Source organism: Hoeflea prorocentri, from assembly GCF_027944115.1.
Lineage (GTDB): Bacteria > Pseudomonadota > Alphaproteobacteria > Rhizobiales > Rhizobiaceae > Hoeflea_A > Hoeflea_A prorocentri.
Map to the genome: position 1 here is coordinate 4,124,338 of NZ_JAPJZI010000001.1, position 57,671 is coordinate 4,182,008.

Here is a 57,671-nt window from a genome sequence, read left to right on the forward strand (position 1 = left end):
GCGGGCCACGTGAACGATCATCGGTTCGCCGGCGATGTCGGCAAGCACTTTTCCCGGTAAACGGCTCGAGCCCAACCGCGCCGGGATAAGCACCAGATTTGATTGGGACGCCATGATTGATTCCAAAAGTGAGCCCGGCAGGTCAAAGACTTATTGGACTGGTTATAAACAGTGTTGCAACGGCCAAGCAAAAGACATAGGTTCCGCGCGAAATCAAGACTGGGCCGGCTTCGGGGATGTGCCGGCAGGACAAGGAGCCCTTGAGAATGAACTCCTCCTTCTTCAACGCAGCCGCCGGCGCTTTCCTGGCGGTCGTGTTCGTTGTTTTCACCGTCTCAATCGCATCGGATTCCATCTTCCATTCCAGCGAGCCGGAAACGGAGGGTTTCGCGCTTGAGGCCAGTGAGGGCGGTCCCGCGACCGCCGCCGCGGAGGCCGATGAAGGTCTGCCGCCCATCGCACCGCTGCTTGCCAGCGCCAGCCTTGAGGGCGGCGAGCGTGCCTTCCGCAAGTGTGTGGCCTGCCACACTGTCGAAGAGGGCGGCGCCAACAAGGTCGGCCCGAACCTTTGGAATATCGTCAACAAGCCGGTCGCTTCGGTCGACAGTTTCGGTTACTCGACAGCCATGACGGATTACGCGCAGGGCGGCGAAACAAAGTGGAACTACGAAAACCTCAACGCCTTCATCGAAAATCCGCGTAAATATATGCGCGGCACCGCCATGGGTTTTGCCGGCATCAAGAAAGAGGGAGAGCGGGCTGACGTTATCGCCTATCTGCGTTCGCTGTCCAACGATCCCGCACCACTGCCGTCGGCGGATCAACCTGCAGCCGAAGAAGCTTCCGCCCCAACGGAAGAAACCACGGCTGCCGCTGCCGAGGAACCCGCTGCGGCCACGGCCGAGGATTCCAGCACCGCTGATACGGACGCAACCGCAGAGACCGACACGTCCCAGACACCCGCACAGGCGGATGACGCGGCGGCCGGTGACGACAGCGGTTCAACCGAAACGAACAGCGAATAGCTTCACGCAAATGTGTAGCTTCAAAAGCCGGGTCCGCCCGGCTTTTTTGTTGTTTGGCGCGCACGATGCCGAATCGTGCCTGTTCTTTGTCACAATTTGCCCTATGGTGAGCTTGGGCGACGCTACGATTTGCAGCCCGAGCCGGCACAGGGCTCCGCCGGATATTCAGGAGGTCGTTTTTGACGGTTTTTGCACTGTTTGAACGAAAAACACCCGCCGTGGCACTGACCGCCACATTGCTTGCAGCACTGTTTTCATCAATTCCAACCGAATCATCACATGCAGAAGACGTGACCTGGCATCACGGAAGCGCGCTGATCGGCGAACTGAAGTATCCACCCGACTTCAAGCGCTTTGACTATGTCAATCCGGACGCGCCGAAGGGCGGGCGGGTCAATGTCTCTGCCAACGGGTCTTTCGATTCGCTCAATCCGATTCTCGCCAAGGGCGAAATGGCGGAAGGTCTCGGACTGGTTTTTGAAACCCTGATGACACCCTCGCTCGATGAGATCGCATCGGATTACGGCCTGCTGGCTGAAGCGGTCAGCTATCCGGATGACTATTCATCAGCCACCTACCGGCTGCGCAGCGAGGCGCGCTGGCATGACGGAATGCCGGTGACGCCGGAGGATGTCATATGGAGTTTCGAACAGGCCGTGGAACTCGACCCCCAACGGCAGTTCTACTACCAGCATGTCACCGCCGCCGAAAAAACCGCAGACAATGAAGTCACCTTCACATTCGATGAAAAGAACAATCGTGAACTGCCGAAGATTGTCGGCCAGTTGCTGATCCTTCCCAAACACTGGTGGGAAGGAAAGGACAGCGCCGGCAAGCAGCGCTCGATCGCTGCCACAACCCTGGAGCCGCCGATGGGATCAGGACCCTACCGGATTTCGCGCGTCTCGCCCGGTTCAACCGTGATGTTCCAACGTGTCGAAGATTACTGGGGTCTGGACCTGCCGGTAAATATCGGCAGCAACAATTTCGGCGCGATCCAGTACAGCTATTTCGCCGACCGCAATGTGGAGTTTGAAGCCTTCAAGGCCGGCGAAACAGACTTCTGGGTGGAGAACGCGGCCCGGCGCTGGGCCAATGACTACACGTTCCCGGCCGTCAGAGACGGGCGCGTTGTGCGTGAAGAACTGGAAAACCCGTATCGTTCGTCAGGCGTACTGGTGGGTTTCATTCCCAATCTGCGCCGCGAGAAGTTTCAGGACCCGCTGGTGCGCAAGGCGTTGAACCACGCCTTCGACTTCGAGGAACTCAACCGCACGATCTTTTTCGATCAGTATCAGCGTATAGACAGCTTCTTTTACGGCAGTGAGCTTGCGTCAGGCGGAATGCCGGAAGGCCGGGTTCTCGAAATCCTCGAATCCGTGCGCGACAAACTGCCGGAAGAGGTGTTCACCGCTGCCTACGCCAATCCGGTCGGTGGCGACCCGCAGAAGCTGCGCAACAATCTGCGCGAGGCCGTGAAGCTGTTCCGGGAAGCCGGCTATCAGATCAAAGACGGCAAGATGGTCAATGCCGAAACGGGTGAACCATTTACCTTCGAGATTCTGCTGAACGGCCCGATCATCGAACGCGTGGCATTGCCCTATGTCGAGAATCTCAAGAGGATCGGTATTGACGCAACCGTACGCTCGGTCGATCCGGCACAATACGCCAACCGTGAGCGCAGCAGGGATTTCGACGTCATCTATTCGGGCTGGGCGCAATCGTTGTCGCCAGGCAACGAACAATTCGAATACTGGGGCTCGGAAGCGGCTGATCGTGAAGGCTCGGCCAACTATGCAGGCATTGCCGACGAAGGCATTGACGAGTTGATCAGGAAGATCGTCTTTGCCTCTGACCGGGACGAACTCATTGCCGCGACAAAGGCTCTGGACATCGCCCTGCTGGCGCATCAGTTCGTCATTCCGAGCTACACCTCACGTGTCGCGCGGGTTGCCTACTCAAGCAAGCTCAAACACCCGGACCCGCTGCCGACCTATTCCATCGGATTTCCCCCTATCTGGTGGTCCGCGGACGCAGCGAACTAGGCTATGACCGGGCATTCCAAAACAGGGCACACATTGTCTTCGAGGCGGGGTTTCCTGCTTTCGGCTGGCGCCGCGGCAGCCAGCCTTGCCGTTCCGGCGCGGCTGGCATTCGCGAGCAACCCGGCCGGCGAGGGGCTGCACGGCATTTCCGCCTTCGGCGAACTCAAATATGCGCCTGATTTCAGCCATTTCGATTATGTGAACCCACAGGCTCCGAAGGGCGGCACGTTTTCCTTCCTGCCTCCCAACTGGTACTACAATCAGAATTATCAGACGTTCAACACGCTCAACACGTTCATCCTGCGCGGCGATGCGCCGCCCCGCATGGAGCTGTGTTTCGACCGGCTCATGATTAGGGCGATCGACGAACCCGATGCCCTCTACTGTCATCTCGCCGAATGGGTGGAGAGCTCGCAAGACCGCAATATCTGGCGTTTCGGTGTCCGTCCCGAAGCGAGGTTCCATGACGGAACACCGGTGCTTGCCGAGGACGTCGCATTCAGCTTCCTGACGTTGAAAGAGGACGGCCACCCGACGATTTCCTCCACACTGAGGGACCTGACCGACGCCGTTGTGCTCGATGAGCGGACCGTTGAAATCCGTTTCTCCGGCGAACAGTCGGCCCAATCCATCCTTTCGGCCGCCAACATCCATGTGCTGTCGAGCACTTATTATGAAACGCATGACTTTACGGCAGGGTCACTCGACATACCGTTGTCATCCGGGCCGTACCGTCCCGGGCGGTTCGAGCCCGGCACGTTCATCAATCTCGACCGTGTCGACGACTACTGGGCGCGCGACCTTCCAACAGCGCGCGGCCTCGACAATTTCGACACAATCCGCATGGAGTTCTTCGCCGAACGGCAGGCCGGGTTTGAGGCTTTCAAGAAGGGCGATATTGTTTTCCGCCAGGAGTTCACCTCCAAGACCTGGGAGACGGAATACGGCTTTCCGGCGATCGTCGACGGTCGGGTCATCAAGACGACCTTTCCAAGCGAAAAACGCCCGATCATGCAGGCCTGGGCCGTCAATCAGCGGCGCGCCAAACTTGCGGACAGGCGGGTACGCGAGGCAGTCAATCTTTGCTTCGACTTTGAATGGACCAACAACAAGATCTTCTACAACGCCTATACGCGTTCACAGTCACTGTTCCAGCGGTCCGAATTTGTCGCTGACGGGTCACCCGACGAGGCGGAACGCGCGCTTCTTGATCCGATCCGCGACCAGGTGCCGGAAGAGGTTTTCGGCGACGCGGTGATGCAGCCGGTCTCGGACGGGTCCGGACGCGACAGGCAGTTGCTGCGGCGCGCCGTTCAGTTGCTTTCGGAGGCCGGCTGGTCACGCGAGGGCACTGCCCTCAAGAAAGATGGTGAGGTCCTCACCCTGGAGATCCTGATCCGCTCACCGGTGTTTGAACGGCTGCTCTCGGGTTTTGTCGAGAATCTGCGCCGCGTTGGCATTCAGGCCTCCATGCGGCTGGTCGATCCGGCTCAGTTCCAGTCGCGCCTGGACGAGTTCGACTTCGACATGGTGGGATATGCCATATCCTTCTCGGCAACACCCACGGCTGAGAGCCTGAGCACAGTGTTCGCACCGCATCTGGCCAATCGGCCCGGGTCGCAAAACCTGCCGGGTGTCAACGCACCGGTCTACGAGACATTGCTCGATTATGTCGAAGCGGCACAGAGCCGGGCGGAGCTTGTCACCGCCATGCGGGTTCTCGACCGCGTCAACAGGGCGAGGTTGGACTGGATACCCAACTGGTATTCGGCTAATCACAGAGTTGCCTATTGGGACATGTTCGGATTCGTTGAACCCAAACCCGACTTTGAATGGCCGGTGGAAAGGCTCTGGTGGCTCGATCAGGAAAAGGCGAAGAAGATTGGCAAGGCCTGAAGGCTCTGAGCACAACAAGAAAACAGGGAACAAACCCTGATGGGCGCCTATATTCTCAGGCGGCTCCTGCTCATGATCCCGACCATCATCGGCATCATGGGCATCTCTTTTCTTGTTATCCAGTTTGCGCCCGGCGGCCCGGTCGAACAGGTGATCGCCGAACTGACCGGCCAGGGCAACTCGGCCACCGAACGCATTTCCGGCGGCGGTGATTTCCAGAACCAGCCCACCGCGACCGGCGGAGAGGACTTTTCATCAAAGTATCGCGGAGCGCAGGGCCTTGACCCTGAGTTCATCGCCAAACTTGAAAAGCAGTTCGGCTTCGACAAGCCGCCGCTGGAACGGTTTGCCCAGATGATGTGGAACTTCATCCGTTTCGATTTCGGAGAAAGCTATTTCCGGGATGTCACGGTGATAGACCTGATCATCGAGAAGATGCCCGTCTCGATCTCGCTCGGCATCTGGATCCTGTTGATTTCATACATTATTTCCATACCGCTCGGAATACGCAAGGCAGTGAGCGACGGTTCGCGCTTCGACATCTGGACGTCCGGGGTCATCATCATTGCCTATGCGGTGCCGGGCTTCCTGTTCGGCATCATGCTGATCGTCGTCTTTGCAGGCGGATCGTTTTTCGACTGGTTCCCGCTACGGGGGCTGGTGTCTGAGAATTTCGCCGAGCTGAGCTGGTGGGAAAAGATCATCGACTACTTCTGGCACCTGACCCTGCCGCTGATCTCGCTGTCGCTGGCCGCATTCGCAACGACGACCCTTTTGACCAAGAATTCCTTCATCGACGAGATCCGCAAACAGTATGTCATGACGGCGCGGGCCAAGGGCCTGACCGAGCGGCAGGTGCTGTACCGCCATGTCTTCCGCAATGCCATGCTGATCATCATTGCCGGTTTTCCGGCTGCGTTCATCACGGCATTCTTTTCCGGCTCGCTGCTGATCGAGACGATTTTCTCGCTGGACGGTCTTGGACGGCTGGGTTTTGAATCGGTCGTCAAGCGCGACTATCCGGTTGTCTTCGGCACATTGTTCATCTTTTCGCTGATGGGTCTCGTCGTCGGTCTGATTTCCGATCTCATCTATACCTGGGTCGATCCACGCATCGATTTCGAGCGGCGGGACGTCTAGGATGGACCAGGCGGTCAAACCCTCTGACGTAACCAGCGGCCCGCCCACCGGGTTCTTTTCGCCGACCGCGAAACGGCGCTGGCGCAACTTCAAGGCCAACAGGCGCGGTTACTGGTCCTTCTGGATATTCCTGATCATTTTCGGGCTCAGCCTTTGTGCCGAGCTCATCGCCAACGACAAGCCGATCCTTGCCTCCTACAACGGCGAACTGCTGGTTCCGGTCGTGGTTGACTATCCGGAGGAGAAATTCGGCGGGTTCCTTGCCCGCACCGATTACCGGGATCCGTTCATCCGCGACGAGATCGAGGCCAATGGCTGGATGTTGTGGCCGCCGATCCGTTATTCCTACCGCACAGCCAATTCCTATATTCCGAGCTCGGCACCGACGGCGCCCTTCTGGACCATGAGCAAGGAAGAACGCTGTTCGGCCTATCCGCTCGGCACCGAGGATCCCGACTGCATCACCGGTAATATGAACTGGCTCGGTACGGACGATCAGGCGCGCGACGTGATGGCGCGCATGATCTACGGCTTTCGCATTTCCGTTCTGTTCGGGCTGGTGCTGACGGCGCTTTCCGCCATTGTCGGCGTGTCGATGGGAGCCGTACAGGGCTATTTCGGCGGTTGGACCGATCTCCTGCTGCAGCGGTTTATCGAGATCTGGTCGTCAATGCCGGTGCTTTACATCCTGCTTATCATCGCCGCGATCCTGCCGCCCGGCTTCTGGATACTGCTCGCAATCATGCTGCTCTTTTCATGGGTCGCTTTTGTCGGGGTCGTGCGCGCCGAGTTCCTGCGGGCGCGCAATTTCGAATATGTCAACGCGGCGCGGGCGCTGGGCGTCGGTAACACCACGATCATTTTCCGCCATCTGCTGCCCAATGCGATGGTCGCCACGCTGACATTTCTTCCGTTCATCCTGTCCGGCTCGATCACGACGCTGACATCGCTCGACTTCCTCGGCTTCGGGCTACCGCCGGGTTCGCCTTCTCTGGGTGAACTTATTGCCCAGGGCAAACGGAATCTGCAGGCGCCCTGGCTGGGCCTGACGGCCTTTTTCTCCATTTCGATCATGCTGTCGCTGCTGATTTTCATCGGTGAAGCAACGCGCGACGCCTTCGACCCAAGAAAGACATTCGAATGAGCGAGCCGCTGGTTTCCATACGCGACCTCTCGGTCGTCTTCCGCCAGGGCCGTGAAGAGACGCTGGCCGTCGATCGCGTGTCGCTCGATATCAACCGCGGCGAGACGGTGGCGCTTGTCGGTGAATCAGGTTCGGGCAAATCGGTCACGGCGCTCTCGGTTCTGAAGCTCCTGCCCTACCCGGCGGCAAGTCATCCCTCGGGTTCCATAGTCTTCAAGGGGGCGGACCTGCTGGATGCCGACGAGGCGGACCTGCGGGAGGTGCGCGGCAACGACGTGACGATGATCTTCCAGGAGCCGATGACCTCGCTCAATCCGCTGCATACGGTCGAGCGACAGATCGGGGAGATCCTCGACCTGCACCAGGGGCTGTTCGACGATGCAGCGCGCAAGAAGACACTGGAGCTTCTGAACCAGGTCGGGATTCGTGAGGCCGAGAAGCGGCTTTCATCCTATCCGCATGAGCTGTCGGGCGGCCAGCGTCAGCGGGTCATGATCGCCATGGCGCTTGCCAACCGGCCCGAACTGCTGATTGCCGATGAGCCGACGACAGCGCTCGATGTGACCGTTCAGGCGCAAATCCTCGAATTGCTTGGCGAGCTCAAGCGCAAACACCGCATGTCGATGCTGTTCATTACCCATGATCTCGGCGTGGTGCGCAAGATCGCCGACCGGGTCTGCGTCATGACACAGGGCAGGATCGTCGAGGCTGGCCCCACGGAAGAGATATTCGAGAACCCGCAGCACGATTATACCAAACACCTGCTGGCCGCCGAGCCAAGCGGCAACCCGCCGAAATCCGACGACAGCGCGCCAATTGTCATGGAAGGCAAGCAGGTGAAGGTGTGGTTTCCGATCAAGAAGGGATTCCTGCGCCGCACGGCAGATTATGTGAAGGCCGTGGACGGCATCGATCTGACGCTGCGCGAGGGCCAGACGCTCGGCATTGTGGGCGAATCCGGTTCCGGAAAGACGACACTCGGCCTGGCGCTGACGCGGCTGATCTCGTCCCAAGGCAAGATTGCTTTCGTCGGCAAGAACATCGAGGACTACTCGTTCTCGGCGATGAAGCCGCTGCGCAACCAGATACAGGTGGTGTTCCAGGACCCGTTCGGATCTCTGTCGCCGCGCATGTCGATTGCCGAAATCGTCTCGGAGGGCCTGAGCATCCATGAACCGGGGCTCAGTCGCAGCGAACGGGACACAAAGGTCGCAAAAGCGCTGGAGGAAGTCGGACTCGATCCGTCGACGCGATGGCGATATCCGCACGAGTTTTCAGGCGGTCAGCGTCAGCGCATCGCCATAGCCAGGGCCATGGTGCTCAACCCGCGTTTTGTCATGCTGGACGAGCCGACCTCGGCGCTCGACATGAGCGTTCAGGCCCAGGTGGTCGATCTCCTGCGCAAGCTGCAGCGCGATCACAACCTTGCCTATCTGTTCATCAGTCACGATCTGAAGGTGGTGCGCGCGCTAGCCAATGACGTGATCGTCATGCGGTTCGGCAAGGTGGTTGAACAGGGACCCGCCGAGCAGATTTTCGATGCGCCGCAAACCGATTACACCAAGGCCCTGATGGCCGCCGCCTTCGATCTGGTCGCAACATCCGGCGACGTGGTTGGCGACTAAGGTCAACGCTATCCGGCAATGAAATATGTGTTGGCAGCGCTCGGGGCTGACGGGATTGGCCCCCATGCGCCCGCACGCACGCGATAAAACTACGGCATTGCGATTATAGACGGCATCGGAAGCTTTAACCGGTCAGGCATTTGAAATCTGACCACCCGCGACCCACATGGCTGTCTGGGGCGGATTTGTTGTAGACATCGGTTCCGTAGCGGATGCATGGCGGTTGGCGTTCCGGACGCCAAAGCCCGATATGATAGGCTTTTTAAATGACGAACCAACCTTCCCGCAGACTTGCCGCCATCATGGCTGCCGATATTGTCGGTTATTCCAAGATGATGGCGGAGGATGAGGACCGGACGCTGGCCAAGCTCAGATCGTTCAGGACCGATCTCCTGGAACGGGCGGTTTCAGACAATGCCGGTACGATCATCAAGAATATGGGTGACGGATGGCTTACGGAATTCAACTCCATCGTGGGCGCAGTTAATTGCGCTACCGAAATTCAGAAACGCCTGAGCGAAGCGGACGACCTTGAAATACGGATCGGCATCCATGTCGGCGATATCATTCACGAGGACGACGATATCTTCGGCGACGGCGTGAACATTGCTTCGCGCCTGCAGCAACTGGCGGCACCCGGCGCCGTTCTGGTGTCCGGCGACGTCCACAAGATGATTGACCGCAAGACGGAGACCGAGTTTGAAGATCTCGGTGTCCAGAAACTGAAAAACATAACGGTCGAAACGGCTGTATATGGCTGGGCGCCATCCGTGACGACGGACAAGCCTCTTTTGACATCGGAGCCAGTCGCCAAGCTCTCGCAGGGACTTCCGACAGTCTTTGTCGAGGAGTTGCGCGCATCCGGCAATCGCGAGGACGCATCCGACCTTGCCGAGGAAATCCGCTACGAACTCTTACTGCTTTTGTCCAAGCGCACCGGAATCAAGGTCGTCTCGGAAAGGGGCGAGCAAAATCCGCCGAAATACGTCCTCGGCGGGCGATGCCGCGTATCCGGGGAACGGTCGCGTGTCGACATGACGCTTGAGACCGGAGGCGGAGAAACAATCTGGACGGAGCGGTTCGAAAGCGACGCCGAGACTCAGGACGAATTCGCCGAAACCGTCGCACAGCATGTGTCCGTTGCATTCCGTGCCCACACAACAACGCTGGACGGCGCCGATATCGCGATGCGGCCGGACGCTGAACTGTCGACTGAGGAACTGCTTTCCAAGGCCGCCTTCCACAATCTGCGCTGGACACGTGAGGGCATTGAAATCGGGCAGGCATCCCTGGAGGCGGCAATCGCCAAATCGCCGGACAACGCCACCGCCCATTCCATGCTGGCAATATCGCATGCGAGCCCGCTGTTTATCGGTCACGGGCGGATCGTCGATATCGATCGCGACCGGGCACTCGAGCTGGCAGACAGGGGCGTCAGCCTGTCACGAAATTCCGATGTCGTTTTCTTCTGCCGCGCAAGCTGCCGTTTGTGGTTCAAAAAAGACTATCAGGGCGCCTTGTCCGATATTGACCGCGCCCTCAAAGTCAATCCGGGTTTTCAAGAGGCGCTGGTCGTTCGCGGACTGGTCGAAACGTTTTCCGGAGAGCCGGAGAAAGGCATCGCCCGGCTGATCGACAGTCTGGACATGTTGTCGCGGGGCACGCTCAATCCGGTCATACTCTTTGCCATCACCATAGGACAGATTCTGGCCGGAAACGACGATGCCGCCCTGACCTACGGGCGCGAGGCCTATGACAGCGCGCCATCGATCCCAAATTGCGGCGTCGCCTATGCTGTGGCCGCCGCCGGCAATCCGGAGTTGACCGGTACAGATGAGTTTGCTGCGATGATTGATCGCCTTGGCCTCGATCTTTCCATCGTCCACAATTATCCGCTCAAAAACCAGGCGGATATCGACCTTCTGACCGACCGGCTGAGAACCGCAGGCGTTCCGGGGTGATCCCCCGGCGGGACAGGCACGCCGCAGCGCCGGTCAAAAATCATTGACAGCCAGGGCAATTGCAACTCTAGATTCCCCCTATTGCAACATTCTCGCGGGTGAGTGCCCTGACGCTGTCGATCAGACGTTACGCCAAAACAGTCTTGTCCATCATCCTGCTCAGTCTTGTGGCTACGGGGCCAGGATCGGGATTTGACGACGAGGGAGACGGCGAAGCGAGGGGCAATGCAATGGCATCGGCCCCACAATGGTCTACGGTCCAGCCGACCATCGAAAAGCGCTGTATCGTGTGTCACGGGTGTTACGATGCGCCGTGCCAGCTCAAACTCTCGTCACCCGACGGCTTATTGCGAGGCGGCAGCAAGGATCGGGTCTACGATTCCTCGCGCCTGAAGGATGCGCCCCTTTCGCGCCTCGGCATTGACGCCCGGACCGTGGAGGAATGGCGCAAACTCGGGTTCTTTTCCGTAACCCAGGACGCCGGAACACCGGCGCACTCATCGACGCTGATGCGGCTGCTCGAACTGGCGCACACCAATCCGTTGCCTCAAAACGCCCCTTTGCCGGACGATATCGGCCTGGACGTTCATCGCAAGCTGTCCTGCCCTGCACCCGATGAAATCGACGCATATGTTGCAGACCATCCCCATGGCGGCATGCCCTATGGGACGGCGGCCCTTTCCGACGAGGAATTTCATCTTCTGTCCAGTTGGGCGCGAGCCGGGGCTCCGCTGTCCGGGCACGTGGATCCAATTCCGCCCGAGATAACGGCGAACACAGACGCCATCGAGACATTTCTGAACGGCCCGGATTTACGCGACAGGCTTGTTGCCCGCTATCTCTACGAGCATCTGTTTCTTGCCCATTTGCATATCGAAGGCGACAGCCCGCACCGCTTCTTCCGTCTGGTGCGCTCAAAGAGCCCGCCGGGCACGCCGGTCAACGAGATCGCAACGAGACGGCCGTTCGACGATCCTGGAAGTGCACCGTTCTACTATCGCGTCACCCCGGTCGACGGGACTATTTTGCACAAGGAACATATGGTCTATGAAATCGGCCCGGAACGGCTGGACCGCTACAGGGCCCTGTTCTTCAGCGATGAATGGCCACTGGATACACTGCCGGACTATTCGGCTGCTGCCGGCGGCAATCCGTTCACGACCTTTGCGGCAATCCCGGCGCGCAGCCGCTACACGTTCCTGCTCGACGATGCGCTTTACTTCGTGCGCAGTTTCATCCGCGGCCCGGTCTGTTACGGTCAGGTTGCGGTCGATGTCATCGAGGACCGGTTCTGGGTGTCCTTCCTCGAGCCTGAGGCCGACATTTCTGTCACCGATCCGACATATCTTTCCGCTGCCGCACCGCTTCTGGAACTTCCCGTGGCGTCCGAGGGAGGAAATCTGAGAGCGCGGGCCTCAAGCTTTCTTTCGGAGGGCGCCATCAAGTATCAGCGGTTTCGCGACCAGCGCTACCAGGCCAAGTGGTCCAGCGACGGCGGTCCATCCTACGATGACGTGTGGGATGGCGACGGTTCCAACCCCGATGCAGCCTTGACCGTTTTCAGGAATTTCGACAATGCATCCGTCATCACGGGCTTCGCCGGGGATGTGCCGGAAACGGCCTGGGTTATCGATTTTCCGCTGTTTGAGCGCATCTATTATGATCTTGTGGCGGGTTTCGATGTCTACGGCAATGTCGAACATCAACTGACGACAAGGCTCTATATGGACAGTCTGCGGCGTGAGGGCGAAACGATTTTCCTGTCTTTCCTGCCAGCGGATATGCGCCGCCAGTTGCACAAGCAGTGGTATCGCGGCCCGCTTGCGCGCATCGTCGACTGGCTGAAGGAACAGCCGGTCGACAACAGAGCCGCGACCGGCATCACCTACCGCACCGACAGTCCCAAATCCGAATTCCTGCTGACTTTGCTTGAGCGCGGCGGCGGGCTTTGGCCTGTCAGCGATCCAATCAACCGGTGCGATCGGGCCCGGTGTAGTGATCAAGGTTCATCCGCCGCACAACTGGAGGCCATTGCAAGCCGCAACGGCGCGTGGGTGAAGTTCCTTCCCGACATCGCCATCCTCGCCGTGGAAGGAGACACAGGGCCGCCGGAACTCTTCACCCTCGCCCACGACAAGGCGCACAGCAATGTGGCGTTCCTGTTTCGGGAAGAAAACCGGCGCGAGCCAGAAGAAGACAGACTGACCATCGTACCGGGTCAGTTTGCCAGCTATCCGAACCTCTTCTTCCGGGTTTCAAGGCAATCCCTGTCGGACTTCGTGAATGAACTCACCTCGGTTCGCAGCCAGGAGGATTTCATGTCGGTCGTCGCCAGCTATGGCGTAAGGCGCAGCAGCGAGTTGTTCTGGCAGACTTATGATGCGGTGCAGGCGTCAAACGACACGCAGGACCCGCTGCAATCGGGGCTGCTCGATCTCAACCGCTATCAAGATCCGAAATCCGATGACACTCCTCAGTGAGTCTTGCCGTCAGGGCCGACGCACGCCGGTCGGCAACCCATAGAGCGGCCTGATCCGCTCGATGGCATCGCTCAAGGGCTCACGCACGACCTGCATTGCATGACCGCTGGCGTGCAGGACGTCATTTGAGGACTCGACGATGGCCACATGCCCCTTCCAGAAGACGAGATCGCCCCGGAGCAAATCCGAATAGTCATCCTTGCAGGCCACCGGCTGACCAATTGACCGCTCCTGCATGTCCGTGTCCCGCAGCACGTCGCGTCCACAGGCAGCCATGGAAAGCTGCACAAGGCCCGAGCAGTCGATACCAAAACCCGACCGGCCGCCCCAGAGGTAAGGGGTTTGCACAAACTGTCCGGCCACGTCGACATAATCCGAAACATGGTGCGCCAACAGCTCAACGTGCCGCGCGACCACCGCGCCTCCTCCGGCAAGATCAAGATAGCGGGCGCCGCGCGTCGTCGTTTCGCCGGTCAGGGCAAGGCGGCTGCCCATCGAACAGGCATTGACAACGGGACTGCGCAGATCCGCTTCGCTGTAGACAAAGGTTCGCGGCACACTGACCCTGTGCGTTGCCTCAAGCCCGATCTTTGCGATGCCGTCTGCCCTGACATAACCCACATAGCCGTCTTCTTTGAGCTGGACCCAGCACCAGCCATTCCGCTCCTCGAAGAGGTCGAGGTCCTCGCCCAAAAGTGCCTGCGTGCCGATGCCGCTTGCATCATCCGGCTCCAGCTTCAGGTCGAGGACAGGCGTGGTCACCCAATGCCTTTTGCCGGCCACATACCGGTCGGCTAAGAGCGTGTCCTTCAGCCGGATATCTGCAAGGTCCGGACGGAACAGGTTGAGCCTCGGATCCAGGTCGCTCACAGCGGCAGCTCCCTGCCCCGATCAATGATGATGTCTCCAAGGCGCTCAAGATAAAGAGCACCATCGACAGTCCGCTGGATGACGACATTGCGGCGGTCGCGTTCGTCACGGGTGCGGCGCACAAGGCCCATGGCGCCCATGGAATCGAGTGCTCTGGTTATAACGGGCTTGGTCACTCCGAGGGTGGACGCCAGGCCGCGCACCGTATGGGGCGGCGGCACCAGATAAATATGCAACAGAATGCAGGTCTGCCTCAAAGTCAGATCAGGCGCATCGGATTGAACGAGCTTGAGTGTGGCGCTGTGCCAAAGATGGAGGGCCTGGGAAGGGCTTAGTGCAACGCTCATGGCTGCCTTCCAATGCAAGCGGAACAATAATTGTTTCGCTACCGTACCATTCTGTCACCAGCGCGTCAAAATCAGCCCTGCACATCTCATGCGGGAAAGCGGCGGCTCAGCATTTCGTAAAGCGCACGAATGGCCTGTGCCTCGCCGCCGACCGGCGCATGCGGCTTCTCCTTGGGGTTCCAGGCGTATATATCGAAATGCGCCCACTCCTTTGCCTTTTCGACGAACCGCCTGAGGAAGAGAGCGGCAATGACCGAGCCGGCCATGCCGCCGGCCGGTGCATTGTTGAGATCGGCAACGGACGATGACAGATTGCGGTCATAGGGGTCGAAAAGCGGCATGCGCCAAACGGGATCATGCACATTTTCCGCCGCATCAAGCAGTGCGCTGGCAAAGGAATCACTGGTGCAGTAAAAGGGCGGCAAGTCCGGTCCAAGCGCGACCCGGGCCGCACCGGTCAGCGTTGCCATGTCGATCATGAGTTCGGGTTCTTCTTCATCAGCAAGCGCCATGGCATCGGCCAGGACCAGCCGCCCTTCGGCATCGGTGTTGCCGATCTCCACCGTAAGCCCCTTTCTGCTGGTCAGGATGTCACTCGGCCTGAACGCGTTGCCCGATATGGCGTTTTCCACTGCGGGAATGAGAACCCTCAACCGCACGGGCAACCGGGCATCCATGATCATGGATGCCAGCCCCATGACATGCGCCGCGCCGCCCATATCTTTCTTCATCAAAAGCATTCCAGCTGCCGGCTTGATGTCGAGGCCACCGGTGTCGAAGCAGACGCCCTTGCCAACCAGCGTGACCTTTGGCGCATCGTCCCTACCCCACTGAAGGTCCAGAAGCCGGGGCGGTGCAACGCTTGCACGCCCCACCGTGTGGATCATGGGAAAATTCTTTGCCAGCAACTCGTCACCGATCGTGGCTTCAACGCTCGCCCCGTAGGTCTTCGCCAATGCACGCAGGCCGGCTTCCAGTTCGACCGGCCCCATATCGTTGACCGGTGTGTTGACGAGATCACGCGTCAGATAGCAGGCTGCCGCAATGCGCTCGACCTGGCTGCGATCCGCGCTTGTCGGACACACGAGCCGTGGCGCATGTCTGTCTGCCTTCCTGTATCTGTCGAAGCGGTAATGTCCAAGGGCAAAGCCGAGAGCAAGCGTTCCGTCATCCCCGGCATCTGTCGCCAGGTGCCAGTTCCCCTCCGGCAGTTTTCTGGCGAGGTGAGCAGTAATAAAGGGGGTGCCAGGCTTATCATCGCCGGTCCCCAAAATCGCTCCGGCAAGGGCGCCTTTGTTATCCGGCAAAAGCATCACTTCACCGGCGGAACCCCGGAAACCGGTTTCGCCGATCCACCTGCGAACGTCTGCATCGAGCCTTGCATCGTCAATCCCGCCCTTGCCAACAAGATAAACCGGCAGGGAAGCCACGCCATCCTCGGAAAAACACTCAACTGTCATCGGTACCTCGGCTTGTCCTGTTAACGATCCATTAGGGTTAACAGAATATTTATGGAAGAGAGGGTAGATCATTTGAAGCTAATGCATTCCGCGCAAGAGTGGAATCACCTGGCAGCAAGAATGTTCGCCGGAGCCGGACCAATGGACGGCGGGGACAATCGGACGGAAACGGGGTCGTCAATGGGCAGCACGCAAAACAAACGCCGGACAGCTTCCAACCTTTCAAGATCGGTATGCGCACTCGCGATTGTCGCTGCGCTTGCCGGCTGTGCCAATGTCAGCAATATCAAGACGGGATCCGTCCCGGTGGGCAACAAGCCCATTGCGCAGATGAACAGCTCCGAGCTTTCAAGGGCAGAAGGCAAGTATGCTTCGGCTTACAAGTCGAACCCGAAGGACAAGGCTATCGGCCTCAATTATGCAACGCTGTTGCGTATGACCGGGCGCAACGATCAGGCGCTGGCTGTCATGCAGCAGGTGGTGATCAACCACCCGACCGACCGGGATGTGCTGGCAAGCTACGGCAAGGCGCAGGCATCGGCCGGCCAACTGGAAAAGGCGCTGTCTACCATCCAGCGCGCCCAGACACCGGACCAGCCGGACTGGAAACTGCTTTCCGCGGAAGGTGCAGTGCTCGATCAACTCGGGCGATCCAAGGAAGCGCGACAATTCTATCGCAAGGCGCTCGATATCGTTCCTGACGAACCGTCGGTTGTCTCCAACCTGGGCATGTCATACCTGCTTTCAGGCGATCTGCCGACCTCGGAAACCTATCTGAAGAGGGCGGTGGCTTTGCCGGGCGCCGACAGCCGTGTGCGCCAGAACCTGGCGCTCGTCGTCGGGCTGCAGGGCCGCTTTGGTGAAGCGGAACAGATTGCCTCCGCTGAATTGTCGCGGCAACAGGCACAGGCCAATGTCGCCTATCTGCGCTCCATGCTGCAGCAGCAAAACGCCTGGTCCAAACTCAGCGACAAAAAAAGCTAGCGCGAACCACAACAAGCGACAGCCAGAAAGAATGTGGCCCGGTTGTTTTACAGCCGGGCCTTTTCTGTTGCATTGCCGATCAGGCGGATGGGAGGACTAGAAAGTATCGAAGACTTCGATGAGCGCCGGCCCGAGGATGACGCCGAAGATAACCGGCAGGAAGAAAAGGATCATGGGAACGGTCAGCTTCGGCGGCAGGGCCGCTGCTTTCTTTTCCGCTTCCGTCATACGCATATCGCGGCTTTCCTGAGCAAGGACACGCAGCGCCTGGGCGATCGGCGTTCCGTAGCGTTCAGCCTGTATGAGAGCCTGACAGACCGATTTGACCGTTTCCAGCCCGGTGCGATCGCCGAGGTTTTCATAGGCCTTGCGCCTCTCCTGCAGGTAGGAGAGCTCTGCAGTCGTCAATACCAGCTCTTCGGCAAGCGGCGCCGACTGGCTCGCAACCTCGTCGGCAACCCGTCTGAATGCCGCTTCGATCGAAATACCCGACTCCACACAAATGAGGAGAAGATCCAGCGCGTCAGGCCAGGCATTGCGGATCGATTTCTGGCGTTTCGATATCCGGTTCGAAATGTAGACGTTGGGTGCGTAAAAACCGATATAGGCCACGCCGATACAACCGACCACGCGCAGCATCAATGGCTGGTCGGGAAAGGACTCCAGCACGAAAACATAAAAGATCGCAGCCGCCAGGAAAACAAACGGCAGTGTGAAGCGTGCAAAAAGGAAAAGATTGAGGGCGTTCTGCGTACGCAGACCGGCTGTCCTCAGCTTTCTCTCCGTATTGCTGTCAACAAGCGCCTCGCGCAGGTTCAGCTTTTCGACAAGCTGCCTGACCGAGGTGTTGTGCTCGTGTCTGAGAGAGCCGCTGCGCTGATTGGCCTCCGCCGTCATGCGCGCGCGTTCACGCGCCCTGATCTCATCGCGTTCCAGAGCAACCGTCTTCATCCGCGCATTCAGATCGCCGCGCTCAAAGAGCGGCATGAATATGGTGAACAGCGTTGCGAAAACCGCAATGCCGACAAGGACTGCTGAAACAAGCGTTGGATCTGTCAGCGTCTGGATCATGATATTTCCGCTTTTCTAGCCGTTCGGACCTGTTGCCACTCAGATTTCAAAGTCGATCATCTTGCGCATTACGAGAATGCCGATTGTCATCCACACAAGAGATGCGCCCAGGATCACGTTGCCGCGCGGATCGGTGAACAGCGGCATGATGTATTGGGGTGTGGTCAGGTAGACCAGAAGGACGATGATAAAGGGCAAGGATCCGATAATGGCCGCCGACGCCTTGGCTTCCATGGACAGCGCATTGACCTTCGCCCTCATCTTCTTGCGGTCGCGCAATACGCGCGAAAGGTTGGCGAGCGCCTCGGAAAGATTGCCGCCGGCCTGGGCCTGAATCGCAACAACGATTGCAAAGAAGTTCGTTTCCGGCAGCGGGATGCTCTCATGCAATCTGGCGCAGGCCTCCGGAACGGTCATGCCCAGTTGCTGCGACTCCACGACCCGCTTGAACTCGCTGCGCAGCGGTTCCTGGGCCTCGGAAGCAATCAGCCTGAGTGAATCGTTGATCGGCAGGCCGGACCGGATCGAGCGCACCATCACATCCAGCGCATTTGGAAACTCGGCAAGGAATGCCTTGAAGCGGCGCTTGCGTTTGAAACCAACCACCCATCGCGGCACGCCAACACCACCGACCACAGCGAGGCCGGCAACAATGAAGAGGGGCGTGCCAAACATCAACGGCACACCGCCGAACAGAACCGCGCTGACCACGCTGAATATATAGAACTGGGAAACACTCATGTTCCAGCCGGTCTGTTGCAGCGCGACCTTCAGCGGCGGTGAGGTATGATTGACCTTCTTCTTCTGTTTTTCTTCCAGGTCTTTGAGGGATTCCTGGACAGATTTCTTCCTCTTGGCCGCCTCGTTCAGATTGTCCCGGGCGGCCTTTAAAGCCCGGCTGTCGGTTTCGGCAAGTTTGACCTGTTTGAAGCGTTTGTCGACTTTTTGCTCGGTTTCAATGGACTGAAACATCACGGAGTAGGCCAGCCCGCCGGCAGCAACAGCCACCAGGACAATAATCAGCAAGACCTCGGCTTCTATTCCGAACATATTATGTGCCCTCTCCGTCGACCATCTCTCAGGCGACTGCCTGATCCATACTGTCGATTGCTTCAGCCAGACGGCGCTCTTCACCAAAGTAACGGGCGCGCTCCCAGAATTGCGGGCGGCCGATTCCGGTCGACATGTGCTGACCGAGAACCTTGCCGTTTGCATCTTCGCCGTTGATATCGAAGGTCATCAGATCCTGGGTGATGATCACATCACCCTCCATACCCGTGACTTCCGTAATGTGGGTGATGCGACGCGAACCGTCCCGTAGGCGGGCCGCCTGTATGATGATGTCTACGGAACCGCTGATGATTTCGCGCACGGTCTTTGCCGGCAGCGAGAAGCCGCCCATTGCAATCATCGATTCGATACGGCTCAGGCATTCGCGCGGCGAATTGGAGTGGATCGTTCCCATGGAACCGTCATGGCCGGTGTTCATGGCCTGTAGCAGGTCGAACACCTCAGGCCCGCGGACCTCGCCGACGATGATACGCTCGGGCCGCATACGCAGACAGTTCTTGACCAGATCGCGCATGGTGATCTCGCCCTCGCCTTCAATATTCGGCGGCCGGGTTTCAAGCCGCACCACATGAGGCTGCTGCAACTGCAGTTCGGCTGAGTCCTCGCAGGTGATCACCCGCTCGGTTTCGTCGATATAGCGCGTCAGGCAGTTCAGCAGGGTGGTTTTGCCGGAGCCTGTGCCGCCGGAAATCACCACGTTACAGCGCACGCGGCCGATAATCTGCAGGATGGTCGCGCCCTCGGGCGTGATCGATCCATAGTTGACGAGCTGGTCGAGGGTCAGCTTGTCCTTCTTGAATTTACGAATTGTCAGCGCTGTTCCATCCAGCGCAAGCGGCGGCGCGATAACGTTGACGCGGGAGCCGTCGGGCAGGCGCGCATCGCATATGGGGCTGGATTCATCGACACGACGGCCGACCTGACTGACGATGCGCTGGCAGATGGAAAGAAGCTGGCTTTCGTCGCGGAAACGAACCTCGGTTTCCTCTACCTTGCCCTCGACTTCGATGTAGCTCTGTCCAGAGCCGTTGATCATGATGTCGGCGATGTCGTCGCGTGCCAGAAGCGGCTCAAGCGGACCGTAGCCCAGTACATCGTTGCAGATATCCTCGAGCAATTCTTCCTGCTCGGAGATCGACATGGCGAAGTTCTTGATCGTGATAATGTCATTGACAATATCGCGAATTTCCTCGCGCGCGCTCTCATTGTCGAGCTTGGAAAGCTGTGACAGGTCAATCGTATCGATCAGCGCAGAAAACACCTGCGACTTTGTCGTATAGTAGCTGTCCGTTTTCTTGGTTGCCCGCTTCTTTTTCTCCGGTCTTCCGCCACCGGGAGTAATGGGCGTGTTGACGGTCATCTCCTCCGGCTCTGCTGCCGGGGCGGGCGCCGCAACGTTCGTTTCCGCCGTGTCCAGTTCCGGTGCCAGAGGTGGAGTGCGGACGATTGTGTCCTCCACCTTTCCGAAGCCGCCGTTTCCGCGTTTGCCAAACATGTATTACCCCTGCAACCTGAGACTCTTGTGCGACCTGTTAACGCTTCAGGAGCGACCGCAGGCCGGCCAGTCCCGACTTCTTCTGACTTTTCACTTCCGCTCGCCCGGTCAGGACATGCGCCAGCTGAGAGAACGTCTCGGCCGTCGGCGCCTTCGGGTCCGTTTCGGCGATCATCCGACCGCTGTTGGACGCATTGCCGAAAAGCTGGGCGTCGAACGGTATGATTGCCGTCGCCTCCAGTTCCAGCGGCTCACAGAAATCGTTGACCGAAATTTCTGGCCGCTTGGGCATGCCGACCTGATTGAGGATCAAACGAGCCGGCCGGTCGTTCGGGCGAATCTTGCCAAGCATATCCATGAGGTTCTTCGTATTGCGAAGGTTCGGAAGATCCGGCGTTGCAACGACGGCGACATCATCCACCTCGGTAAGCACAGCCTTTGTCCAGTTCGTCCACATATGCGGAATATCGAGAACCGTCACGGGGGCGGTCCGCTGGACAATCTCCAGAACCGGCTCGAAGGTCGACCCGTTAAAGTCATAGGTACGGTCGAGCATGGACGGCGCCGCGAGCATCGAAAGATGCGAAGCGCATTTCGACAGCAGCCGCTCCAGGAAAACGTCGTCAAGACGCTCGGGCGAAAAGACAGCTTCGGCAATCCCCTGAGGCGGGTCCTGATCGAAGTTTATATTGGCCGTTCCGAATGCAAGATCGAGATCGGCGAGAATGACTTCCGTCTCAAAAAGACCGGAAATGCCCCACGCACTGTTGTGAGCAATCGTCGACGACCCGACGCCGCCCTTTGCTCCCAGAAACGCGATCGTGCGGCCAAGCGGATCGGCGTCCGGATCGACGAATATGTTGGAAATGACGTGCAGGACATCGGCGATCGAAACCGGTCCCACCAGATATTCCGATATGCCGCGCCGGATCAGCTCGCGGTAGAGGAACACGTCATTGTCATAGCCAATGACCATGACCTTTGTCGACGGATCGCACACCTCTGCAAGGTCCTGCAGGCGCTCCAACAGCTGGTCACCGGTTTCCGTGTTCTCGAGAATGACTAGGTTTGGCGTGGGAGAAGACGCATACATTGTGCACGCGGATTCTATGTTTCCGCTCACCGTGCGCAGATGCGTACGCGCCAGACGCCTGTCCTCGGCCATGGAACTTATGGTCTGCAGGAGATTTTCAGATTCACAGAAAGCCTGTATGGAGATTCGCGGCAATGGCCGCAGACTGTCCATGGCGTCCTTGTTTTCGCCGGTATCCAAAAGGCTCTGACCACCTTCCGGGTTTTCAGCTACCTCACTCATATCATCATCCCGCTTTGCGTTCTCGAATGATCCTGGTTCGGACCGATTATTCATCGCCGCCCGTGGCGGTGGACCCGTACTGCCGGTAATTTCCGATCACGACGTCACGCCTTTGCGCGTCGATAGGAGACATATCTCGCGGCGCAATCAGATCCGACGGATTGGCTATCTGAGCGGCCAGATTGTTCTGTGTCGCACAGCCGAAATTCTCATAGTGCTTGTTTTCCATCGTATTGAGCGCAATATCCTTCGGCCAACGTCCGCACTGGGCGGTATGCGCGCCGATCGCCGTAAAGCTCAGCCGGACGGGAGCCGCATCATTCTGCGCGGCGGCCTGATAGGACTGATACGCAATCTTGCGTGACGGTATGCCCTCTTTAACGAGGATTTTCTTGATCTGACCAGCGAGGCGCGATGCAGCGGCTGCGTTCGCGGAGCCAACCGGGGTCATAATCTGAACCGTGCCGGAGGCATTCTCGCGGTACTCGGCCGCAAATCCGCGGACCATGCTTGTCCTGCCGAAATTCAGATCCGTGTCGGTGCTGGCGACAGGGACATCCAGATTGTGCGCCTTTTCCGAGATCATGATCGGATGATTGGTCCGATAATCATCGGGAATTGAACCGACCTCGATATCGTGGACGTTGGCACAGCCCGCCAGGAGAGCGGCAAAGGCTACGGCGGCGATGCCGGCCGGCGTGAACGATTTGCGTTTTGTGGGCTGGTTCATAGAAACAGTTTCCGTGTAGGTCATTTGTGGTTCCAACCCTTCGTCACTTGTAGATAAAGCCGACAACACCGTGATAGCGGCCCTTGGGAAGATCGGTTTCCATCTGCCCGTAGACCCGGTTCACGCGACCGAGAAAATTCGCTGCGCCGTCGCTCGATGCGTTGAAATTGTCGTCAGGCCGCGACAGCTTGTTGCGTGCCACAGGACGGACAAGATAAGGCGTTGCGATGATGACGAGTTCCGTTTCGTTGCGCACGAAATCGCGGCTGCGGAACAGTGTGCCGAGTACGGGTACTTTGGACAATCCAGGAAATCCGCTCATGACCTGACGAAGATCGTCGCGAACCAGTCCTGCAATGACGATGGAGCCGCCTGACGGCAGTTCGACAGCCGTATTGGCTTCCCTTCTGCGAACACCGTTCAGCGTGCCGCCGCCATTGGTCCTTACGCCGCCCAATGATGCCGCACTGCCTTCAAAGGTTGGCTCAGACACTTCCGTTCTGACGCGAAGACTGATGCGGCCCTCCGACAAGACGACCGGTGTAAATTCGAGACCGATACCCCATTCCTTTTCGTCATAGGTCTGGACCGAACCACCGGCAGCCGTTGTGGTTATTTCCCTGAGGAACTGAAATTCACCGCCGACGAAAAACGTGGCCGGTTCACCTGAAATTGCGGTCAGGGTGGGTTCGGCCAGCGTTTTCATCACACCGGCCTGCTCCATTGCCCGGACATAGGAGTCCAGTCCGAAGTTTCCGAAACTACCGCCTACCAGACCACCCGAGTTCGTGATCGCAGCACCAAGTGCGGCGGGATTGACGGAGTCGAAAACGGGATTGCCGTTTTGGGTTATCGTCGTGTTGACGCCCAGCTGCTTCAGGATCTGCCGACTGACTTCGGCGACCGTCACTTTTAGCGTCACCTGATCCTCACCCGCGATGTCGAGGAGGTTGATGATCTGCGAGACCTGCCTTTGTTCAGCAAAAATCGCCGCGTCTCCGCCCTCGCCTATGGCGGTGATATTGCGGGTCGTCGCCTCACCGCCCTTGAGGAAGATTTCGGCCAATTGGCTTGCCCGGGAGGCGTCTTGAGGCGTACGGACCGTTCCTGTCAGGACAATGTTATCGCTGATAATCTCGACCGTGATATCGGAGTCCTCGATGAAACGGGAGAGCTGTCGCTGCAAGCCGGTGATATCGCGCTCGACAGCAAGATCCAGACTGACAATCTGTTTGCCGTTTTTTCCGAAGACAAAAATGTTGGTTTGGCCGACGGCCTTTCCGAAGAGATAGATGCGGCGCGCAGAGCGCGTGACTGCATCGGCGACCTCGGGGTCGGCGACCAGAATATCCTGCGCATCTTCGGGCAGATCGACAACAATGGCCTTGTTCAAGCCAAGCTTGACGTCTTTGACATTACCAACACCGGATTTCTGGATCTTTATCGATTGTGGGTTGGCATTTGCCGTCGCCACAAAGGGTTCGGCCGTAAAGACCATGGCACAGGTCAGTGCCACGCCCGCCAGCAGCGATTTGCGACCGAATGCCGATGCAAGAGCTGAAAAATTGGTTCTATGCACTGTCTTATTCCCCGGTCTAGTTGGCTGCGCCGACATTGATGATCTGGCCAGAGCGGATCAGTTGAATGGATCCGCCGTCTTCGCCGCTCAGAAGATGATCCGCACCGCCGGTGTCAGGATCCTGCACATCGGCAACGCTGCGCAGGGCGAGCGTCAACCGAGAGGCCATCTGCTGGGCAACGGCGATGATTTTTGCCTGCTCCGGCGTCAGCTCCAGCGTGGCGGTCGATCCAACGGCAGTTTTCTTACCGTCCTCATCCTCACGAATGCGCTGGTCAATCGCCAGAACGCGGATGTTTTCCAGAATCGTTTCCGTCAGGAAACCGGCATCGTCCGAATTGCGGACCATGATGACGTCAACGCGGTCATTTGGAAGAATGAAGCCACCGGCGCTCGTTTCAACCGATATGCCGGTTGAGACGGCTCTTTTGCCGGAAGGCAGAATGGACGACATGATTCGCGTACCCGCATCGACGATCTTTTCGGTGCGCAGCGGCTCACCCTCGAAAACGGGCAGCCTGACGATCGACCCCTCCAGTTCACCGACCGCATCGGGCCGCGTGGAGCGGGTGATAAAGCTGTCAGAAACGGAATCTTCGGGCCATTCCTGCCAATCCAGATTGGCTTCGGTCAACCGGGAGCCGATGGGCAGGCTGCTGGAAGCGACCAGGACACTGTCGGTCCTTACTTTCTTCACTACTTCACGGACTGGCGCGTTGTTCGCCTGGCCCATGATGTTCAAAATCAGGTATCCGGCTGCGACTGCGGCAACCAAAGCGATGGCCATTACTATTAAGCGTGCGGGCTTCATACCGTTTCCCCGGAACACATTTCCAATTGTCGGGCAAACAATGCAGCATGAATCGTGTACTTATGGTTAATGCGCCGCTACCAATCTTACTTAACAGCAATTTAATCAGTCAGAGAAAGGGTTTAACCGCCAGAGCGGCAAGTAACGGAACGGAAGGATTGAAAGGCCCCGGCGTAACCGGCCGATGGCAAGGCGACCGCGTCAGAGGGCGGTTCAGTGGTGCAACAGGACCATTTGTACGAGCGGCGATTGCGGATAGCAGATAAGCGCTGCGATCCCGATCGCAATTCCGTAGGGGATACCGGCTTTCGGCTCGAGCAAATGACTGACCGGACCAAATCTGTAGATCGCGAAAGCCGGCAAACGGCAGATAACCAGCAGGATGGTCAAGAGGCCGCCTATCATCGCAACGGCGACCAGGAAGTCCAGCAGTTCCATGTTCAGACCGAACCACACGGCCGTCGCGGTCAACAGTTTGGCGTCACCGCCGCCCATGACACCGATCCCGAACAAGCCAAAGCAGACCACAAAGACAATCAGACCGGCTGCAAAGTGCATGGCATAGTCCTGCCACGGCAAACCTGCAATCGGAGCAACAATGGCAAACGTTGCCAGCAAAATGACCGACACCCGGTTCGGTATTGTCATTGTCAGCGCATCGGAGATGGCTGCGAACGCAAGGCATAAAGGGAAAACCACCATGATCGCCGAGGTCAGCACTTTATTCTCCTGTTGAACCGTTTTCCGCGGTCTTTCCACCGCCGGTTCATATGAACAATGAGTTCTTTAAAAAAAATTACCGCCCGGAACCTGATCCGGGCGGTAAATATCGCGTTTCACCTAAGTCGGCATGGGTATGGCGCATAACTGAATCAGTGCTGCACTGCCTTGCTGACTTGAGGGAGCAGCATCGCTGAGTTGGTTTTGCCAACTCAACGATGCAGTCAGCTATTAGCTAACGGCGCCTTCAAGTTCACCCTGAATGTCGCCGAACACGCCAGAAAGGCCGGTCTGCAGACCATTAAGGGCTGCGATGATGCCCACGGCAACCAGAGCAGCGATCAGGCCATATTCAATGGCAGTCGCGCCGGATTCGTCTTTCATGAAACGTGCAAACATCTTTGTCATTGGATAACTCCTTGCTCCACTTATTCAGCACGTCCGTCAGTCTTTTTCACACTGATCGGACGAGGGGCACGCTACCGGACAGGTTTTGAAAACAGCTTAAGAAACATGGTTACCGAAAGGTTGGCAAAGCAGGCACGGGATTTGTTGGTAAATCCTATATTAATCGGCGTCGCCGTTTGCCGTGCGAAACGCCGCAGACCGCAAGCCGGCTATATTGCCGGGCGTATATATATAATGTGTAGCGGCGTTCCCTTTGATGCACATGGGACGTGAAACCCGCACAATTGCGACCTGATGCACCACTTCATTTGAACTTTTTACGCGGATTTGCCTGACGTTAAGTCTTCATTCACCATTCCGGGCGACTTTTAGGGCAGTTTCATCCAAAGCCGCGCCGCGGGGAGCATTCTATGTTCAAGCTGTTTGACATTCGTTCGACCGTCCGATCGATCAGCACGGTGGCCATCGTGCTCGCCGCACTGGCCGGTACGAATGCGCCTGTCCTTGCGGAAAACCCGATCAAAGTCGATCTCGACTATGCTAGGGTCATCAAGCTGGACCGGCCGATCAGCCGCGTTATTATCGGAAACGCCGATATAGCCGACGCAACCGTCTCAGATCCGAAGACAATCATTCTGACCGGTAAAAGCTTCGGAACCACAAACCTTGTCATCCTTGACAATGACGGTAACGCGATCGTTGACGAGCGCGTCCTGGTTTCGCTCGAGGCGCACAACACCATGCAGGTTTATCGACAGGTCGAGCGCCAGATCATGTCCTGCACGCCCGCATGCGAACCTTTGGACCTTGAGCGATAGCCGTTTCCAAAAAATAGTAAACAGAGCCGGAATCTGCTGAATTGGTTCCGATCAATTTCGGATACCGATTGTAAACTCCTTTGTATTAGGATTTGCAGACAGGTCCAGTTAGCGGGGTTGTCATGCCGGTCCTTTTGAGTAAAGCGCGCGAACGCGATGCGCGTGTGAGGGGTTTGAGACGGTTCTCGATTGTCCGTGTACGACGGGACGAGAACGGCGCCACCGCGATTGAGTTCGCGTTGCTGGCAATTCCATTCTTCCTGCTGATATTCGCCATTATCGAAACCTGCATCGCATTTGCCGCCGAGCAGACGCTGAATTTTGCCGTCGACAAAATCGGCCGTGAGTTGCGTACCGGCCAGATCACCTTCAACACCGGCGATTCAACCGATATCACCGAGGAACAGTTCAAGCTCCGCCTCTGCAACGAGGTCTCGATCATGTTCACATGCGGGCCGGATACGGACAGCAGACTGTTCTTCGATCTGCAGAGCTACAATGATTTCGCATCAATCCCGACAAACGTGCCGCTTTCCGGTGGAACGCTGGACACGAGCAGTTTCGATTTCGATCCCGGCGGCCCTTCAACCATTAACGTGCTGCGGGCGTACTACGCTTGGAAAGTAACGGCTGATCTGTTCCGTCCCTATATTGCGAATGTGAGGATATCAGGCTCATCGGAAGAGAACCACTATCTGATCGTTGCGACCACCGCGTACCGGAACGAAGCCTATCCGACAACAGGCGGAAGCTGACGCGTCGAGGAAGGCTTAAGGGCAAAAGTATGGCCGGAGACAGATCGGACATCAAAGAAGAGCGCGGAGACGCAGTCATGACATCGACAATGCAATCGTCGCACAACAACAGGGTCAGCCTGAAATCGCGCGTGCAGAACTTCCTCGGCAACAAGGAAGGTGTCGGCGCCATCGAGTTTGCTTTCGTCGCACCTATCCTGGTCGTCCTCTATATCGGAGCCGTCGAGATGACCGTGGCCCTTTCGGTGGATACCAAAGTGTCAAGGGCCGGCAATGTCACCCTTGATCTCATCACCCAGGGAACAACCACATCAAAGGATGACCTGGAAGACATGGAGGATGTTGCCAAAAGCATCCTGGCACCCTACGCGTCCGATCAGGTCGCATTGGGCTACACGGCAATCCAGGTAAACGCCGCCGGCACCGAAGCCAGGGTTCAATGGTCCTGGCGCAGCGACACCGAAACGCTCCCCGCAAAAAACAGTGTCATCACGATCCCCAACAGCCTGATGATCGGCGACGCCTATTATGTTCGTGGCGAAATTGCCAACACGCACGATTTGCTGACGTCCATTCCCTTCACGGGCAGCACCGTGAATTCTTTCAACCTGGGCGAAACCTACTTCATGCGGCCACGGGTAGGAACGGAAATCAATTGCTCCGATTGCAATACCTGATCCACGTGTTGTGAGCGGGTCCATTTTTTGAAAAGGCGATGACCGCGGACGTCGGTTATCGCTTTATCCAGTTGGGCTTTGATGCTCAGCAACACCCTCGCATCAAGAATCCTGTTGTGGCCGGCCGTGTCGCATAATAGTTTGTGCACGACTGTCTCGAAGACCCCTTCGAGCTCAGTATCCGAGCGCCTTTAAGAATAATAGACGGCAGAGAAAACATGGCCCGCGCAATCATCTTGCTTCTTGATTCCTTCGGTATCGGCGGTGCGCCGGACGCCGCCATGTTCGGCGATGCCGGCTCAGACACGCTCGGCCATATCGCCGAACAATGCGCAGTGGGCCTTGGCGACCGGCAGGGACTTCGGCAGGGGCCTTTGCTGTTGCCCAATCTGACCTCGCTCGGCCTCGTACAGGCCGCAAAGCTGGCAACCGGACAGGTCCCGGCCGGCATGGATGGCGATATCCAGCCAATCGGCCTTTATGCATGCGCCAATGAAGTGTCCCACGGCAAGGATACGCCATCCGGGCATTGGGAGATTGCCGGCGTTCCGGTGCTCTTTGACTGGGGTTATTTCCCGGAAGGGGAAGAAACGTTTCCCGCCGACCTGCTGGAGCAGATTTACGACGCCGCGGATCTGCCCGGGAGTCTCGCCAACTGCCACGCGTCGGGCACGGTTGTGATCGATGAATTCGGAGCCGAACACATTTCTTCGGGCAAGCCGATCTTCTATACATCCGCTGACAGTGTGTTCCAGATTGCGGCCCATGAGAATCATTTCGGGCTGGAGCGGCTCTACAGCCTTTGCGAAATCATCCGCAAACTGATCGATCCTCTCAATATCGGCCGGGTTATCGCGCGACCCTTTGTCGGGGACAATGCCGGGGAGTTTCAGAGAACCGGCAACCGGCGCGACTATTCCGTCCTGCCGCCAGAACCGACCCTGCTCGACCGGGCATGCAATGCGGGGCGCATGGTCATTGCAGTCGGCAAGATCAGCGACATTTTTGCCCACCAGGGCATCAGCGAAATGCGCAAGGCCGACGGCAACGAGGCCATTTTCAATACAACGATTTCGGCCATGGATGCAGCCGGGGACGGCGATATCGTTTTTTCCAATTTCGTCGATTTCGACATGCTTTACGGGCATCGCCGCGATGTGCCAGGCTATGCAGCGGCCTTGGAGCGATTTGACGCGCGCCTGCCGGAAATCGCCAGGAAGCTGAAACGCGACGATCTTGTTGTCGTGACCGCCGATCATGGCTGCGATCCGACATGGCGGGGAAATGATCACACGCGCGAGCGTGTGCCTGTATTGTGCTTCGGCTCCGGCGTGACGGCAGGATCCGCCGGTGTCAGGCAGACCTTCGCGGATATCGGCGAGAGCATCGCGGCACATCTCGGGCTTGCGCCCGGGCCGCATGGAAGGAGTTTCCTTTGACACGGCACATCCCCAAGGCTGAACTCCATTGCCACATTGAAGGCGCCGCGCCGACCGAACTGGTTCGCCAACAGGCACGCAAATATAGCGTCGACATCGATCATCTGATCGACGGAAAACGGTTCGTCTGGGACGACTTCACGAGTTTCCTCGCGGCCTATGATGCCGCTGCCGCCCTGTTCAAAACAGAAGAGGATTACGCACTTCTCGCCGAGAGTTATCTGGCATCCATCGCGTCCGAGGGTGCACTCTACAGCGAGATTTTCATCTCACCCGATCATGCCCGCCTGGCCGGTCTGTCGCCACAGGCCTATGTCAACGGGCTTGGCGAGGGCATTGAAAGAGCGCGGGACAAATACGGCATCGAGGGCCGTCAGATCATCACCTGTGTCAGGCACTTCGACAAGGACGCCGCCATTGACGTCGCCCGGTTTGCCGCCGCGCGGCCGCACCGGACGGTCACCGGTTTCGGCATGGGCGGAGACGAGCGGATCGGGTCCCACGCGGATTTTTCCGATGCGTTTGACATTGCCCGGGATGCGGGTCTCGGCATTACGACCCACGCCGGCGAGATCGCCGGAGCCGAGAGCGTGCGCGATGCGCTCGAGCATGTGCGCCCTGCCCGCATCGGCCACGGTGTGCGCGCCATCGAAGACATGTCGCTTGTCGAGCATCTGGCCAATGAAGGCATTGTCCTTGAGGTTTGCCCCGGGTCGAATGTTTCGCTGTCAGTCTATGAGAGTTTCGGCGCGCACCCGTTCAGGACCCTCATGGATGCCGGTGTAAAGGTGACACTGAATTCCGACGATCCGCCGTTTTTCGACACCAGTCTCGGCAAGGAATACGCAATCGCACAAGCCGAGTTCGGTCTCAGCGACGAAGAACTCGTCGAAACGACGCGCACAGCGATCAATGCGGCCTTTGTCGACGAAGACACCCGCACATCGCTCCTTGCAAAGTTGTGACAAACCGCGCTGCCAGGGCCTTGGCCGGTTGCTTCTGCTTGCTGCCCGATCGTGGTCGATGCAATATGCGCTCAACATATTGAGCGCAGCCAGTTTGAGAAGGACATCACCATGGACGGCGTTACCGTCATCGACCACCCGCTGGTTCAGCACAAGCTGACAATCATGCGAAAGAAGGATACGTCCACAGCCGGCTTCCGGCGGCTTCTGCGCGAGATATCGACCCTTTTGTGCTACGAGGTGACGCGCGAGCTGGCGCTTACGCATGAAAATATCGAAACGCCACTGACCGAAATGGACGCTCCCGTCCTTGCCGGCAAGAAGCTGGTGTTCGCGTCGATCCTGAGGGCGGGAAACGGCCTGCTGGAAGGCATGCTTGACCTTGTTCCGTCAGCGCGCGTGGCCCATATCGGACTTTACCGTGATCACGATACGCTTCAGGCGATCGAATATTATTTCAAGGCGCCGGAGGACATAAGCGACCGTCTGGTTATTGTCGTTGACCCGATGCTTGCAACAGCCAATTCATCCATTTCAGCAGTTGAAAAACTGAAGGAACGTGGCGCGCATAATCTGCGCTTCCTTTGTCTTCTGGCGGCGCCGGAGGGTGTCGAAGCGTTTCGCAAGGCACATCCGGACGTGCCCGTGTACACCGCGTCGATTGACAGCCATTTGAATGAGAAAGGCTATATCGTTCCCGGCCTCGGCGACGCCGGGGACCGCATGTACGGAACCAAATAGGCTGCGACAGGCCGTACACAATTCAATCAGTGCAATCTGATCCCAAAAGTTAACGTTTCCCTAACCTGTACAGCACACAGTGTCCGGTATGTCGGGTCGCTCTGGCGGTCCGTTAGGATTCACCTGCTGTACTGCGTGCACTTGAGCACAGGGACGTTCATCATGATGCGGATCTTTTTACTGGCTGCCGTCGTTTCGGGCATAGCCGTTGCAGTGCCGAAGGTCGTCGACGGACAATTGGGATACACCACGGAAGAAACTGCAAAACCGATACGTCAAACGACCGAGCAGGCCCCGGTTGCAGCCTATGCCGGCGGACGCGATGTTGTCATCGCCGCCGATGCACGGGGACATTATCTCAGCAATTTCCGCATCAATGGCAAACAGATCGCCGGGTTGATCGATACCGGCGCGACCGCTGTTGCGATCAACCGGTCGACCGCGCGACAGATCGGGGTCTACCTGACACCATCAATGTTCACATACCGTATCAACACCGCTAACGGCACGACCCGGGCCGCACGGGTGATGCTACAGTCCGTGGAACTCAAATCCATCAGGGTGCGTAATGTCGAAGCCTATGTGCTCGACGACAATTCGCTTGGCGCGACGCTGATCGGCATGAGTTTTCTCAATCGCCTGACGTCCTTTCAGGCACGTGACGGCAAACTCATTCTCAAGCTTTAGCAAGCATCGCCTATGCGCGCACGTGCCCGACGATGACGGATGTTTCCGGTATCGTTTCTGTGATGTCGTAGCAGGCGCGCACGGATTGCACCGCACGCTCGGCGGCTGCGTCATCGGCTGCATGCACCCGCCCGATGGGCTCGCCGGCCGATACTTTCGAGCCAAGCGCGGCAAGCTGCGTCAGGCCGACCCGCGGATCAACCGGATCCTGCGGTCGGGTGCGCCCGCCACCAAGCGAAACAACAACAAGGCCGACCTTGCGTGCATCAATCGCGCCGACATACCCGTCCTGAGGCGCGGGAATATCCCGCACAATCGGGGCAGCCGGCAGGTGATCGCTGTAACGATCCATAAAATCGGCAGGCCCGCCAAGCGCTGAAACCATTGCTGCGAAGTGTTCTGCCGCCTTGCCGGAGGAGAGCGCATCCTGTGCCAATCGGGCGCCAAGATCGGCGTCGGCTGCAATCCCTGACGCGGTTATCATCTCAGCGGCCAGGGCAATGGTGACATCTTCCAGGCGTTTGTCCCGATGCGCCCCGGTCAGAAACTCTACGGCATTGGCAACTTCGACTGCATTGCCCGCGGCGCTCGCCAACGGCTCATTCATATCGGTGATGATAGCCGAGGTGGAAAGGCCGGCGCCATTGGCAACGGCAACAAGGCTCTCCGCCAGGGCCATGGCCGCCTGCGGCTCGGCCATAAACGCCCCATTGCCGGCCTTGACATCGAGCACCAGCGCCTGAAGGCCGGCGGCAAGTTTCTTGGACAGTATGGATGCGGTGATCAGGGGAATGGATTCCACGGTCGCCGTCACGTCGCGGATACCATAAAACCTTTTGTCCGCGGGCGCGAGGCGTCCGGTCTGCCCGATGATCGCGCAGCCGATGCGATCGACAACATCGCTGAACAGGGCATTGTCCGGCATGACCTGATATCCGGGTATGGACTCCATCTTGTCCAGCGTTCCGCCGGTGTGCCCCAGACCACGGCCCGATATCATCGGCACCGCCGCCCCGCAGGCCGCAACAATCGGCGCCAACATCAAGGAAACATTGTCGCCCACGCCACCGGTCGAATGCTTGTCGGCAATGGGGCGATCAATCTGCGGCCATTCCAGCACGTCGCCGGAGTCGCGCATGGCAAGCGTCAGGGCAACCGCCTCGTCGCGGCTCATACCGTTGAAAAACACCGCCATCGCCAGGGCCGCCACCTGCCCTTCTGAAACGGTGCCGTCGGTTATGCCACGCACAAATTCCCCGATTTCGGCCCCGTCAAGCGCCTGCCCGTCACGCTTTTTGCGGATAACTTCCTGAGGTAGAAAACTCATGACAATTCTCCAGCGGAAAGCAACACTAGCCGGACAGCATGTGTCTCAGGATCGAAGCCAGCCTCTCGCCGCCGAGCGGCGCCATTTGCTTGGTTTCCTCATGGGAAATCTCGTCGCCGCTCATACCGGCGGCGAAATTCGTAACCACCGATGCCGCCGCGACCCGCAATCCCAGGAAACGCGCCAGTATGACTTCGGGGACAGTCGACATGCCCACCGCATCGGCGCCCATCATACCTGCCATCTTGATTTCGGCCGGTGTCTCAAAGCTCGGGCCGGAAAACCACATATAGACACCGCTGAAAAGATCGATGCCGACCTCTCGCGCGGCCGCATCCATTTGATCGGCCATCTCGACGTCATAGGCGTTGGTCAGTCCGACAAAACGTCGGTCACCCGGCTCACCGATGAGCGGATTGGCTCCTGCGTAATTGATGTGATCGGAAATCCTCATCACGGAACCGGGCGGCATTTCCTTTCGCAAAGACCCCGCCGCATTTGTCAGGATGAGCTTTTGAACGCCCAGCCCATGCAACGTTTCAAGCGGCAAGCGCATGGCCGATGCATCGCCTTTTTCATAATAGTGCGCCCGCCCGGACAACATGATCACAGGTGTTTCACCCATATGTCCGGCAACCACTTCCGCTGCATGGCCCGATACGCCGCTGTGCGGGAAACCTTCAAGGTCCGCATAGGAGACACGGACCGGATCACGCAACTCGCCGGAAAGCGAACCGAGACCCGATCCCAGAACAATGGCGGTCCGCGGATTGAGGCCGCCCAGTTTCTTGTCGAGTACCGATAGAGCCTGAGTCATTTCAGAACTTCCGCGTCAAAGGCGAGGGGCAACAGTTCGCCAAGGGTTATGGTTTTTACGATACCGTTCATATCGCACAGGTGGATTTTCGTATCCGGGCCGCCAAACTCGGCCAAACGCTGACGGCAGCCGCCGCAGGGCGTGCACGCCTCCATTTTTTCGGCGATGACCGCGACTTCCTCGATCTGCTTCCCGCCACCCATGACCATGTGGCTTATGGCCGTGGTTTCCGCGCACCAGCCCTCGGGATAGGAGATCACCTCGATATTGGCGCCCGCATAGATCCGGCCATCATCGGCGCGCAGTGCAGCGCCCACCGGGAAATGCGAGTAGGGTGTGTGGCAGCGGCTCATGGCATCTCGTGCTGCCTCGAACAAATCGCTGGACATGGTGCCCTACCGCTCCTTCACATAGGGCTGCCCGCCCGCCTTGGGCGGTATTGCCTTACCGATAAATCCGGCCAGCAGGATGACGGTCAGAATATACGGCAGAGCCTGCATGAACTGGACCGGAACCTCGCCGACGACCGGCAATGACTGGCCTTGAAGCAGGATCGCCAGGGCGTCGAGAAAGCCGAACAGGAGGCAGGCCAGCATGACATTGACGGGTTTCCACTTGGCGAAGATCAATGCCGCAAGGGCAATAAAGCCTTTGCCGGCCGTCATGCCCTTAACGAATCCAGCCGCCACGGCCATGGACAGATAGGCACCGGCAAAGCCGCACAGAATTCCGCAACACAAGACGCCCAGATAACGCATCTGGGTCACCGATATGCCGGCCGTGTCGACCGCGCCTGGGTTTTCGCCGACAGCTCTCAGCCGCAATCCAAAACGGGTGCGGTAGAGAACCCACCAGGTAAAGGGCACAAGCGCGAATGCAAGATAGGTCAGAAGGAAGTGTTCCGATATGAGGCTCCCGTAAACCGGACCGATGACCGGTACGTCTGCAAGCGTATCGGTCAGCGGCAACTTGATCGCCTCGAACCGGCTCCCCTCGCCGAGCTGCGGCGTTCGCCCACCCTGCCGGAACCAGGCCTGGCCAAGGATGACCGTCGCGCCGAGCGCTATGAAGTTGATCGCAACGCCGGAGACGATCTGGTTGCCGCGCTGGGTGATCGAGGCGAAGGCGTGCACCATCGCCAGCGCAACGGAAACGATGATCGCGGCGGCAAGGCCGATAAAGGCCGATCCGTAGACAGCCGCAGCGGCACCGCCGGCGAAGGCAGCTGCAAGCATCTTGCCTTCAAGCCCGATATCAAAAATCCCGGAGCGCTCTGAGTAAAGGCCGGCAAGTGCGGCAAAAATCAGCGGAACCGAAAGGCGGATTGTGGCTTCGAGTGTGACCAGTATGATCTGAAAATAATCCATGGTCCTACTCCCCCGCCGCAGCCGCTTCGGACTGTTTGCCCGCGCCACTGAGTGTTGCGAAGAACACCGTGATCGCCGGTCTGAACATGTGCTCCAACGCCCCGGCGAACAAAATGACCAGACCCTGGATAATGGTGATCATATCGCGGGAAATCTGCGGCATCTCGAAGGCGATTTCCGCGCCACCCTGATAGAGGACGCCAAACAGAATGGCGGCCGGAATAATGCCGACCGGGTGAGAGCGGCCCATCAGCGCCACCGCAATGCCGACGAAGCCTGCGCCAGCGACAAAATCAAGCTGCAGCCGGTGTTGATCGCCCATGATGGGATTGAGCGCCATCATGCCGGCGAGCGCACCGGAAATCATCATGGTGATGATGATAATGCGGGCTTCCTTGATGCCGGCGTAGCGCGCAGCTGTCGGGCTGGCGCCCATGGTGCGGATCTCGTAGCCAAGACGCGTGCGCCAGATCAGCAGCCAGACAAGGAACGCCGCGATAAGCGCAATGATAAAACTCAGGTTGAACGGGGCACCGCCAATATCCAGCCCGAAGAGGCCGAGCAGCCAGTCCAGTCTCGGGATGTGCGCACCCGCCATAAAGGTCGCGGTTTGCGGCGACATCGAGCCGGCGGGCTTGAGCACTTCCACGAGCATGTAGACCATCAGGCTGGCGGCGATGAAATTGAACATGATCGTGGTGATAACCACGTGACTGCCGCGCTTGGCCTGAAGGTATCCGGGTATGAAGGCCCATGCCGCACCGAAGACCGCTGCGGCTGCGATGGCAAATGGCAAGGTGATGAACCAGGGGAATATGCCGTCGAGAGCAAGGGCAATGATGGCAACGCCCAACCCGCCGATATAGGCCTGACCCTCGCCGCCGATATTGAAGAGGCCGCAATGGAACGCAACGGCCACCGCGAGCCCCGTAAAGATGAAATTGGTGGCGTAATAGAGGGTGAAACCCAACCCCTCGCCATAGCCGAATGCACCCTGCACAAGCAGCGTCGCGGCCTTGATCGGGCTTTCGCCGACAAGCAGGACGACAAGGCCGGCGACAAGAAAAGCAACCACCAGATTGATCAGCGGAATAAGTCCGTATTCGACCCAAAGCGGCAGTTTTGCGTAAGGAACACTCATTGTGCCGCCTCCTTTTCTTCCTCGACGCCGGCCATCAGCAGGCCGAGTTCGCCTTCCGTTGCTTCCGGCGTGCGCTCACCGACCACGCGGCCGGCGAACATGACCAGGATGCGGTCGGACAGGGAACGGATTTCATCAAGTTCCACCGAGACCAGAAGCACGGCTTTTCCGGCATCGCGCATTTCGATGATGCGCTTGTGGATGAATTCGATCGCGCCGACATCGACGCCGCGCGTCGGCTGCCCGATGACAAGAACGGACGGATCACGCTCCATCTCTCGCGCCAGTACGATCTTCTGCTGGTTGCCGCCCGAGAAATTCGCCGTCTTCAGCCGTACATCCGGAGGCCGGATATCGTATTTCTCGGCGCTTTCGGCCGCATGGGTGCGGATGGCATCGAGATTGAGCATGGGTCCACTGAGGTAGCGGCTGTCATAGTGATAGCCGAGAATGGCATTTTCATTTTCCTCGAAGCTGAGAACCAGACCCATATGGTGGCGATCCTCCGGCACATGGGCAAGGCCGCGTTTTCTCAACTCCTGCGGATCGGCGGCTCCGGTGACCTCGATGGGATCGCCATTCAAAAGCACGCTGCCGCTCTCGGCGACGCGAATGCCGGTGATCGCCTGCAGCAGTTCGGATTGGCCATTGCCCGCAACGCCTGCAATGCCGACGATCTCTCCGGCACGCACATCGAAGGATACATTGTCGACCATGGTCACGCCACGGCTGTCCTTGACCGACAGGCCCTTGACCGACAGGCCGACATCCTTGGGATGGGCTTCGCCCTTCTCCACCCTCAAAAGAACACGGCGGCCGACCATGAGTTCGGCAAGTTCCTCAACCGAGGTTTCGGACGTGGTGCGTGTTGCCACCATCTCGCCGCGCCGCATGACCGACACCTCGTCGGTGATCGCCATGATCTCACGCAGCTTGTGGGTGATCAGGATGATTGTCTTGCCCTGGTCCCGAAGCTGCTCGAGGATACGGAAGAGATGATCAGCCTCGGCCGGCGTCAAGACGCCGGTCGGCTCATCGAGGATCAGGATTTCCGCACCCCGATAAAGCGCCTTGAGTATTTCGACACGCTGCTGCAGACCGACCGGCAGTTCCTCGATGACGGCATCTGGGTCGACCTCCAGCGCATATTCGTCTTCCAGACGCTTGAGTTCGGCCCGCGCATTGACAATGCCGCGGTTGAGGATGGCGTTTTCCTCCGCGCCGAGCATGACGTTTTCAAGGACGGTGAAATTGTCGACCAGCATGAAGTGCTGGTGAACCATGCCGATACCGGCGGCAATCGCCGTATTCGGGTCGCGGATTGTCAGCTTTGAGCCATTGACGAATATATCGCCACGATCGGCCTGGTAAAATCCGTAGAGGATCGACATCAGGGTCGATTTTCCGGCACCGTTTTCCCCGATGATGCCGTGGATCGTTCCCTTTTTTACTTCCAGATTGATGTCTCTGTTGGCATGAACCGCGCCGAAACTCTTGTCGATGCCCCTCAGTTCGATAGCAAGATCGCTCATGCGGTGTCCGTTTTTTATCAATTGGTCTAATCGATTACTCTATTCTCCCACCCTATCGGAAACCAGCCCAAAGCCCTATTTTTTACCTGTAACGCGGTTTAAGCAGTTTCAACGTGTTGATAAAGTATGCACCGGTTATTTGCCCCGGAGGACCAATGAGCGCTTTCGCCTTTCATGCAACACCGCAGATTATCGTGCGGCAGGGATCAGCCGGCGAACCGGCACGTGCGGCCGATCAGAAACCGGATAGGGCTGCGCTTGTCATTGACCATCCGGCCAGAAAGGACAGGCAGAGCCGCGTGGTGACACCATGACAAGACCGACGCCGCTTAGCCGCGAAACCTTCAAGGTGTTCAGGCCCCTGCAAACCCGCTGGGCCGACAATGACATTTACGGGCACATGAACAATGTTGTGCACTACGCCCTGTTCGATACGGCCATCAATGGCTGGCTTGTCGATAAAGGACTGCTTGACCCGGTAAGAGGCGAGACAATCGGTCTCGTGGTCGAGACCGGCTGCCACTATTTTGCCGAGCTCGCTTTCCCTGACCTGATTGATGCCGGTATCGGCGTCGAACGCATCGGCACATCTTCGGTTGTTTATTGTATCGGCCTTTTCCGGGATGAAGATTCAACGGCGGCGGCGCAGGGCCGCTTTGTCCATGTCTATGTCGACCGTAGGGGCAGGCGTCCAAGGCCGCTTGATCCGCACTGGCGCGAGACTTTGGAGGGCGCGCTGATATGACAAACAGCGAGCATGATGAGCAAATGGCACGGTTGGAAGAGCATATAGCTCACCAGGCACGGACCATCGAGGAACTCTCGGCGGAAATGGAAAAACAGTGGTCTGTCGTTGACCGGTTGGAAAGAAAACAGGAAAAACTGATCGAGCGGCTGCTTGCGCTGGAAGAGCGCTCGGCAGAGGAAACTCCCGTTACAAGACCCCCGCATTACTGACGTTCAAGCCGACGAAAACGACCAATGACCGAATTCTCACGCTTCACGCCGCTCGTTCAATCGCTGCCCGCGACGGTTCCCTTCGTTGGGCCCGAAACACAGGAACGGCAGGTTGGCAAGCCGTTTCGCGCCCGTATCGGAGCAAATGAAAACGGCTTTGGCCCGGCACCGTCCGTCAAGGATGCCATCCGCGCAGGCGCGGAAGATATCTGGAAGTACTGCGATCCGGAAAACCATGATTTGCGCGCAGCGCTCGGCGCGCATCTTGGCGTTCCCATGGACCGCATTGCCATCGGCGAAGGGATTGACGGACTGCTTGGCCTTATCGTTCGCCAGGTTGTCCTTCCCGGTACACCGGTCGTGACGTCGCTGGGAGCCTATCCGACGTTCAACTACCACGTCGCCGGCTTCGGCGGGCGGCTGGTCACGGTCCCTTACCGCGACGACAAGGAAGACCTGGAGGGGCTTTTAGAGGCGGTCAGGCGGGAAAATGCGCCGCTGGTCTATCTTGCCAATCCGGACAATCCGATGGGCACGTGGCACTCGGCGCAGTCGGTCGCGGCCTTCGCCGACGCCTTGCCGGAAGATACGCTTCTGGTGCTCGACGAGGCCTATTGCGAAACCGCGCCGCCGGACGCGTTGCCGGCAATCGATCGGCTCGCGGATATGCCCAATGTTCTGCGCCTGCGGACCTTTTCAAAGGGCTACGGGCTTGCCGGGCTGCGCTGCGGCTATGCCATCGGCAGCCTGGGAACGATCACGTCTTTCAAAAAGGTCTGCAACCATTTTGGCGTTAACCGGATGGCGCAGATCGCGGCGCTGGCCGCGGTGAACGATCAGGACTATCTGCGCTCGGTGTGCGAACGGATCGAAACTGCCCGCCGGCGGCTCTACCGGATCGGGCGCGATAACGGGTTTGAGCCGCTGGGCTCTGCAACCAATTTTGTTGCCATTGATTGCGGCCGGGACGGCGCCTTTACCTCGCAATTGCTGAACGCCCTGATGGAGCGCGGGGTTTTTGTGCGCAAGCCGGGCGTGCCACCGCTCGACCGTTGTATCCGTATCAGCGTCGGCCCGGACAGCGATCTCGATATCTTCGAAGAAGAGCTGCGCAACGTCATGGTGGACTTGTCTTGAGGCGGGCCGTGACGGTCATCCTGAACGATCGGAACCGGATGTGACAGATACTGCAAGACAATCCCATGGTCTTACTGCCGTGATGATGGGGGCGCTGCTCGTCCTGCAGGGCTGCGCAGGCATATCATATGTCAACGGATCGCTGAGCGGACATCTGGAACTCATGTCCTCCGCGCAGCCGGTCGAACGGCTGCTTTATGACGACGCCACGCCGGAGCAACTGAAAGGACAACTGGCGCTGGCGCGAGAGATCCGGCAGTTCGCGATCGATCAGCTCGGCCTGCCGGACAACCGGAGCTACCGCAGCTATGTGGACACAGAACGCGAGTTCGTGACCTGGGCGGTCTTTGCCGCACCGGAATTGTCCCTGCAGGTCAAGACCTGGTGTTTTCCGGTGACTGGCTGCGTGCCTTATCGCGGTTATTTCTCAAACGAAGCCGCTGTCGCCTTCGCGCGGGGTCTGCATGAGGAGGGGCTCGATGTCTATATCGGCGGCGTGCCGGCCTATTCGACGCTGGGCTGGTTCAACGACCCTTTGCTCAACACCATGTTCCTGCGCGGCGAACCCTATCTTGCCGGTGTCGTCTTTCACGAACTGTCGCATCAGCAGGTCTACGTGGCGGGCGATTCGGCCTTTAATGAAGCGTTTGCCGTCTCGGTCGAGCAAACGGGCACGGAAGCCTGGCTAAACTATCGCGGCGAGACGGAAGCGCTGCGGCGCTATCGTCAATCGCTTGCCCGCGAGAAAGATTTCCTGGCGCTGATTGCACAAACGCGAAGCGATCTGTTCCGGGTTTACTCCGGTTCCGGCAGCCAGGCGGAAAAAAGGGCGGGCAAGAAAGCGGCCATTGAAACCATGCGGGCCCGCTATCGCCGTCTCAAGGCGCAAAAATGGAATGGTTATGACGGTTACGACGCCTGGATCAATTCACCGATCAACAACGCCAAACTGGCGACCGTCTCGGTCTATAACGATCTGGTGCCGCAATTCCTGCGCCTGCTGGAGCTGTGTTCAGGCGACTATCCGCGCTACTATAAAACCGTCAAACGCCTCTCCCGGCTTGGAAAGGATAAACGCCGGGAGGCGCTCCAAAACAGCGGGTCCTGCGGCTAGCGCACAGCTCAGACTTGCGGGCCTTCAGCGATCTCCAGGGCTTCTTCCCAGGAGTGGCCGGCGGCCATGATGCAGGTGACGCCCTTGGTGGTGGTCATCAGGATCGTCCAGGTTCCCTTTTTCGAGGTATAGACCTCAAACATCGCATTTCCGGAGGAGGAAAGCCCCAAGGCGCGCGGTGCTTCCTTGTATTTGTCGCTCAACGCCTTGAGCAGGGATGTCCGGTCGCCGCATGCCATTCCGGACGCCTGCGCCTGCGTCGACAGCCCGAGAAGCGTCAAAGCAATAGTATATCCCAGTAGTTTTGTTGCAGCTTTAAGTTTTGAATTGTGCATGATCATACCTTTCTCAGCCAAATAGCTGTCTGACGAGAGGTTTATTCATGCACATGCGTCAGACGCACTTGGGAAATGAACCAATAGACATGCGGTTCATATGAAAACTCCAAAACTAGATTGAGAATCAGTGTGCGCCTGATTGGTTAACAGAATCCTAACGGCATGATCACGATGCGCCTGCAGATACGCCATTCACACTTGGCCGGTTCATGCCTTATCGGTCGCCTGCAGTTCACTTTCCAGCCAGCGCCTTGCCGCAATATCGGTCGTCAACGAGATTGCCTTTGCATAGGCTGTACGTGCGTCTTCAAGGCGACCGGCCTCGCGCAGCAAATGGGCGCGCGCCGCCCAATAGGGCTGAAAACCCGCCACATCGTCCTGCCCGATCGCGACCAAGGCATCTTCAAGCGCGTTGAGGCCGGCAGACGCACCATAGGCCTGACCGACTGCCGCAGCACGGGCGACGGACGCTCCGGACGTCGGCGCAACGGTCATCAAGCCTTCATAAAGCTGGCAGACCGCGACCCAGTCGACCTGCCCCGTCGCGCGGCGCTCGGCGTGGACGGCCTGAATGGCAGCTTCAAGCTGGAAACGACCCGGCAAAGCGGCCCTGGCAGCCCGGCTTAACAGCACTGTGCCGCGCCGCAGCAGGGTCCCGTCCCAAAGGCCCGTATCTTGCCGGTCAAGCGGCACGTAGGTGCCCTGCGTATCATATCTGGCATTGCGCCGCGCATAGGAAAAACACATCAGCGCATCGAAACCGAGCGCTTCCGGCTCATCCGGCATGAGGTCGGTCAGCACCGTTGCGAGATAAAGGACTTCGCTGGCCATATCTTCGGTCACATCGACATCCTGCCCGTCCCAGCCGAGCGCATAAGCTCCATACAAAGCCTCCAGAACCGCCGTGAGGCGTTGCGGCAAGGCGCTGCTGTCAGGAATTGCAAACGGCACCTTTGAATCCCTGATCTTGCGTTTGGCGCGCACCAGGCGTTGCGCCAGGGTGGCAGCCGGCATCAGATAGGCGCTGGCGATCCCGGCGGCTTCGAAGCCGAGCACGGCCTGCATCATCAGGGGCGTGTGCACCGACGTATCGATTGCGGGATGGGCGCAGGCAAACATCAGTTCGAGCCGCTTCTCCGGCACCTCATCGCCATCGACAGTCTCGAATATGTGGGCAAAGTCCCGCATCGCGTAGCTTTCGTCATCGAGCGAGCCGTCCGTTGTGCGCGCTGCCGCACTTCTGGCGATATCGGTCAGGCGGTTTTTGGCTGAAGCGACCAGCCAGGCCTCAGGTTTTTCCGGAATGCCATCCCGCGGCCATGTCGCCAGTGCCTTTGCAAACGCATCGCCGAGCGCATCCTCGGCCTCGGCGATGTTGCCGCTGCGGCTTGCCAGAATGGCGACCAGACGGCCATAGGACGCACGCGCAACACTGGCGGCAGCGGCGCGTGCGTCCCGGGTTTTCTGACTTGGTTCGCCGGACAAGCGTCAGGCGTAGGGGTTGCCGCCCTCGGGCATTGCCGAGGCGCGGATTTCGATCGTCCCGTAATGCACAGCCGGGCATTTTTCTGCCCAGGCGAGCGCCGCGTCGAGATCCGGAACATCGATGACGAATGTGCCGCCAAGCTGTTCCTTCGTATCGGCAAAGGGACCGTCCTGGATTTTCCTGACGCCGCCGACCTTGCTGATGGACGTCGCTGTTGCCGATGGCTGCAACCAATCGGTATCCACGAGGACTCCGGCCTGTTTCAGCATGGCGATGTACTCGCCAAAGACCTTCAGGCTTTGCTCGATCTCGGCCGGGCCGGCATCGGCAAAGGCCGCTTCGTCGCTGTAGAGAAAGAAAGTGTAGCGCATGATCAGGTTCCTTCTTCTATCTGGTTTCAGTTCCGGCTCGAGACAGTGCCGGCGAGCAGCTTGAGGCCAAGTTCATAGTCCGGCCCCAACATGCGGTCCAGAAAAATCCCGAACACGCGGCCAACGGGGTTCATGCCGAATTCCATGCGGGTGGACCAGGTCACTTTCGTTCCGTCTGCAGCCGGCTCAAGACCGAAGGTCGTTACCGGCTTGCCCATCGCGCCGAGGTCGATCAGCATGGTCACCGATCTATTGTCATCAAGCGCGGTGATGGTCTGCGTACCCTTGCCGTCCTTGCCCTCAAAGGCAAACCCCGACCCGACACCGGAAGATGGTCCGTGCATGGTGATCTTCAGATCGGGATCCTTTTGCTTGTAGGGATTGAAGCGCTGATATCCTTCATTCGAGGCGATGACCGGGAATACTTCGTTTGCCGGTGCAGGCACGATAGCCGAGCGCTCCACGGTTTTGCTGGCGGGCAGCAGGAAGGGTGTTGCGACGATAATGGCGACTGCTATCGCGCCAACGGTCAGGTAGGTGTTCATATCGGTGGCTCCTGTTTGTCTTTGACACTTGAAAGACGTTGCTTTCACCGACATGACGTTCGATCACCGCGCCAATCGACACAGGCGCAAGTTTTTTTGCAGTTTTTTTCTAAAACCTTACAAACACTTGTTTTTCCTATGATATATCTTATCCCGATATCAGCCCTTTGACGAATGACAAACGGCCTGAAGCTTGTTTCCGTCCGGATCGCGCACGTAGGCGCCGTAGTAATCGGCGTGGTAGTGCGGGCGCAGACCCGGAGCACCTTCATCCGTTCCGCCATGGGCGATCGCCGCCGCGTGAAAAGCATCCACAGCCGCCCTGCTGCCCGCAAGGAATGCAACATGGGTGCCGTTGCCGCATGAAGCGGGCTGACCGTCATAGGCCGGGCCGATGAATATCTTCGGTCCCGTCATCTCGCCCCAGGCCATGCCTTCCTCGTGCTCAAAAAGAACCGGTAAATCCAGCGCCGCTGCTACCGCCTGCCAGAAGGGCCTGGCCCGTGGCCAATCATTTGTGCCGAGTGTGATGTGACTGAACATGCGCAATTTTTCCCGGTTGGCTTCAAATCAGCATAACTGTAGCAGATCAGGTCTTGAGCATGCGCTCCAACGCGACGTAGTCCGTCTTGGACCGGTGCCGTCTGTCGAGCGGGATATTTCGCACATGCCGCACGCTCGCAACGCCGAGTGAGCCTGCCGCATCACTCCACTCAGCAAGCCGGGAGGCGTCACCGGCCACGGCCAGGACAGGTTCGCCGTCGATCTCTGCCAGCGCGGATCGTCCGACGCCCGGCCAGAACCGGGCTGCCGTCTCAACCGCAAAAGGATCGATACCGTCAATCCTTGCCTTAGTGCGACCGAGCAGCCAAAGCCGCCCGCTGTCGTCAAGGCGGGCGGCGTCGCCGGTCCGGTGGAAGATGCGGCCGTTGCGGCTGACCTTTGTTTCCGCATCGTGCGCGGGGTCGAGATAGGCCTCGTTCACATGCGGGCCGGCAACAAGAATTTCTCCGTCTTCCAAAAGGATATCCACGGGACCAACCGGCGTTCCCGCCAACAATCCGGAACCCGTTTTCATCAACTCGAGATCGGCCTGATCAACATGCTCATAGTCCAGGTGGGCAATCGGCTCGGCTTCGGTCGATCCATAAACGGCGACCATGCGCATATCCGGCTGCAGCCTGTTCAGCCGCCGCATCGTATCGGGAAACACCGGCCCTCCGCCCGTGAGGATCGCATTCAGCGGCGGGAGACGGTCGGCATGGCTCAGGGTTTCACATATGACAGGCGGCACCAGCAGCCGCGTTACCCTGAAGGTTTCAATCTGCCTGTGAATCCGCTCCGCAGCCGCCTTGTCGTGACGGGATATTTTCCACGACGGAAGAACGGACGTGACACCCAAAGACAGGCAGACAAGAACAAACACCGGAAAGGCAACGAGATCGCGCTCCTCCCCGCTGCCCGAGTCAAGCAGCGGGCTGATGGCATCGTTTTGCGCCATCATGAATGCATGGCTGCGCGCGATGGCCTTCGGCGCACCGGTCGAACCGCTGGTAAAGGAGATCAGCGCCGTATCCTCGGTTAAAACGGTCGCCGGCGGCAAGGTTTCAGGACCGCCCTCCTGGGGGCTCAACCGGAGCTGGAGCCGACGCAGTTCCGGAACGAGCAGCCCCAGCCAACGGTACCAGCCCGATGCAAGGAATGCTTTCGGTTGCGTTGCACGGGCCGCATGCCTGAGACCTGCCAGCCCCATCGCAGGCTCCGGAAACACAACCGTTGCGCCGATCTGCCAAAGGCCGGCGAGACATGCATAAAGATCGATGCCGACGGGCATGGCCATCAAGACGCGGTCGCCGCGGCCGATGCCGCGTGCGGCAAAACCTGCGGCAAGGGCGCGGGCACGGCGGTCAAGCGCATCATAGGTAACCGAGCGGCCGCCACCCTCGATGATGGCGGGGCGCGAACCGTGGCGTTCAACCGCCTTGGCGAATGCGTCGAGGATCGTGGTCAAAGTACGCGCCCGAAGAGCGTATAGCGGCGAAACACCTCGGCGCCATGCATGCGGCTGCGCTCACGTGAGACATTGTCCGCGTGCATCAGCGCGTGAATGACGGTGTCAAAGCCGGTTTCAAGAGCCTTGCGGTGAAACGCGTCCGCCAGAAGATGTCCGACACCGCGCTGGCCGCTGGCATAGGTCTTCAAAATCGCGGTCTTTGTATCGGGACCCTGTGAGTAGTCGGGAATGCCAAACAGGAAACCGGCCAGCCGGTTGCCGGGCGCACGGGCAAAGAAGATCAACTCACGCCTGAGAAACGGAACATAGGGCATATAGAGGCCGAGGAAGGCTTCACGCGTAATCGGCTTGTAGTATGCATTGGCGGCAAAACCCGAAACCGAAAAATCATAGACCTCGCCGAAGAATGCTTCGGGGCTCTCACCGTCCCAGTTCACGACATCGATCCCGTCTGGATTTTCGGGTTCTGTGCCAATTGCATTTTTTGTCGCGACACGCATGGAAACATAGTGATCGATCTGGTCAAAGCCGGCCTCTCCAAGGGCCGCGACATCGTGATCCCCGCTTGTCGGTTCCATGAGGAAGGCGGGCGAACCGTCGCTTTCCGTCACCGCCCGGTAGCTGTGCCAGGTATCGCCCTCCATCGGACCCAAGAGCGCTTCAAAGCCCTCGGCTCTCAAAGTTGCGGCGGCGAGAAGAAAAAGCTCTACGCCGTCCGCAACGGAGCCGATCTTCAGCTTCCCCAGAGCCGCCGTGCGTTTATTGTCCCAGGACGGCGCATCACGGTAGATGGACAGGCTGGAGCCGCCATGAGAAAGGGGCTGAACTGAGGTTTCCGACACGGTCACAAGCTTTCCTGCGTGAACAAAAGATAGAGATAAGCAACGAGCGGCACAAAGACGCTTACCACACCGGCTTTTGCATATCTGTTGTGGTGGAAGAATCCCGGCCGCAGCAAACCCGCCAGCGCCGGCACCACCAGGCTGACCACGACGATCGCCACAGTATTTCCATGCCACCGGGTGTCGGCGGGATTGATCGCAATGACACCGGATACAATCACCCCAAGCAACAGGACCAGCAGCGCGGTCAGCGAGACCCGCTGCCAGAACGGCCGCTCGGCAAGCGCAAGCGGTCCAAGAAGCGCGACCATGGCGCCGCAGGTCGTTCCGTAAAAGGAAATGGCTACATGTCCGAGCGCGACGCCACAGATCAGCCAGCCGAAGGACACAACCGCCAGCATGGCAAGCATATCAAGATCGGGGTGGCGGGCATCGCCGGGATATTGCCGACGCGCATAGGTCTGCGTCAGCAGGGCCGATGCCGGCAATATCATGTTGGGCAGCGTGGTGACGGCGCCAATGAGAAACAGGGCCGCGGTATAGGCGCGCGCGGTGTGTTTCGACAGGCCAAGCAGCGCCCCGCCATAAACATTGAGCAGGCACAGCACGGCAAGAAAACCGAGCGCCAGAAGGATGAGGTCGACCGGACCGCTGTCCATGTGAACGGCGACCAGAAACAACACGCCGACGGGGACGAAGTAATTGTCGAAGCCGCGCCAGCTGTCGGCCTCGATGACGGTGCCGAATGCAGCGATCATGACCGACAGCATGACGACGCTGACGCGGGGAACGTCGGAGAGAAGGAGCAGGGCAATCATGGCCAGTATCCATGTGACCATGAAAAAGACCAGCGAACCCTCAATGCTCTTCTGACCATCCTCAATCGTATAGACAAGCCGGCCATAGCCGGACCCGGCAACGGCGGCGGCCGCGTCGGACAGGGTCAGCACGGCAAGCGGCAGCAGGTAGAGAACGGCAACGCTTCCGTTTCCGGAGAAGAAATAGAGCGTGCCGACCGCCGCCACCAGCATGACATCGCCCCAGGAGCTGCGCTCGACCCCGTGCAGCGCAGACCCGATGCCCCCCTTCGCAAGTGCCGGAATACGCAACACGCCCATGACGATGACGGCGAGGACAAGAAGGCTGTAGACCATCCACGGTTCCGGAAGGATCCAAGGCAGCGACATGGCGTAAAGACCCGTCGCCACATGAACCGCCTTGCGCTGGATTTCCGCACTCCAGCCATAGCGGCGTGCGGCGATCCGCACGATGCCCATAACGACCACGAGCAACATCACCGACAAAGGGATGAGCGCAATCGCGATGGCCGGGTGCAGCGTCACGGCGCGACATCCTCAACAACGAAGTCGGAATAGAAAAACGCCTTGTCGACGGCTTTGCCGTCGCGCTCTATCTCGGCGCGTGTGATCACCCGATCGCGAAACGCCTGCGGCACGCGTCGCGGCGCCATCATGTTCCAGTAGACGATCCGGGCACCGGCATTCGACGCATCAAGCACCGATCCGTAGACCTCGGCAAAAACCTCAGGCGACATGTATTCGAAAATGTCCGAGAGGTTGAACCCGTCTGCCTTCTCGCCGGTGGAAACGAAGGCTTCCAGCGATCCCGGGCGGATTTCAATGCGCTCCAGCCGCTCGCGGATCGTCTCGAAGTTTTCCGCGCGCCATGCCATCGGCAGGTGCTCGCCGTGGCGGGCATGCATGATCCAGTAGAGATAGGGATTGACCGACGGGTCGCAATCGACAGCCGCGTGGCGAATGCGCCTTTGCACATGTGCGGCGACAGACCCCTCAACATGATCGAAGAAGGCCTTGTCCCGGCCCAGCCGGCCCATGGCATAACGGGAGAAGAACAGCGACATCATCAGTTTCCATCGCCAGTTGTTCCAGCGCCTGTCGACAAATTCCTCACGCGCCGCCCGGTCCCGCGGCTGGAAAATCGCATCAATCGTGGCTCTGGAATGCACCAGCGGCAAAACGCGGTTCTTGAACAGCCGGAAATAGCGTTCGAACTTCCCGCAGCCGCCAGCGCCGTAGGCCACCACATCCGCCTCGCGCGCCTTCCAGAAGGCAAGTGTCGCCTCGCCGGCTTCTGCAAGCGCCTTGGTCAAAAGCTCCGAGCGACGGTCCGAGGGCCGCGAACCCATCAGCTCGACAAAGCTCTGGTGATCGAGGTTGCGATAGGCGCCGATACGCAGGTTCAGACACTCGATCTGGGCCTGGGACAGATCGACGACTACGATACGTGCGGGGTCCAGCATCAGCATCGCCAGCGCATTGTCACCGGCCGAACAGATGGATACCAACGTTGCGCCGGGCTTTGTTGCCAGCGCATCCGTCAGGACGTCAGCATCCTCCCAGAGCTGGGCATAGCGGATATCGTCGAAATCGGCGTGGGCAGCGATCTGTGAGGTCATGCTTCTACCCTCGTCACGTCACCGCTCGCGCCATCTACGGTGATGGTTTCCCCGTCGCGTATCCAGGCAGTCGCGCCTTTGAGCGCCACCACGCAAGGGATACCCATTTCCCGAGCAACGATGGCCGAGTGGGAGAGCAGGCTGCCGCGTTCGACAACAATGGCCGATGCGTTTGAGAAAACGGCGATCCATCCCGGATCGGTGTGACGGGCAACAAGGATATCCCCGCGGTCAAGGCTCTGGGTTGCCGGATCACTGATCACCCTTGCCCTGGCCGTCACCGTTCCGGCTGAGCAAGCGGTTCCCGTGCGTTGCCGTTCGCTATCATCACCGGCCGTATCCGCACCGCTATCCGTCCGGGTGAGAACATTGATCACCGGGCCGCGCACGGTAAGCCGTTCGGGCGGATCCTGCCTTGCTGCACTTGCCTCAAGCTCGGCGCGCCGAAGATCCACAAGAGGCCGCAGGTTTTGCGTGGACGCATGGCCCTCTATCGCTCCAAGCACTTCCTCAACGGTGAGAAAGAATATGTCGCGCGGATTTTCCAGATGACCGAGCGCCTGGAACTCACGCCCCATGGCCAGAAACACCTTGCGGGCCCTGCCGAAAATGCGAGTCCGCTCAAAACGCAGGTTTTCGCGGTCGCGCACCCTTGCCTTGGCCCAGCCGACCAGTATGCGTGCAATAGCGCGGCGCACCGGTTTGCCTTTTGCTATTTCCGCAAAGCCGGACGCCGGCGGCGGCGATGCGGGCCCTGTGCTTTCAGAGCGCCGTGACGAAGCGGCAACCGCTGCCAACAGAGCGGAGGGATCCTCGTCCAGCGTCACGCTTTCAAGCTTGAGTTCTTCGGTGCATCGGTCGCCGAAGCGATCGATATAGGCGTCGAATTCCTCACGCAACGCCCCGTGACCGGCCAGCGCCTCGACGCCCTTCGCATCGATCTCATCGGCCAGTCCGGCGGCAGAAGCCACCAACTGACCCATCCGGGCGATACGTTTTGCAGGTTCCGCGGAGATGATGTCCCCCTGCCCGATCATGACATGGTTGTGCAGCTCCAGGCCCGCGGGACCGAACCAGCGCTCCATCAGCTTGCGCGACGCCCCGAAGGCGATCATGCAGAGGAAATCATTGACGATCGGTGCGTCCCAGCGGTCAAGCAGCGAGGCTTCAATGCGCCGGTATTCAGCCGCCAGTTCACTTGAGGCAGCGGCATTGACATCAAGCGATGCCGGACCAAGCGACGCGTTGAGCCGTGACTGAAAATCACGGATCATTCCGGGCAGGCGAAATGCCTGGATGACCAACCCCGCCCCCGCCCGGCCCATGCGCAGATATTCCCGCCACCGGGCGAGGCCCGTCAGCGGCCCCGGACCCAATGTCGCCGTTACGGATGCGGGCAGCGGTTCGGAAACGCCCATCATGGTTTCCATATGCGCACGATTGACAGCAAAGCCGGGCAGCAGCGCCAGCGCCCGGTACCAGTTGACGAGATTGTAGTAGACCCGGCCGTCAACGCGGCCGAGAAGATTGTCAAAAACGGGCGCATTGGCTCCGATGATATTTTCGCGCACACCGACCATGCGCACAAACGCCCGGTAAACCCGTGCGTAGGCGTAACAGGCGAAAGAGTAGGTCAATGGCGTGACCAGACCCGGATAGCTTTCGACAATGTTGGAGTTGTCGAAAATCGTTACCTGATCGTCCAGCATTGCCTCAGCGTGCAACCCGGTTGTGATCGGCCGGGCCTGCAGGATATGCAGAACGCCATCCGACAAGGCCCATTCGATGTCCTGCGGCGCGCCGAAGGCCGCTTCAACCTGTTTCGCCAGGCGGGCGACGTCACCGGCCTGGGTCCGTGTGAGGACCGGCTCGCCGTCCGGTTCGGTCGTGATTGCCTCCTGGATTGCATCAAAAACCCAGGTCTCGCCGTCTTCCTCTCCGGAAACCAGCCGATCGCCGAGGCCAGCGATTGCGGAAATCACCACGTGATGACGCAACCCGCTGACTGGATCGGCGGAGAATGCGACACCGGCCGCATCCGCCTTGATCATCTTTTGCACGACCACGGCGGGCGCCGGATCCTGCTCATCCAGCCCGTGTGTCTCGCGGTAGGCGGTTACGCTGCCCTGACTGCCCGAGAGCCAGACCTTGTGCGCGGCGTCGGTTACCATGTCAGCAGAGACATTCAACAGGCTGAGGAACTGTCCGGCATGGGAATGATCCGCTCCGTCCTCCTGTGCTCCGGACGAGCGAACGGCGAACGGCCCTTCCCCGAGTTGGGACAGCGATGCGGCAACGCCCTTCTTATGGTCCGGTTTCAGGCCGGTCTTGTTGAAGGCTCCCGGAAGAACAACAAAAAAGGCGGGCGGGTTAAAGCCGGCGGATGCGAGCCGCGCCAACGCCCGCGCCTTGCCGCCAGCGGCTTCCTGCTGCGAGGCTGACGAAGAGCTTAGAACCATGATGTCGGATCTTGCATTCATGACAGCACCTTTGCGGCAAGCGGACTGAAACCCGCTGCGCTATAGCAGACAAAGACCCACAGGCCGGACACGGTATCGAGTTTCGCCTGGTGTTTGCCATCGGGGGCGTTTCGCATGGCAAAGGCAACGGTCCATGCCCAGACAAGCATTGCAAGACCCGGAATGGCTGTCGCGACGACATGACCCGTCGCAAAGCCGACACCGACAAGCAGGACAAAGGAGAACCCGGTTATGGCGATCCATACAGTGACCGCGCGGCGAACGCCCCAGAGATTTGAATAAGTCTCGACACCCTCGCGCTCATTTTCCGGCGCCCATGTCTTGCGGCCTATCTCAAGAACGCAGCCATTGACGAAGGAAAGGAGCAGGAACAAAAACAGTGCAGCGGCAGGGCCGCCGCCCGCCGGCAGCCATTCAACACCTGTGACGAACAGATCAAGCAGCGGCATGATCGCCATGTGGGACACAAGATAAAGGATCGGCCGCGCCTTCAGCCAATCCGGCACAAAGAACTCCACCGTCATCAAGGCCAGCCAGACCCAAACGAGTGCCAACAGCACAATCAGCGGCGGGAAATACAACCAGGCAACAAAAACCGCGACCGGAACAAGGGCCGCGCCTATGGTCAAAATGAGCCTGAGGCTGACCAGGCCGCGCGGGATGGGCCGTTCAGGCCGGAAGCGCTGGTCATCGGGACCATCCTTGTATTCGTCGCACGCCCGCAACTGCATGAAAACGATGAGGGAGATTGCAAAGGCTGTCGCATAGGCGGCCCAATGGGGAAAAGGCCGGCCGGCAAGGAGAGCGGACACGTTGACACTGGCGGCGCTGAACACGGCGAGCAGGACCGCCGTTTTGAACAGCGGGATGCGCTCGCGCTGATAGATCCAGAGCCTCCGGAGAAGCGGCAATTGGCTTTCTGCCGTATCCTGCATCTGCACTATCGATGCCTCGCATAACGCTCATGGGCACGCACGAAATCGCCGGCGGCCATCGCTGCGACAATCGAGATCTCTCCGCAAAGGCAAAGCGCGGCCGCAACTTCGGCCAAGGCTGGCCGCTTCCCGCTGCCCCGCAATCCAAGTATGCGCAAACCGGCAGACTGGCTCGGAAGTCCTGTCCCGCCGCCGACCGTGCCCACCAGAAGATTGGGGAGCGTCACCGAGACCATCAGATCCCCGTCGCAATCTTCCATGCGGGTAAACCCAACCGCCGATTCGGCGACGCATGCAGCGTCCTGACCGGTAGCGATGAAAAGTGCGGCAAGAGCGTTGGCATAATGGGCCTGTGCACCAAGCTGACCGGAGAGCAGCGAGCCGAGATTTGCGACCCGGCCATATTCAAGCATTTCATCAACAGTGCAGCGCAGCTTGCGGCGCACAATATCAGCCGGAATCGTGGCACTCGCCGTCACCTTGGCACCGCGCCCGGTCAACAAACCCAGAAACGAGCCTTTCTTGTCACCGGAATAGTTGCCCTCCACATACCAGGCGCGTGGCTTGACCGGTGCGTTTGCCACAATGTATTCGCACATCGCACTTGTCGCGATGGTGACCATATTCTGGCCGGAGGCATCCCCGGTCATGAAACGGCAGCGCAGGAAGCAGATCTCATTGTCCATTGCCGGTTCAAGGGAAACGAGCTTGCCATGGCGTGTCGTGGCTTCTGCTGCCGCCTTGAGGGCTTCGGCACTTTGAACGACCCAGTTGAGGAACACGCCTGTTTCGGCAGCCGAGCCAAATTTGAACGCCGGCGTGCGCAGCACCCCGTCATAGGTCAGGGCGGCGGATATGCCACCGGCGGCCGCCGTCACGTCCGCGCCGCGCCCGTAGGATGCGACGAGCGCCGCTTCGCTTGTCGCCAGCGGCACCAGAAAATCACCCTGCGCATGAATTCCATTAACGCGAAGCGGGCCGACAATGCCCACCGGAACCTTCACCGTGCCGATCATGTTCTCGATATTGGCATCATAGGCCGGCAGGTCCGCCACCGTTTGCGGATCCAGGATCATTTCGCTGTCGGCCTTATTCGCATCGGTATCGGCCAGTATACGCTCCCAGAAACGCCGCGCGCTTTGCTCGCTGGCCCGGCGTGCCGGGCGCAGGCGCCGAACTTCGCGCTTACTTGCCATGAGAGCCCGGTTTATGGCGTTTTCATCAAAACGCTCCCGCAACCGTGTCAGCAACTCACTGATATGAAATGGGACGATCAAGGCAACCCCTCCACAATTTCGGGTTTATCTGTAGGCGGGCTCGCGTTTCAATTGTGTTAAGTGGCTCTATCAACATTCTTATGCTGATTAACACTATCACCGGAAGCAAATCGAGATGTTATGCCCCGGAAACCAAGAACAGTTTGGGGAATGAACTTACAAGGCTCAGTCTTGAGAACTGCCCCTTTAATGGTGCATGCGAGCACGCGTGCGGCGGGTCCGGTCGAGTGCGCACCGGAAAGAAGCCAGTCTGTGCGGTGACCGGGAATGTGCCCTGACAAATGTCTAGATGTTGTTCCTCAGTCGTTCTTTCATACGACTGTGGGCTTCCTTCGAACCGTCATGGAAAGTGCCGAACCACTTATCAAGCGGAATAAGGCCGTCCCCGTAATTCACCTCGAAGAAGCGATGATGGAGATAGTGAATATAGGCATGGGGGTCCATCGATCGGTTCTCGCCCAATTCAACCCGGTGAAAGCCGACATGCCCCGGGATCGCACCGAAGCCCGCGACGTGCAGCTGATAGATCGCTATCAGCGGATGGGAGGGCAGAATCAGGTGATAGAATATTGTTGCAAAATACAACAGGTGCTCCACCGGATGCATGGCCAAGGAGGACCACGGGCTCGGATTGACCGATTTGTGGTGAACCGAATGAACCCACTTGTACAGGAAGCGTGTGTGGATCAACCGGTGAATGCAATAGAAATGAAACTCGTGGATCACCGGTACAATCAAGCATAGGCACGCAAATATGAGCCAGTTTTGTCCGGGGTCGATCAACCTTCCCCAGCCATTGGCGAAGCCGTACAGAACCAAAATCTGCAGGAGCGTCCATATGGGCACACCCGAGAGGAGTGTACGAAGCACATTTTCCGTGTTTTGCGATTCGAACCAGAAGCGCTTCGACGGCGTATCGGAGGGAAATCTGCTGTTGTATTTGAACCGCGTGCCTTGCGCGCGTTGAATGTAGAGCCTCAATTCGAAGACAAAATACCAGGCAAGGACAGCCAGCACATTGATGATGAACAGGCGCCCCGTCCAGTTCCATGACAAGCTGCGCATGTCTTCCAGCGGCGGCACGACCCAGACCCACCACAATATGGCCGATACAAAGAAAATCACGTTATAGGGCAGGAAGTAACTCGGCAGCCATTTCAACAACTGCACAGGTCTTGGCGGAAACACGAAGAGAGGGGCCGTCGCCGCCGGCTGCTTCGGGGTCCAGTTCCCTCGTTCGTCGCGGGCGCCATACTCAAGATCGTCCATTGTTATCCTCTCTCCCGTTCTCAGCTGCAGACACCTTGCGTTCTAAGGCAGCGATTTCCGCGCGCTTCGAACCTGCTCTCCGATCAGACGCTCATCGCATCCCGGCGAAAAAACACACGCGATGCCGGGACGGGTTTGGCCAGGAGCAAGGCCCCGGGGCCGATAATCTGATTGTTTTTTGGAATGTCCTGAATCGCGGCCCGTTTCGTGCCCGGCACAAACCGCCGGACAGTCATCAAGTAGAAACAGCTTTCCGCATCCCATACCCGATGTCAATGTCGATGCCCTGCGCGCGGCAGATCCATCAGGCTCAACCGGAAATCAGCTCGCCAGGAAACGCTCCAGCATCTGCTGCTGCTCCGGGTCAACAAAGGTCGGCGCGTGACCGATGCCCGGCAGTTCCACATAATCCGGCCTCGGGCCGCGTTCGCGCATCTGGGCAGAGACCTGCTCCGGCAGCACATCCGATACCGCTCCGCGGATCAAAAGCGTCTTCGCCTCAACCGCATCATATTGCGGCCAGACATCGAGATCGGCCTTGTGGTCGGAGAACTGCGAAACGATTCGGGGATCGTAGTGGACCGCGATGCGGCCCTGATCGTTGCGCCGGATCGAGGCGTCGATAAGCCGTCGCCAGAAACTGTCCGGGTTCGGCCCGAACGGCGCGTAGCTTTTGCGCAGCCAGTTCTCCATTTCCACCACCGTATCGAACACCGGCGGATTGCCGACATAATCGCCAATGCGCTGGCGCGCGACTTCCGGGATATCCGGACCGATATCGTTGATCACCAGATGCGTTATGCGGCCCTTCATGGCTCCGGCGGCAAGGCGGATGCCAACCAGCGCACCCATGGATGTTCCGACCCAGCGTACGGTTTCAGCACCATAGTGATCGATGATGGCGCGGGCGTTCTCGCCATAGACGGTCAGATTGTAGTCTTCGCCGCCATTGTTCGACCAGCTTGAGAGGCCACGGCCGATCGTGTCGGGGCAGACTACAAAATATTGCTTGGACAAGTGCGCAGCGATCTCGTCGAAATCGCGGCCATTGCGGGCGAGCCCGTGCCACATCATGACAAAGGGCTGCGACGGGTCTCCCCATTCGCTGACATGCAGCTCATGTGTTGCATTGCCGATATAGGCCGATCGTCGCACGGTCATCAATGCCCGCCCCTTTTACTGAGTGTTCCGACTATGCCGGCCGGGAAGAAATAGACCAGCAATATAAAGAGGATTCCAAGCCACAGAAGCCAGCGGTCCGGGGCGAGAAGATCGGGAAGCAGGGGAATGCCGGCAGTCGCCTGGGAGGCGATTTCCATGAGGTCCTTCAAATAGAACTGCGCAAGGCTCATCAGCGTCGCGCCGATGATGGCGCCAGTCATCGTGCCCATGCCGCCAATGACGACCATGAGGAGGATGTCGATCATGATGGCGAAGGACAGCGATGTTTCCGGCCCGGTATATTTGAGCCACAGGGCACGCAGGATGCCGGCGCACGCGGCGATCAGCGCCGCGATGCAGAAGATCGCCGTGCGGTAGAGCACAACACGGTAACCGAGCGCCTCGGCCCGCATCTCGTTTTCGCGAATTGCCTCGAGCACCGTTCCGAGCGGCGAAGCAACAATGCGCAGCATGATGAAATAGAGGATGAGCGAGCCGAAAAAGACAAAATAATAGGCCGCCATCTTGCCGTTCGCCTTGGCCCCGAAAATACGTAACACCTTGCCATCGTCGTCGGTCAGCAATTTGGTCGCCGGAGAGAACAGTTTCGGCACCTTGTAGATGATGCCGTCTTCGCCGCCGGTAAAATCGGAAAACTGGCTGGCCATCACCGCCATGACCGATGCGGCCGCCAGTGTCACCATGGCAAAGAAAATCGCCTTGACCCTGAGCGACAGAAGCCCGATCAGCGCGGCAAGAATCAGCGACGCCAGCAGGCCGAGCGCTCCGCCGAGAAGGACGGCGTCCCAGCCCGGACCCATCTGCCTGAGCGCGATTGCCGTGCCGTAGGCGCCGAGGCCAAAGA

At 58.8% G+C, this 57,671-nt stretch carries 55 protein-coding genes (2 of these 55 only partly in view); 21 read left to right on the forward strand and 34 right to left on the reverse strand.

The window, feature by feature from the left end; genetic code table 11:
* Nucleotides 1-114, reverse strand: partial view of a 3-deoxy-manno-octulosonate cytidylyltransferase gene (locus OQ273_RS19415; protein ID WP_267992543.1) — the 5' portion only. It extends 624 nt beyond the left edge of the window; the window shows 114 of its 738 coding nt (coding positions 1-114); it begins with the start codon at nt 112-114; its stop codon lies beyond the left edge, outside the window.
* Between the two features lie 152 nt (nt 115-266).
* On the opposite strand from OQ273_RS19415, the gene OQ273_RS19420 reads away from it, so the two are divergent.
* The 8 genes from OQ273_RS19420 (at nt 267) to OQ273_RS19455 (ending at nt 13,316) form a co-directional block, all read left to right on the forward strand.
* Nucleotides 267-1,025, forward strand: coding sequence for a c-type cytochrome (locus OQ273_RS19420; RefSeq protein WP_267992545.1), 759 nt, complete (start codon nt 267-269; stop codon nt 1,023-1,025).
* Between the two features lie 179 nt (nt 1,026-1,204).
* Entirely contained in the window at nt 1,205-3,070 is a 1,866-nt protein-coding gene (locus OQ273_RS19425; protein WP_425493394.1) for an extracellular solute-binding protein, read from the forward strand.
* Nucleotides 3,071-3,103: 33 nt separating this feature from the next.
* The gene (locus OQ273_RS19430) at nt 3,104-4,966 is read left to right on the forward strand and encodes an extracellular solute-binding protein (RefSeq protein ID WP_333781699.1); all 1,863 of its coding nucleotides are present in this window, start codon (nt 3,104-3,106) and stop codon (nt 4,964-4,966) included.
* Between the two features lie 39 nt (nt 4,967-5,005).
* On the forward strand, nt 5,006-6,106 hold the full coding sequence (locus OQ273_RS19435; RefSeq protein ID WP_267992547.1) for a microcin C ABC transporter permease YejB: 1,101 nt from the start codon (nt 5,006-5,008) through the stop codon (nt 6,104-6,106).
* Nucleotide 6,107: 1 nt separating this feature from the next.
* Nucleotides 6,108-7,250 (forward strand): ABC transporter permease, encoded by a 1,143-nt coding sequence (locus OQ273_RS19440; RefSeq protein WP_267992548.1) that lies wholly within the window; start codon nt 6,108-6,110, stop codon nt 7,248-7,250.
* A complete protein-coding gene (locus tag OQ273_RS19445; protein WP_267992549.1) occupies nt 7,247-8,875 on the forward strand; it encodes an ABC transporter ATP-binding protein in 1,629 nt (542 codons plus the stop codon). Before OQ273_RS19440 ends, OQ273_RS19445 begins: the two co-directional genes overlap by 4 nt.
* A gap of 266 nt (nt 8,876-9,141) precedes the next feature.
* Entirely contained in the window at nt 9,142-10,836 is a 1,695-nt protein-coding gene (locus tag OQ273_RS19450) for an adenylate/guanylate cyclase domain-containing protein (RefSeq protein WP_267992551.1), read from the forward strand.
* A 98-nt stretch (nt 10,837-10,934) separates the two neighbouring features.
* Entirely contained in the window at nt 10,935-13,316 is a 2,382-nt protein-coding gene (locus tag OQ273_RS19455; RefSeq protein WP_267992553.1) for a fatty acid cis/trans isomerase, read from the forward strand.
* Nucleotides 13,317-13,325: 9 nt separating this feature from the next.
* Here the strand turns inward: OQ273_RS19455 and OQ273_RS19460 are convergent, their stop codons facing one another.
* The 3 genes from OQ273_RS19460 to OQ273_RS19470 all read right to left on the reverse strand — a co-directional run bounded on the left by OQ273_RS19460 (nt 13,326) and on the right by OQ273_RS19470 (nt 15,993).
* Nucleotides 13,326-14,186 (reverse strand): C40 family peptidase, encoded by an 861-nt coding sequence (locus OQ273_RS19460; protein WP_267992555.1) that lies wholly within the window; start codon nt 14,184-14,186, stop codon nt 13,326-13,328.
* Nucleotides 14,183-14,533, reverse strand: a complete 351-nt coding sequence (locus tag OQ273_RS19465; protein ID WP_267992557.1) for a MarR family transcriptional regulator — start codon at nt 14,531-14,533, stop codon at nt 14,183-14,185. The genes OQ273_RS19460 and OQ273_RS19465 overlap by 4 nt, the downstream gene beginning before the upstream one ends.
* An 86-nt stretch (nt 14,534-14,619) precedes the next feature.
* Nucleotides 14,620-15,993, reverse strand: coding sequence for a leucyl aminopeptidase family protein (locus OQ273_RS19470; protein WP_267992559.1), 1,374 nt, complete (start codon nt 15,991-15,993; stop codon nt 14,620-14,622).
* A 180-nt stretch (nt 15,994-16,173) separates the two neighbouring features.
* Between OQ273_RS19470 and OQ273_RS19475 the strand changes: the two genes are divergently transcribed.
* Nucleotides 16,174-16,977 (forward strand): tetratricopeptide repeat protein, encoded by an 804-nt coding sequence (locus OQ273_RS19475; RefSeq protein WP_267992561.1) that lies wholly within the window; start codon nt 16,174-16,176, stop codon nt 16,975-16,977.
* Between the two features lie 96 nt (nt 16,978-17,073).
* On the opposite strand, the gene OQ273_RS19480 is transcribed toward OQ273_RS19475, so the two are convergent.
* The 9 genes from OQ273_RS19480 to OQ273_RS19520 all read right to left on the reverse strand — a co-directional run bounded on the left by OQ273_RS19480 (nt 17,074) and on the right by OQ273_RS19520 (nt 26,177).
* On the reverse strand, nt 17,074-18,048 hold the full coding sequence (locus OQ273_RS19480; protein WP_267992563.1) for a type II secretion system F family protein: 975 nt from the start codon (nt 18,046-18,048) through the stop codon (nt 17,074-17,076).
* A 39-nt stretch (nt 18,049-18,087) separates the two neighbouring features.
* Nucleotides 18,088-19,098 carry a type II secretion system F family protein gene (locus OQ273_RS19485; protein WP_267992565.1) on the reverse strand — a complete coding sequence of 337 codons (1,011 nt, stop codon included), beginning with the start codon at nt 19,096-19,098 and terminating at the stop codon, nt 18,088-18,090.
* A 28-nt stretch (nt 19,099-19,126) separates the two neighbouring features.
* A complete protein-coding gene (locus tag OQ273_RS19490) occupies nt 19,127-20,614 on the reverse strand; it encodes a TadA family conjugal transfer-associated ATPase (protein ID WP_267992567.1) in 1,488 nt (495 codons plus the stop codon).
* A gap of 37 nt (nt 20,615-20,651) precedes the next feature.
* Nucleotides 20,652-21,860, reverse strand: coding sequence for a CpaE/TadZ family protein (locus tag OQ273_RS19495; protein ID WP_425493429.1), 1,209 nt, complete (start codon nt 21,858-21,860; stop codon nt 20,652-20,654).
* Between the two features lie 115 nt (nt 21,861-21,975).
* Complete coding sequence (locus OQ273_RS19500; RefSeq protein WP_267992571.1) at nt 21,976-22,659, reverse strand: CpaD family pilus assembly lipoprotein; 684 nt, start codon at nt 22,657-22,659, stop codon at nt 21,976-21,978.
* Between the two features lie 43 nt (nt 22,660-22,702).
* Nucleotides 22,703-24,157, reverse strand: coding sequence for a type II and III secretion system protein family protein (locus OQ273_RS19505; protein WP_425493430.1), 1,455 nt, complete (start codon nt 24,155-24,157; stop codon nt 22,703-22,705).
* Nucleotides 24,158-24,254: 97 nt separating this feature from the next.
* Nucleotides 24,255-25,049 (reverse strand): Flp pilus assembly protein CpaB, encoded by a 795-nt coding sequence (gene cpaB / locus OQ273_RS19510; protein ID WP_267992574.1) that lies wholly within the window; start codon nt 25,047-25,049, stop codon nt 24,255-24,257.
* A gap of 213 nt (nt 25,050-25,262) precedes the next feature.
* Complete coding sequence (locus OQ273_RS19515; protein WP_267992575.1) at nt 25,263-25,769, reverse strand: A24 family peptidase; 507 nt, start codon at nt 25,767-25,769, stop codon at nt 25,263-25,265.
* A gap of 231 nt (nt 25,770-26,000) precedes the next feature.
* Nucleotides 26,001-26,177 carry a Flp family type IVb pilin gene (locus OQ273_RS19520; RefSeq protein ID WP_267992577.1) on the reverse strand — a complete coding sequence of 59 codons (177 nt, stop codon included), beginning with the start codon at nt 26,175-26,177 and terminating at the stop codon, nt 26,001-26,003.
* A gap of 410 nt (nt 26,178-26,587) precedes the next feature.
* Here OQ273_RS19520 and OQ273_RS19525 point away from each other — a divergent pair, with 410 nt between their 5' ends.
* The 7 genes from OQ273_RS19525 (at nt 26,588) to OQ273_RS19555 (ending at nt 32,259) form a co-directional block, all read left to right on the forward strand.
* Nucleotides 26,588-26,995: a pilus assembly protein N-terminal domain-containing protein gene (locus tag OQ273_RS19525; protein ID WP_267992578.1), complete on the forward strand. Its 408-nt coding sequence runs from the start codon at nt 26,588-26,590 to the stop codon at nt 26,993-26,995.
* A gap of 122 nt (nt 26,996-27,117) precedes the next feature.
* Nucleotides 27,118-27,750, forward strand: coding sequence for a TadE/TadG family type IV pilus assembly protein (locus OQ273_RS19530; protein ID WP_267992580.1), 633 nt, complete (start codon nt 27,118-27,120; stop codon nt 27,748-27,750).
* Between the two features lie 77 nt (nt 27,751-27,827).
* Nucleotides 27,828-28,427 carry a TadE/TadG family type IV pilus assembly protein gene (locus OQ273_RS19535; RefSeq protein WP_267992582.1) on the forward strand — a complete coding sequence of 200 codons (600 nt, stop codon included), beginning with the start codon at nt 27,828-27,830 and terminating at the stop codon, nt 28,425-28,427.
* 218 nt (nt 28,428-28,645) lie between these two features.
* Nucleotides 28,646-29,866: a phosphopentomutase gene (locus tag OQ273_RS19540; protein WP_267992583.1), complete on the forward strand. Its 1,221-nt coding sequence runs from the start codon at nt 28,646-28,648 to the stop codon at nt 29,864-29,866.
* Nucleotides 29,863-30,831, forward strand: a complete 969-nt coding sequence (locus OQ273_RS19545) for an adenosine deaminase (protein ID WP_267992584.1) — start codon at nt 29,863-29,865, stop codon at nt 30,829-30,831. The genes OQ273_RS19540 and OQ273_RS19545 overlap by 4 nt, the downstream gene beginning before the upstream one ends.
* Before the next feature lie 111 nt (nt 30,832-30,942).
* Nucleotides 30,943-31,572, forward strand: coding sequence for a uracil phosphoribosyltransferase (upp, locus tag OQ273_RS19550; RefSeq protein WP_267992585.1), 630 nt, complete (start codon nt 30,943-30,945; stop codon nt 31,570-31,572).
* Between the two features lie 162 nt (nt 31,573-31,734).
* Nucleotides 31,735-32,259, forward strand: a complete 525-nt coding sequence (locus OQ273_RS19555) for a TIGR02281 family clan AA aspartic protease (RefSeq protein ID WP_267992586.1) — start codon at nt 31,735-31,737, stop codon at nt 32,257-32,259.
* A 10-nt stretch (nt 32,260-32,269) separates the two neighbouring features.
* On the opposite strand, the gene deoA is transcribed toward OQ273_RS19555, so the two are convergent.
* The 6 genes from deoA to OQ273_RS19585 are packed head-to-tail and all read right to left on the reverse strand — an operon-like array spanning nt 32,270 to nt 38,443.
* Nucleotides 32,270-33,586 (reverse strand): thymidine phosphorylase, encoded by a 1,317-nt coding sequence (gene deoA, locus OQ273_RS19560; RefSeq protein WP_267992587.1) that lies wholly within the window; start codon nt 33,584-33,586, stop codon nt 32,270-32,272.
* A gap of 25 nt (nt 33,587-33,611) precedes the next feature.
* Nucleotides 33,612-34,403 (reverse strand): purine-nucleoside phosphorylase, encoded by a 792-nt coding sequence (locus OQ273_RS19565; RefSeq protein WP_267992588.1) that lies wholly within the window; start codon nt 34,401-34,403, stop codon nt 33,612-33,614.
* A complete protein-coding gene (locus OQ273_RS19570; RefSeq protein WP_267992589.1) occupies nt 34,400-34,792 on the reverse strand; it encodes a cytidine deaminase in 393 nt (130 codons plus the stop codon). Before OQ273_RS19570 ends, OQ273_RS19565 begins: the two co-directional genes overlap by 4 nt.
* Before the next feature lie 6 nt (nt 34,793-34,798).
* Nucleotides 34,799-35,770: an ABC transporter permease gene (locus tag OQ273_RS19575; RefSeq protein WP_267992590.1), complete on the reverse strand. Its 972-nt coding sequence runs from the start codon at nt 35,768-35,770 to the stop codon at nt 34,799-34,801.
* A 4-nt stretch (nt 35,771-35,774) separates the two neighbouring features.
* The gene (locus OQ273_RS19580; protein ID WP_267992592.1) at nt 35,775-36,911 is read right to left on the reverse strand and encodes an ABC transporter permease; all 1,137 of its coding nucleotides are present in this window, start codon (nt 36,909-36,911) and stop codon (nt 35,775-35,777) included.
* Nucleotides 36,908-38,443, reverse strand: coding sequence for an ABC transporter ATP-binding protein (locus tag OQ273_RS19585; protein ID WP_267992594.1), 1,536 nt, complete (start codon nt 38,441-38,443; stop codon nt 36,908-36,910). Before OQ273_RS19585 ends, OQ273_RS19580 begins: the two co-directional genes overlap by 4 nt.
* 155 nt (nt 38,444-38,598) lie before the next feature.
* On the opposite strand from OQ273_RS19585, the gene OQ273_RS19590 reads away from it, so the two are divergent.
* Genes OQ273_RS19590 through OQ273_RS19610 form a run of 5 tightly spaced genes read left to right on the forward strand, consistent with a single transcriptional unit; the run spans nt 38,599 to nt 41,651 of the window.
* Nucleotides 38,599-38,757, forward strand: a complete 159-nt coding sequence (locus OQ273_RS19590) for a hypothetical protein (protein ID WP_267992596.1) — start codon at nt 38,599-38,601, stop codon at nt 38,755-38,757.
* Entirely contained in the window at nt 38,754-39,188 is a 435-nt protein-coding gene (locus tag OQ273_RS19595; RefSeq protein ID WP_267992598.1) for an acyl-CoA thioesterase, read from the forward strand. The genes OQ273_RS19590 and OQ273_RS19595 overlap by 4 nt, the downstream gene beginning before the upstream one ends.
* Nucleotides 39,185-39,400: a SlyX family protein gene (locus tag OQ273_RS19600; protein WP_267992600.1), complete on the forward strand. Its 216-nt coding sequence runs from the start codon at nt 39,185-39,187 to the stop codon at nt 39,398-39,400. The genes OQ273_RS19595 and OQ273_RS19600 overlap by 4 nt, the downstream gene beginning before the upstream one ends.
* Before the next feature lie 24 nt (nt 39,401-39,424).
* Nucleotides 39,425-40,537 carry a pyridoxal phosphate-dependent aminotransferase gene (locus OQ273_RS19605; protein ID WP_267992602.1) on the forward strand — a complete coding sequence of 371 codons (1,113 nt, stop codon included), beginning with the start codon at nt 39,425-39,427 and terminating at the stop codon, nt 40,535-40,537.
* Between the two features lie 40 nt (nt 40,538-40,577).
* Nucleotides 40,578-41,651, forward strand: a complete 1,074-nt coding sequence (locus tag OQ273_RS19610) for an aminopeptidase (RefSeq protein ID WP_267992605.1) — start codon at nt 40,578-40,580, stop codon at nt 41,649-41,651.
* Nucleotides 41,652-41,659: 8 nt separating this feature from the next.
* Here OQ273_RS19610 and OQ273_RS19615 read toward each other — a convergent pair whose 3' ends face one another.
* From OQ273_RS19615 to OQ273_RS19685, 15 genes are all read right to left on the reverse strand, one after another.
* Nucleotides 41,660-41,986 carry a hypothetical protein gene (locus OQ273_RS19615; RefSeq protein ID WP_267992608.1) on the reverse strand — a complete coding sequence of 109 codons (327 nt, stop codon included), beginning with the start codon at nt 41,984-41,986 and terminating at the stop codon, nt 41,660-41,662.
* Nucleotides 41,987-42,196: 210 nt separating this feature from the next.
* The gene (locus tag OQ273_RS19620) at nt 42,197-43,474 is read right to left on the reverse strand and encodes an RNA polymerase sigma factor (RefSeq protein ID WP_267992609.1); all 1,278 of its coding nucleotides are present in this window, start codon (nt 43,472-43,474) and stop codon (nt 42,197-42,199) included.
* 3 nt (nt 43,475-43,477) lie between these two features.
* Entirely contained in the window at nt 43,478-43,846 is a 369-nt protein-coding gene (locus OQ273_RS19625) for a YciI family protein (RefSeq protein ID WP_267992610.1), read from the reverse strand.
* Nucleotides 43,847-43,872: 26 nt separating this feature from the next.
* Nucleotides 43,873-44,391 carry an SRPBCC family protein gene (locus OQ273_RS19630; RefSeq protein WP_267992611.1) on the reverse strand — a complete coding sequence of 173 codons (519 nt, stop codon included), beginning with the start codon at nt 44,389-44,391 and terminating at the stop codon, nt 43,873-43,875.
* Between the two features lie 159 nt (nt 44,392-44,550).
* Nucleotides 44,551-44,934 carry a VOC family protein gene (locus tag OQ273_RS19635; protein ID WP_267992613.1) on the reverse strand — a complete coding sequence of 128 codons (384 nt, stop codon included), beginning with the start codon at nt 44,932-44,934 and terminating at the stop codon, nt 44,551-44,553.
* A 46-nt stretch (nt 44,935-44,980) separates the two neighbouring features.
* A complete protein-coding gene (locus tag OQ273_RS19640; RefSeq protein WP_267992614.1) occupies nt 44,981-46,402 on the reverse strand; it encodes an AMP-binding protein in 1,422 nt (473 codons plus the stop codon).
* A complete protein-coding gene (locus tag OQ273_RS19645) occupies nt 46,399-47,247 on the reverse strand; it encodes a hypothetical protein (protein WP_267992616.1) in 849 nt (282 codons plus the stop codon). The genes OQ273_RS19640 and OQ273_RS19645 overlap by 4 nt, the downstream gene beginning before the upstream one ends.
* Before the next feature lie 2 nt (nt 47,248-47,249).
* Nucleotides 47,250-48,590 carry a hypothetical protein gene (locus OQ273_RS19650; protein ID WP_267992618.1) on the reverse strand — a complete coding sequence of 447 codons (1,341 nt, stop codon included), beginning with the start codon at nt 48,588-48,590 and terminating at the stop codon, nt 47,250-47,252.
* Entirely contained in the window at nt 48,587-49,684 is a 1,098-nt protein-coding gene (locus OQ273_RS19655) for a BtaA family protein (RefSeq protein ID WP_267992620.1), read from the reverse strand. Before OQ273_RS19655 ends, OQ273_RS19650 begins: the two co-directional genes overlap by 4 nt.
* Nucleotides 49,681-52,164 (reverse strand): PEP/pyruvate-binding domain-containing protein, encoded by a 2,484-nt coding sequence (locus OQ273_RS19660; protein WP_267992622.1) that lies wholly within the window; start codon nt 52,162-52,164, stop codon nt 49,681-49,683. Before OQ273_RS19660 ends, OQ273_RS19655 begins: the two co-directional genes overlap by 4 nt.
* Complete coding sequence (locus tag OQ273_RS19665; RefSeq protein WP_267992624.1) at nt 52,161-53,075, reverse strand: UbiA family prenyltransferase; 915 nt, start codon at nt 53,073-53,075, stop codon at nt 52,161-52,163. The genes OQ273_RS19660 and OQ273_RS19665 overlap by 4 nt, the downstream gene beginning before the upstream one ends.
* Before the next feature lie 29 nt (nt 53,076-53,104).
* Nucleotides 53,105-54,376: a hydroxymethylglutaryl-CoA reductase gene (locus OQ273_RS19670; protein WP_267992626.1), complete on the reverse strand. Its 1,272-nt coding sequence runs from the start codon at nt 54,374-54,376 to the stop codon at nt 53,105-53,107.
* Nucleotides 54,377-54,661: 285 nt separating this feature from the next.
* The gene (locus tag OQ273_RS19675; protein WP_267992628.1) at nt 54,662-55,645 is read right to left on the reverse strand and encodes a sterol desaturase family protein; all 984 of its coding nucleotides are present in this window, start codon (nt 55,643-55,645) and stop codon (nt 54,662-54,664) included.
* 321 nt (nt 55,646-55,966) lie between these two features.
* Complete coding sequence (locus OQ273_RS19680) at nt 55,967-56,806, reverse strand: alpha/beta fold hydrolase (protein ID WP_267992629.1); 840 nt, start codon at nt 56,804-56,806, stop codon at nt 55,967-55,969.
* A protein-coding gene (locus OQ273_RS19685; protein ID WP_425493395.1) for a branched-chain amino acid ABC transporter permease crosses the window boundary here: on the reverse strand, nt 56,806-57,671 show its 3' portion. Its footprint extends 235 nt past the window's final position; the window shows 866 of its 1,101 coding nt (coding positions 236-1,101); its start codon lies beyond the right edge, outside the window; it ends in the stop codon at nt 56,806-56,808. Before OQ273_RS19685 ends, OQ273_RS19680 begins: the two co-directional genes overlap by 1 nt.

Bases quoted from the DNA above. Each gene is read 5' to 3' on its own strand.
- OQ273_RS19590 (WP_267992596.1), top strand. From the start codon at position 38,599: ATGAGCGCTTTCGCCTTTCATGCAACACCGCAGATTATCGTGCGGCAG.
- OQ273_RS19635 (WP_267992613.1), bottom strand. From the start codon at position 44,934: ATGTTCAGTCACATCACACTCGGCACAAATGATTGGCCACGGGCCAGG.
- OQ273_RS19540 (WP_267992583.1), top strand. From the start codon at position 28,646: ATGGCCCGCGCAATCATCTTGCTTCTTGATTCCTTCGGTATCGGCGGT.
- OQ273_RS19570 (WP_267992589.1), bottom strand. From the start codon at position 34,792: ATGTCCAGCGATTTGTTCGAGGCAGCACGAGATGCCATGAGCCGCTGC.
- OQ273_RS19585 (WP_267992594.1), bottom strand. From the start codon at position 38,443: ATGAGCGATCTTGCTATCGAACTGAGGGGCATCGACAAGAGTTTCGGC.
- OQ273_RS19535 (WP_267992582.1), top strand. From the start codon at position 27,828: ATGACATCGACAATGCAATCGTCGCACAACAACAGGGTCAGCCTGAAA.
- deoA (WP_267992587.1), bottom strand. From the start codon at position 33,586: ATGAGTTTTCTACCTCAGGAAGTTATCCGCAAAAAGCGTGACGGGCAG.
- OQ273_RS19505 (WP_425493430.1), bottom strand. From the start codon at position 24,157: ATGGTCTTTACGGCCGAACCCTTTGTGGCGACGGCAAATGCCAACCCA.
- OQ273_RS19655 (WP_267992620.1), bottom strand. From the start codon at position 49,684: ATGACCTCACAGATCGCTGCCCACGCCGATTTCGACGATATCCGCTAT.
- OQ273_RS19435 (WP_267992547.1), top strand. From the start codon at position 5,006: ATGGGCGCCTATATTCTCAGGCGGCTCCTGCTCATGATCCCGACCATC.
- OQ273_RS19485 (WP_267992565.1), bottom strand. From the start codon at position 19,098: ATGTTCGGAATAGAAGCCGAGGTCTTGCTGATTATTGTCCTGGTGGCT.
- OQ273_RS19575 (WP_267992590.1), bottom strand. From the start codon at position 35,770: ATGGATTATTTTCAGATCATACTGGTCACACTCGAAGCCACAATCCGC.
- OQ273_RS19530 (WP_267992580.1), top strand. From the start codon at position 27,118: ATGCCGGTCCTTTTGAGTAAAGCGCGCGAACGCGATGCGCGTGTGAGG.
- OQ273_RS19595 (WP_267992598.1), top strand. From the start codon at position 38,754: ATGACAAGACCGACGCCGCTTAGCCGCGAAACCTTCAAGGTGTTCAGG.
- OQ273_RS19615 (WP_267992608.1), bottom strand. From the start codon at position 41,986: ATGCACAATTCAAAACTTAAAGCTGCAACAAAACTACTGGGATATACT.
- OQ273_RS19565 (WP_267992588.1), bottom strand. From the start codon at position 34,403: ATGACTCAGGCTCTATCGGTACTCGACAAGAAACTGGGCGGCCTCAAT.
- OQ273_RS19470 (WP_267992559.1), bottom strand. From the start codon at position 15,993: ATGACAGTTGAGTGTTTTTCCGAGGATGGCGTGGCTTCCCTGCCGGTT.
- OQ273_RS19555 (WP_267992586.1), top strand. From the start codon at position 31,735: ATGATGCGGATCTTTTTACTGGCTGCCGTCGTTTCGGGCATAGCCGTT.
- OQ273_RS19420 (WP_267992545.1), top strand. From the start codon at position 267: ATGAACTCCTCCTTCTTCAACGCAGCCGCCGGCGCTTTCCTGGCGGTC.
- upp (WP_267992585.1), top strand. From the start codon at position 30,943: ATGGACGGCGTTACCGTCATCGACCACCCGCTGGTTCAGCACAAGCTG.
- OQ273_RS19475 (WP_267992561.1), top strand. From the start codon at position 16,174: ATGGGCAGCACGCAAAACAAACGCCGGACAGCTTCCAACCTTTCAAGA.
- OQ273_RS19450 (WP_267992551.1), top strand. From the start codon at position 9,142: ATGACGAACCAACCTTCCCGCAGACTTGCCGCCATCATGGCTGCCGAT.
- OQ273_RS19445 (WP_267992549.1), top strand. From the start codon at position 7,247: ATGAGCGAGCCGCTGGTTTCCATACGCGACCTCTCGGTCGTCTTCCGC.
- cpaB (WP_267992574.1), bottom strand. From the start codon at position 25,049: ATGAAGCCCGCACGCTTAATAGTAATGGCCATCGCTTTGGTTGCCGCA.
- OQ273_RS19630 (WP_267992611.1), bottom strand. From the start codon at position 44,391: ATGAACACCTACCTGACCGTTGGCGCGATAGCAGTCGCCATTATCGTC.
- OQ273_RS19605 (WP_267992602.1), top strand. From the start codon at position 39,425: ATGACCGAATTCTCACGCTTCACGCCGCTCGTTCAATCGCTGCCCGCG.
- OQ273_RS19495 (WP_425493429.1), bottom strand. From the start codon at position 21,860: ATGGACAGTCTGCGGCCATTGCCGCGAATCTCCATACAGGCTTTCTGT.
- OQ273_RS19600 (WP_267992600.1), top strand. From the start codon at position 39,185: ATGACAAACAGCGAGCATGATGAGCAAATGGCACGGTTGGAAGAGCAT.
- OQ273_RS19525 (WP_267992578.1), top strand. From the start codon at position 26,588: ATGTTCAAGCTGTTTGACATTCGTTCGACCGTCCGATCGATCAGCACG.
- OQ273_RS19440 (WP_267992548.1), top strand. From the start codon at position 6,108: ATGGACCAGGCGGTCAAACCCTCTGACGTAACCAGCGGCCCGCCCACC.
- OQ273_RS19520 (WP_267992577.1), bottom strand. From the start codon at position 26,177: ATGACAAAGATGTTTGCACGTTTCATGAAAGACGAATCCGGCGCGACT.
- OQ273_RS19580 (WP_267992592.1), bottom strand. From the start codon at position 36,911: ATGAGTGTTCCTTACGCAAAACTGCCGCTTTGGGTCGAATACGGACTT.
- OQ273_RS19625 (WP_267992610.1), bottom strand. From the start codon at position 43,846: ATGCGCTACACTTTCTTTCTCTACAGCGACGAAGCGGCCTTTGCCGAT.
- OQ273_RS19480 (WP_267992563.1), bottom strand. From the start codon at position 18,048: ATGATCCAGACGCTGACAGATCCAACGCTTGTTTCAGCAGTCCTTGTC.
- OQ273_RS19675 (WP_267992628.1), bottom strand. From the start codon at position 55,645: ATGGACGATCTTGAGTATGGCGCCCGCGACGAACGAGGGAACTGGACC.
- OQ273_RS19490 (WP_267992567.1), bottom strand. From the start codon at position 20,614: ATGTTTGGCAAACGCGGAAACGGCGGCTTCGGAAAGGTGGAGGACACA.
- OQ273_RS19500 (WP_267992571.1), bottom strand. From the start codon at position 22,659: ATGAACCAGCCCACAAAACGCAAATCGTTCACGCCGGCCGGCATCGCC.
- OQ273_RS19465 (WP_267992557.1), bottom strand. From the start codon at position 14,533: ATGAGCGTTGCACTAAGCCCTTCCCAGGCCCTCCATCTTTGGCACAGC.
- OQ273_RS19660 (WP_267992622.1), bottom strand. From the start codon at position 52,164: ATGAATGCAAGATCCGACATCATGGTTCTAAGCTCTTCGTCAGCCTCG.
- OQ273_RS19680 (WP_267992629.1), bottom strand. From the start codon at position 56,806: ATGACCGTGCGACGATCGGCCTATATCGGCAATGCAACACATGAGCTG.